At 64.2% G+C, this 48,543-nt stretch carries 55 protein-coding genes (1 of these 55 cut by a window edge); 30 read left to right on the forward strand and 25 right to left on the reverse strand.

Going from position 1 to position 48,543, the window contains the following annotated elements; genetic code table 11:
* Both EWE75_RS07315 and EWE75_RS07320 read right to left on the reverse strand, forming a co-directional pair.
* Window positions 1-213, reverse strand: the 5' portion of a protein-coding gene (locus EWE75_RS07315) for a GntR family transcriptional regulator (protein ID WP_130156002.1). It extends 144 nt beyond the left edge of the window; 213 of the gene's 357 nt are visible here — the first part of the coding sequence; its start codon is at window positions 211-213; the stop codon falls past the left edge of the window.
* Between the two features lie 38 nt (window positions 214-251).
* Window positions 252-830: a nitroreductase family protein gene (locus EWE75_RS07320; protein WP_130156003.1), complete on the reverse strand. Its 579-nt coding sequence runs from the start codon at window positions 828-830 to the stop codon at window positions 252-254.
* Between the two features lie 111 nt (window positions 831-941).
* On the opposite strand from EWE75_RS07320, the gene EWE75_RS07325 reads away from it, so the two are divergent.
* From EWE75_RS07325 to folP, 7 genes are all read left to right on the forward strand, one after another.
* Window positions 942-2,543, forward strand: coding sequence for a peptide MFS transporter (locus EWE75_RS07325; RefSeq protein WP_130156004.1), 1,602 nt, complete (start codon window positions 942-944; stop codon window positions 2,541-2,543).
* A gap of 77 nt (window positions 2,544-2,620) precedes the next feature.
* Window positions 2,621-3,961: a phosphoglucosamine mutase gene (gene glmM / locus EWE75_RS07330; RefSeq protein ID WP_130156005.1), complete on the forward strand. Its 1,341-nt coding sequence runs from the start codon at window positions 2,621-2,623 to the stop codon at window positions 3,959-3,961.
* A 127-nt stretch (window positions 3,962-4,088) separates the two neighbouring features.
* Window positions 4,089-4,319, forward strand: coding sequence for a DUF1272 domain-containing protein (locus tag EWE75_RS07335; RefSeq protein WP_069206751.1), 231 nt, complete (start codon window positions 4,089-4,091; stop codon window positions 4,317-4,319).
* Complete coding sequence (thiD, locus tag EWE75_RS07340) at window positions 4,316-5,539, forward strand: bifunctional hydroxymethylpyrimidine kinase/phosphomethylpyrimidine kinase (RefSeq protein WP_130156006.1); 1,224 nt, start codon at window positions 4,316-4,318, stop codon at window positions 5,537-5,539. Before EWE75_RS07335 ends, thiD begins: the two co-directional genes overlap by 4 nt.
* On the forward strand, window positions 5,539-6,186 hold the full coding sequence (locus EWE75_RS07345; RefSeq protein WP_130156007.1) for a ribonuclease HII: 648 nt from the start codon (window positions 5,539-5,541) through the stop codon (window positions 6,184-6,186). The genes thiD and EWE75_RS07345 overlap by 1 nt, the downstream gene beginning before the upstream one ends.
* Window positions 6,187-6,327: 141 nt before the next feature.
* Window positions 6,328-7,461 carry a site-specific DNA-methyltransferase gene (locus EWE75_RS07350; RefSeq protein ID WP_130156008.1) on the forward strand — a complete coding sequence of 378 codons (1,134 nt, stop codon included), beginning with the start codon at window positions 6,328-6,330 and terminating at the stop codon, window positions 7,459-7,461.
* A gap of 126 nt (window positions 7,462-7,587) precedes the next feature.
* Entirely contained in the window at window positions 7,588-8,643 is a 1,056-nt protein-coding gene (gene folP / locus EWE75_RS07355; RefSeq protein ID WP_130156009.1) for a dihydropteroate synthase, read from the forward strand.
* Between the two features lie 101 nt (window positions 8,644-8,744).
* Here the strand turns inward: folP and EWE75_RS07360 are convergent, their stop codons facing one another.
* The gene (locus EWE75_RS07360) at window positions 8,745-9,467 is read right to left on the reverse strand and encodes a hypothetical protein (RefSeq protein ID WP_130156010.1); all 723 of its coding nucleotides are present in this window, start codon (window positions 9,465-9,467) and stop codon (window positions 8,745-8,747) included.
* Between the two features lie 265 nt (window positions 9,468-9,732).
* Between EWE75_RS07360 and EWE75_RS07365 the strand changes: the two genes are divergently transcribed.
* Window positions 9,733-10,206, forward strand: a complete 474-nt coding sequence (locus tag EWE75_RS07365) for a GNAT family N-acetyltransferase (protein ID WP_130156011.1) — start codon at window positions 9,733-9,735, stop codon at window positions 10,204-10,206.
* A gap of 130 nt (window positions 10,207-10,336) precedes the next feature.
* Here the strand turns inward: EWE75_RS07365 and EWE75_RS07370 are convergent, their stop codons facing one another.
* A complete protein-coding gene (locus EWE75_RS07370; RefSeq protein ID WP_130156012.1) occupies window positions 10,337-11,758 on the reverse strand; it encodes a sigma-54-dependent transcriptional regulator in 1,422 nt (473 codons plus the stop codon).
* 140 nt (window positions 11,759-11,898) lie between these two features.
* Here EWE75_RS07370 and EWE75_RS07375 point away from each other — a divergent pair, with 140 nt between their 5' ends.
* The 5 genes from EWE75_RS07375 (at window position 11,899) to EWE75_RS07395 (ending at window position 16,436) form a co-directional block, all read left to right on the forward strand.
* The gene (locus EWE75_RS07375) at window positions 11,899-12,036 is read left to right on the forward strand and encodes an aa3-type cytochrome c oxidase subunit IV (protein WP_130156013.1); all 138 of its coding nucleotides are present in this window, start codon (window positions 11,899-11,901) and stop codon (window positions 12,034-12,036) included.
* Entirely contained in the window at window positions 12,033-13,154 is a 1,122-nt protein-coding gene (locus EWE75_RS07380; protein ID WP_130156014.1) for an NAD(P) transhydrogenase subunit alpha, read from the forward strand. The genes EWE75_RS07375 and EWE75_RS07380 overlap by 4 nt, the downstream gene beginning before the upstream one ends.
* A gap of 150 nt (window positions 13,155-13,304) precedes the next feature.
* Window positions 13,305-13,619 carry an NAD(P) transhydrogenase subunit alpha part 2 gene (locus EWE75_RS07385; RefSeq protein WP_130156015.1) on the forward strand — a complete coding sequence of 105 codons (315 nt, stop codon included), beginning with the start codon at window positions 13,305-13,307 and terminating at the stop codon, window positions 13,617-13,619.
* Window positions 13,620-13,761: 142 nt separating this feature from the next.
* Window positions 13,762-15,246 (forward strand): NAD(P)(+) transhydrogenase (Re/Si-specific) subunit beta, encoded by a 1,485-nt coding sequence (locus EWE75_RS07390; RefSeq protein WP_130156016.1) that lies wholly within the window; start codon window positions 13,762-13,764, stop codon window positions 15,244-15,246.
* Between the two features lie 242 nt (window positions 15,247-15,488).
* On the forward strand, window positions 15,489-16,436 hold the full coding sequence (locus EWE75_RS07395; RefSeq protein WP_130156017.1) for a hypothetical protein: 948 nt from the start codon (window positions 15,489-15,491) through the stop codon (window positions 16,434-16,436).
* 10 nt (window positions 16,437-16,446) lie between these two features.
* Here EWE75_RS07395 and EWE75_RS07400 read toward each other — a convergent pair whose 3' ends face one another.
* The 6 genes from EWE75_RS07400 to EWE75_RS07425 all read right to left on the reverse strand — a co-directional run bounded on the left by EWE75_RS07400 (window position 16,447) and on the right by EWE75_RS07425 (window position 22,428).
* Complete coding sequence (locus EWE75_RS07400; RefSeq protein ID WP_165388292.1) at window positions 16,447-17,331, reverse strand: metallophosphoesterase; 885 nt, start codon at window positions 17,329-17,331, stop codon at window positions 16,447-16,449.
* 72 nt (window positions 17,332-17,403) lie between these two features.
* Window positions 17,404-19,038 (reverse strand): Na+/H+ antiporter, encoded by a 1,635-nt coding sequence (locus EWE75_RS07405; RefSeq protein ID WP_206364708.1) that lies wholly within the window; start codon window positions 19,036-19,038, stop codon window positions 17,404-17,406.
* 81 nt (window positions 19,039-19,119) lie between these two features.
* Window positions 19,120-20,073 (reverse strand): DUF808 domain-containing protein, encoded by a 954-nt coding sequence (locus EWE75_RS07410; protein WP_130156019.1) that lies wholly within the window; start codon window positions 20,071-20,073, stop codon window positions 19,120-19,122.
* A 311-nt stretch (window positions 20,074-20,384) separates the two neighbouring features.
* Window positions 20,385-21,035 carry an NAD(P)H-dependent oxidoreductase gene (locus EWE75_RS07415; RefSeq protein ID WP_130156020.1) on the reverse strand — a complete coding sequence of 217 codons (651 nt, stop codon included), beginning with the start codon at window positions 21,033-21,035 and terminating at the stop codon, window positions 20,385-20,387.
* 35 nt (window positions 21,036-21,070) lie between these two features.
* Complete coding sequence (locus EWE75_RS07420) at window positions 21,071-21,652, reverse strand: NAD(P)H-dependent oxidoreductase (protein ID WP_130156021.1); 582 nt, start codon at window positions 21,650-21,652, stop codon at window positions 21,071-21,073.
* Window positions 21,649-22,428 (reverse strand): GNAT family N-acetyltransferase, encoded by a 780-nt coding sequence (locus tag EWE75_RS07425; RefSeq protein WP_165388293.1) that lies wholly within the window; start codon window positions 22,426-22,428, stop codon window positions 21,649-21,651. Before EWE75_RS07425 ends, EWE75_RS07420 begins: the two co-directional genes overlap by 4 nt.
* A 248-nt stretch (window positions 22,429-22,676) precedes the next feature.
* Here EWE75_RS07425 and EWE75_RS07430 point away from each other — a divergent pair, with 248 nt between their 5' ends.
* From EWE75_RS07430 to EWE75_RS07465, 8 genes are all read left to right on the forward strand, one after another.
* Window positions 22,677-24,530, forward strand: coding sequence for a PAS domain-containing sensor histidine kinase (locus tag EWE75_RS07430; protein ID WP_130156023.1), 1,854 nt, complete (start codon window positions 22,677-22,679; stop codon window positions 24,528-24,530).
* Window positions 24,520-25,134 carry a response regulator transcription factor gene (locus EWE75_RS07435; protein WP_130156024.1) on the forward strand — a complete coding sequence of 205 codons (615 nt, stop codon included), beginning with the start codon at window positions 24,520-24,522 and terminating at the stop codon, window positions 25,132-25,134. Before EWE75_RS07430 ends, EWE75_RS07435 begins: the two co-directional genes overlap by 11 nt.
* A 73-nt stretch (window positions 25,135-25,207) precedes the next feature.
* Window positions 25,208-25,612, forward strand: a complete 405-nt coding sequence (locus EWE75_RS07440) for a response regulator (protein ID WP_130156025.1) — start codon at window positions 25,208-25,210, stop codon at window positions 25,610-25,612.
* A gap of 171 nt (window positions 25,613-25,783) precedes the next feature.
* Window positions 25,784-26,572: a universal stress protein gene (locus EWE75_RS07445; RefSeq protein ID WP_130156026.1), complete on the forward strand. Its 789-nt coding sequence runs from the start codon at window positions 25,784-25,786 to the stop codon at window positions 26,570-26,572.
* A gap of 13 nt (window positions 26,573-26,585) precedes the next feature.
* Window positions 26,586-27,278 (forward strand): NAD(P)H-dependent oxidoreductase, encoded by a 693-nt coding sequence (locus tag EWE75_RS07450; RefSeq protein WP_130156027.1) that lies wholly within the window; start codon window positions 26,586-26,588, stop codon window positions 27,276-27,278.
* A 706-nt stretch (window positions 27,279-27,984) separates the two neighbouring features.
* Complete coding sequence (locus EWE75_RS07455) at window positions 27,985-28,479, forward strand: MarR family winged helix-turn-helix transcriptional regulator (protein WP_231708263.1); 495 nt, start codon at window positions 27,985-27,987, stop codon at window positions 28,477-28,479.
* A gap of 264 nt (window positions 28,480-28,743) precedes the next feature.
* Window positions 28,744-29,097, forward strand: a complete 354-nt coding sequence (locus tag EWE75_RS07460; protein WP_130156029.1) for a hypothetical protein — start codon at window positions 28,744-28,746, stop codon at window positions 29,095-29,097.
* A 43-nt stretch (window positions 29,098-29,140) separates the two neighbouring features.
* Complete coding sequence (locus EWE75_RS07465) at window positions 29,141-29,371, forward strand: hypothetical protein (RefSeq protein WP_130156030.1); 231 nt, start codon at window positions 29,141-29,143, stop codon at window positions 29,369-29,371.
* A 35-nt stretch (window positions 29,372-29,406) separates the two neighbouring features.
* On the opposite strand, the gene EWE75_RS07470 is transcribed toward EWE75_RS07465, so the two are convergent.
* Window positions 29,407-30,051: a peroxiredoxin-like family protein gene (locus EWE75_RS07470; RefSeq protein WP_130156031.1), complete on the reverse strand. Its 645-nt coding sequence runs from the start codon at window positions 30,049-30,051 to the stop codon at window positions 29,407-29,409.
* Window positions 30,052-30,161: 110 nt separating this feature from the next.
* Here EWE75_RS07470 and EWE75_RS07475 point away from each other — a divergent pair, with 110 nt between their 5' ends.
* Entirely contained in the window at window positions 30,162-31,142 is a 981-nt protein-coding gene (locus tag EWE75_RS07475; protein ID WP_130156032.1) for a YeeE/YedE thiosulfate transporter family protein, read from the forward strand.
* Between the two features lie 105 nt (window positions 31,143-31,247).
* Here the strand turns inward: EWE75_RS07475 and EWE75_RS07480 are convergent, their stop codons facing one another.
* On the reverse strand, window positions 31,248-32,132 hold the full coding sequence (locus EWE75_RS07480; protein WP_130156033.1) for a LysR family transcriptional regulator: 885 nt from the start codon (window positions 32,130-32,132) through the stop codon (window positions 31,248-31,250).
* A gap of 347 nt (window positions 32,133-32,479) precedes the next feature.
* Between EWE75_RS07480 and EWE75_RS07485 the strand changes: the two genes are divergently transcribed.
* From EWE75_RS07485 to EWE75_RS07495, 3 genes are all read left to right on the forward strand, one after another.
* Complete coding sequence (locus tag EWE75_RS07485) at window positions 32,480-33,073, forward strand: sigma-70 family RNA polymerase sigma factor (RefSeq protein ID WP_231708264.1); 594 nt, start codon at window positions 32,480-32,482, stop codon at window positions 33,071-33,073.
* Window positions 33,074-33,163: 90 nt separating this feature from the next.
* Entirely contained in the window at window positions 33,164-33,805 is a 642-nt protein-coding gene (locus tag EWE75_RS07490) for a DUF1109 domain-containing protein (protein WP_130156034.1), read from the forward strand.
* A gap of 195 nt (window positions 33,806-34,000) precedes the next feature.
* Window positions 34,001-34,693, forward strand: coding sequence for a cytochrome P460 family protein (locus EWE75_RS07495; RefSeq protein ID WP_130156035.1), 693 nt, complete (start codon window positions 34,001-34,003; stop codon window positions 34,691-34,693).
* Here EWE75_RS07495 and EWE75_RS07500 read toward each other — a convergent pair.
* The gene (locus tag EWE75_RS07500; protein ID WP_130156036.1) at window positions 34,665-34,874 is read right to left on the reverse strand and encodes a hypothetical protein; all 210 of its coding nucleotides are present in this window, start codon (window positions 34,872-34,874) and stop codon (window positions 34,665-34,667) included. The two genes, EWE75_RS07495 and EWE75_RS07500, sit on opposite strands and share 29 nt — an antisense overlap.
* 11 nt (window positions 34,875-34,885) lie before the next feature.
* On the opposite strand from EWE75_RS07500, the gene EWE75_RS07505 reads away from it, so the two are divergent.
* Both EWE75_RS07505 and EWE75_RS07510 read left to right on the forward strand, forming a co-directional pair.
* A complete protein-coding gene (locus EWE75_RS07505) occupies window positions 34,886-35,323 on the forward strand; it encodes an ester cyclase (RefSeq protein WP_165388294.1) in 438 nt (145 codons plus the stop codon).
* Between the two features lie 53 nt (window positions 35,324-35,376).
* Window positions 35,377-35,778 (forward strand): RidA family protein, encoded by a 402-nt coding sequence (locus tag EWE75_RS07510; RefSeq protein ID WP_130156038.1) that lies wholly within the window; start codon window positions 35,377-35,379, stop codon window positions 35,776-35,778.
* A 101-nt stretch (window positions 35,779-35,879) separates the two neighbouring features.
* On the opposite strand, the gene msrA is transcribed toward EWE75_RS07510, so the two are convergent.
* From msrA to EWE75_RS07535, 5 genes are all read right to left on the reverse strand, one after another.
* Window positions 35,880-36,419, reverse strand: coding sequence for a peptide-methionine (S)-S-oxide reductase MsrA (gene msrA, locus EWE75_RS07515; protein ID WP_130156039.1), 540 nt, complete (start codon window positions 36,417-36,419; stop codon window positions 35,880-35,882).
* A 1-nt stretch (window position 36,420) separates the two neighbouring features.
* Entirely contained in the window at window positions 36,421-36,864 is a 444-nt protein-coding gene (gene msrB, locus EWE75_RS07520; protein WP_130156040.1) for a peptide-methionine (R)-S-oxide reductase MsrB, read from the reverse strand.
* 256 nt (window positions 36,865-37,120) lie between these two features.
* Entirely contained in the window at window positions 37,121-37,996 is an 876-nt protein-coding gene (locus tag EWE75_RS07525) for a LysR family transcriptional regulator (RefSeq protein ID WP_130156041.1), read from the reverse strand.
* Between the two features lie 158 nt (window positions 37,997-38,154).
* Window positions 38,155-38,544: a hypothetical protein gene (locus EWE75_RS07530; protein WP_130156042.1), complete on the reverse strand. Its 390-nt coding sequence runs from the start codon at window positions 38,542-38,544 to the stop codon at window positions 38,155-38,157.
* 101 nt (window positions 38,545-38,645) lie between these two features.
* Window positions 38,646-39,557, reverse strand: a complete 912-nt coding sequence (locus EWE75_RS07535) for an AraC family transcriptional regulator (RefSeq protein WP_130156043.1) — start codon at window positions 39,555-39,557, stop codon at window positions 38,646-38,648.
* Window positions 39,558-39,678: 121 nt separating this feature from the next.
* Between EWE75_RS07535 and EWE75_RS07540 the strand changes: the two genes are divergently transcribed.
* Together EWE75_RS07540 and EWE75_RS07545 are read left to right on the forward strand one after the other, a co-directional pair.
* A complete protein-coding gene (locus EWE75_RS07540) occupies window positions 39,679-40,797 on the forward strand; it encodes a zinc-binding alcohol dehydrogenase family protein (protein ID WP_130156044.1) in 1,119 nt (372 codons plus the stop codon).
* Window positions 40,794-41,219 carry a DUF3291 domain-containing protein gene (locus EWE75_RS07545; RefSeq protein ID WP_130156045.1) on the forward strand — a complete coding sequence of 142 codons (426 nt, stop codon included), beginning with the start codon at window positions 40,794-40,796 and terminating at the stop codon, window positions 41,217-41,219. The genes EWE75_RS07540 and EWE75_RS07545 overlap by 4 nt, the downstream gene beginning before the upstream one ends.
* Before the next feature lie 142 nt (window positions 41,220-41,361).
* Here EWE75_RS07545 and EWE75_RS07550 read toward each other — a convergent pair whose 3' ends face one another.
* The 6 genes from EWE75_RS07550 to EWE75_RS07575 form a co-directional block, all read right to left on the reverse strand.
* Complete coding sequence (locus EWE75_RS07550) at window positions 41,362-41,799, reverse strand: cupin domain-containing protein (RefSeq protein ID WP_165388295.1); 438 nt, start codon at window positions 41,797-41,799, stop codon at window positions 41,362-41,364.
* Window positions 41,800-41,942: 143 nt separating this feature from the next.
* Window positions 41,943-42,350 carry a VOC family protein gene (locus EWE75_RS07555; RefSeq protein WP_130156047.1) on the reverse strand — a complete coding sequence of 136 codons (408 nt, stop codon included), beginning with the start codon at window positions 42,348-42,350 and terminating at the stop codon, window positions 41,943-41,945.
* 90 nt (window positions 42,351-42,440) lie between these two features.
* Window positions 42,441-43,433 (reverse strand): MBL fold metallo-hydrolase, encoded by a 993-nt coding sequence (locus tag EWE75_RS07560; RefSeq protein ID WP_130156048.1) that lies wholly within the window; start codon window positions 43,431-43,433, stop codon window positions 42,441-42,443.
* 121 nt (window positions 43,434-43,554) lie between these two features.
* The gene (locus EWE75_RS07565) at window positions 43,555-44,169 is read right to left on the reverse strand and encodes a peroxiredoxin-like family protein (protein ID WP_165388296.1); all 615 of its coding nucleotides are present in this window, start codon (window positions 44,167-44,169) and stop codon (window positions 43,555-43,557) included.
* Between the two features lie 123 nt (window positions 44,170-44,292).
* The gene (locus EWE75_RS07570) at window positions 44,293-45,567 is read right to left on the reverse strand and encodes a glycoside hydrolase family 130 protein (RefSeq protein ID WP_130156050.1); all 1,275 of its coding nucleotides are present in this window, start codon (window positions 45,565-45,567) and stop codon (window positions 44,293-44,295) included.
* Between the two features lie 67 nt (window positions 45,568-45,634).
* The gene (locus EWE75_RS07575; protein ID WP_130156051.1) at window positions 45,635-46,849 is read right to left on the reverse strand and encodes a bifunctional alpha/beta hydrolase/OsmC family protein; all 1,215 of its coding nucleotides are present in this window, start codon (window positions 46,847-46,849) and stop codon (window positions 45,635-45,637) included.
* A gap of 68 nt (window positions 46,850-46,917) precedes the next feature.
* Here EWE75_RS07575 and EWE75_RS07580 point away from each other — a divergent pair, with 68 nt between their 5' ends.
* A complete protein-coding gene (locus tag EWE75_RS07580; protein WP_130156052.1) occupies window positions 46,918-48,033 on the forward strand; it encodes an epoxide hydrolase family protein in 1,116 nt (371 codons plus the stop codon).
* Between the two features lie 110 nt (window positions 48,034-48,143).
* Here EWE75_RS07580 and EWE75_RS07585 read toward each other — a convergent pair.
* Window positions 48,144-48,543, reverse strand: a 400-nt coding sequence (locus EWE75_RS07585; RefSeq protein ID WP_130156053.1) for an IS3 family transposase, incomplete at its 5' end; no start/stop codon positions are given.

Consider the following 48,543-nt stretch of genomic DNA (forward strand, 5'->3'; position numbering starts at 1 on the left):
GCCGACGCCGCGCCGCACCTCGACATAGCCGTCGTCCTGAAAGGTCTGATACGCCTTCGCCACCGTCAGCGGGTTGGCGCCATGCTGCGCGGCGAGCGCGCGCACCGAGGGAAGCTGGTCGCCCGCGCGATAGTCGCCGCGCAGGATCGCCGCCGCGATCGTGTTGCGCAGACGGATGTACACGGGGCTGTCGTCGTTGCTGAGCGCTGTCATGCCACCTTAATACAGCAGCAGGGCTTCGCGTCCAGTCCTTAGCCCTGCCAGGTGGAGACGACGTCGCTCAGATCGGGCCGGGGCCGCTCGTCGAGCAGGCGCTCGGGCATGCCGAGGAATATGAAGCCGGCGATCCGCTCTGGCGCGGCGCCGAACGCATCGCGCACCGCGTCCGAATATGCCGGCCAGCCGGTCAGCCACCCGCCGACGAAGCCAAGCGCATGCGCGGCGGTGAGCAGGTTCATGCACGCCGCCCCCGCCGAAAGCTCCTGCTCCCACAAAGGAATCTTGCTGGTCGGATGCGGCGCGGACAGCACGACGACCAAAGCTGGCGCCTGATGCGCGAACTGTACGAGCGAATCGAGCTCGACCCGCGTCGCTTGCGGCCGCTCGGCGCGATACGCCTCGGTGATGACCTCGGCGAGCCGGTTGCGTTTGTCCTCGCCCACCACCACGAAGCGCCACGGCGCGAGCTTGCCGTGATCGGGCGTGCGCGCGGCGACGGCGAGGATCGTCTCCATCTGCTCGGGGGAAGGGCCGGGTGCGATCATGTCGCGTGGCTTGCCCGAGCGGCGGGTGGAAAGCAGCGCTAGCGGCGAACTGGTGTCGTTGAACATGCCCACGATGTAGCGTTGCCGCGCGCATATTTACAGTCGCCGGAATGCCGCTAGGTTCGCGCGCTTGTACGCCGGGCGTTCCGGCAGGGTTTTCAGGAAGTTGTTCCGTACATGGCCACCGCCGAATCCGCCCCGGGCGTGCCCGCCGACGCGAAAACGCTGTTCGGCCACCCCCGCGCGCTGTTCATGCTGTTCTTCGCCGAAATGTGGGAGCGATTCTCCTATTACGGCATGCGCGCGATCCTGGTGTTCTATCTCACCAAGCATTTCCTGTTCGCGAAAGACCCGTCCTACGCGGTGTACGGTGCCTATACCTCGCTGGTGTACGTCACCCCGGTGATCGGCGGCTATCTGGCGGACCGGTATCTCGGCGCGCGCAAGGCGGTGCTGGCGGGCGGTATCCTCATCGCCGCCGGCCACCTGATGATCGCGCTGTTCGAGGGGCCGGTCGGCGAACAGGGCCTCTATCTCAACGGCTTCTACCTCGCGCTGGCGACGATCGTGATCGGCACGGGCTTCCTCAAGGCCAATATCTCGGTACTGGTCGGCCAGCTCTACGCGCGCAACGATATCCGCCGCGACCCTGCGTTCTCGATCTTCTACATGGGAATCAATACCGGCGCGTGGATCGGCCCGATCATCATCGGCATCCTCGGCGAGACGGTCGGCTGGTCCTGGGGCTTCGGCGCCGCCGGTATCGGCATGGTGCTCGGCCAGATCGTGTTCGTGGTGTTCCAGCGTGAGCTTCACGGCGTAGGTCAGCCGGTATCGCCGGAGCGGTTGCGCGCGCCGGTGGTGGCGGGGCTGTCGCGCGAATGGATCATCTATATCGCGGCGTTCCTGTCGATCGGCGTCGCCTGGTGGCTGATCCGTTCGGAAGGCGCGGTCGGCCTGCTGCTCGGCGGGTTCTCGGCGCTGACGGTGGGGCTGATCGTCTATCTCGCGGTGTGGACGCTGCCCCGCGTCGAACGCGACCGCATCTTCGCGGCGATGTTCCTCGTCGCGCTCAGCCCGTTGTTCTGGGCGCTGTTCGAACAGGCCGGCTCGTCGCTCAACGTCTTCACCGATGAACGCGTTGATCGCGTGATGCTCGGCTGGACCGTGCCGGCATCGGTGTTCCAGTCGGTCAATTCGGCCTTCATCATCACGCTGGCGCCTTTGTTCGCGGGTTTGTGGACATGGCTCGCCAAGCGGCGGCTGGAGCCGAGCGTACCGCTCAAATTCGGGATCGGGCTGATGCTCGTCGGCGTCGGCTTCATCGTGCTGGTGGCGGGCGCGGCGGCAAGCGGGAGCGGCCTGACCCCGGCGCTGTTCATCATCCTGCTCTATCTGTTCCACTCGATGGCCGAATTGTGCTTCTCGCCGATCGGCCTGTCTTCGATGACGCGGCTGTCGGTGGCGAGCATGACCGGGCTGATGATGGGCACCTGGTTCCTGGCGACCGCCGCCGGCAATTTCATCGCCTCGGTGATCGCGCAGGCGACCGGCGGCGACAATGCCGGGCCGGATCAGGTGCTGCACGTCTACACCAGCATCTCCTGGTTCTCGATCGGCGTGGGCGTGCTGGTGGTGCTGGTCAGTCCGTTGGTGAAGCGGCTGATGCACCTCGATCTGCTCGATGCGCCGGTCGATCACGCGATGCTCGGCGAAGCCGGGCTCGCCGAGCCGGCGGCGGCGGGGCTGGATACGCGCGGCGAGACCCGCACGCACTGAGGTGCTTCGAACGCGCCGCTCGCGCTTCTGGCGCGGCGGCGTTACTGAGCTGACACAACCGATCCGGAACGAGACGCATGGCACGCAAATATTTCGGCACCGACGGCATTCGCGGGCTGACCAACAAGGCGCCGATGACGGCGGCGATGGCGATGCAGGTCGGCATGGCGGCGGGCGCGCATTTCCGGCGTGGCGATCACCGCCACCGCGTCGTGATCGGCAAGGACACGCGCCTTTCCGGCTATATGCTCGAAAACGCGATGGTCGCCGGCTTCACCTCGGTCGGCATGGACGTGGTGCTGGTCGGGCCAATGCCGACGCCTGCCGTGGCGATGCTGACGCACGCGATGCGCGCCGATCTTGGCGTGATGATCTCGGCCAGCCACAATCCCTATCAGGATAACGGCATCAAGCTGTTCGGCCCCGACGGTTACAAGCTCTCCGATGCCGACGAACTCGCGATCGAGGCGCTGATCGACGGCGAAGTCGCCCTCGCTCCCGCCGAAGAAATCGGCCGCGCGCGTCGCGTCGAGGATGCGCGCGGGCGCTATATCCACGCCGCCAAATCGACCTTCCCCGATGGCCTCACGCTCGATGGCCTCAAGATCGTCGTCGATTGCGCCAACGGCGCCGCCTATCAGGTCGCGCCCTCGGCGCTGTGGGAACTCGGTGCCGAAGTGATCGCGATCGGCGTCACCCCCAACGGCAAGAACATCAACGACGGCGTCGGCTCGACCGCGCCGCAGGTGCTGTGCGAGACGGTGGTGGCGAGCGGAGCCCACATCGGCATCGCGCTCGACGGCGACGCCGACCGGCTGATCGTGGTCGATGAGAAGGGCAAGGTCGTCGATGGCGACCAGCTCATGGCGACGATCGCGAGCGGCTGGGCGCGCGCCGGGCGGCTCCAACAGGGCGGCTTGGTCGCGACGGTGATGTCCAACCTCGGTCTGGAACGCCACCTCGCCACACAGGGCATCAAGCTGGTGCGGACGTCTGTCGGTGACCGCTACGTGCTCGAGGCGATGCGTGCGCAGGGGTACAACGTCGGCGGCGAGCAGTCCGGCCACATCATCCTGTCGGACTACGCGACCACCGGCGACGGGCTGGTCGCGGCGTTGCAGATCCTCGCCGAACTGGTCCGCTCAGGTGTGCCGGCGAGCGAATTGCTCCACCGTTTCGATCCGCTGCCGCAATTGCTCAAGAACGTCCGCTTCGCCGGCGGCAAGCCTTTGGAGGCCGAAACGGTGAAAGCCGTCATCGCCGAGGCCGAGGCCGAACTGGCCGGCAAGGGCCGCCTCGTCATCCGCCCCTCCGGCACCGAGCCGGTGATCCGCGTGATGGCCGAAGGCGACGATCCCGATCAGGTCGAGCGCGTGGTCGATCGCATCTGCGACGCGGTGCGCGCGGCGGCGGCGTAAGCGCAACATATTCCCCGCCCGCTCGCGGGAGGGGCTAGGGGAGGGCCTGTCCCCAAACGCGACACCCTTTTTAGACACGCCCTCCCCCGCCCCCTCCCGCAAGCGGGAAGGGAGAAAAGGACACGAAATGCTCGAAATGCGCCCCGATTGCGAACGCTGCGGCACCGATCTCCCCGCCAACGCCCCCGGCGCGTTCATCTGCTCGTTCGAATGCACCTTCTGCGCCGAATGCGCCGAGGATCTCGACGATCGCTGCCCCAATTGCGGCGGCGAGCTGATGGACCGCCCCGCCCGCACCGGCAAGGCACTCGCCGGCAATCCCGCCTCGACGATACGCTATTTCAAGGGACACGCGTGACGACCCCGCGCATCCTCATCATCGCCGGTTCGGATTCGGGCGGCGGCGCCGGCATTCAGGCCGACATCAAGACGGTGACGATGCTCGGCGGCCACGCCATGACCGCGATCACCGCGATCACCGCGCAGAACACGATGGGCGTGCAGGCGGTGATGCCGGTCCCCGCCGACATCGTCGTCGCGCAGATCGCCTCCTGCGTGTCCGACATCGGCGTCGATGCGGTGAAGATCGGCATGATCGGCTCGGCCGAGACCGCGCATGCGGTGGCGGATGCGCTAGAAGGGCTTGGCGTGCCGATCGTGTTCGATCCGGTGATGGTCGCGACCAGCGGCGCGGCGCTCGCCGATGCCGACACGATCGCCGCATTCGACAGGCTGATGCGGCTCGCCACTTTGGTCACGCCCAATGTGCCCGAACTGGCCGCGCTCTCTCCCCCGGTTCGCTTTGAGCTTGTCGAAGGGCATACCAGCGGCGATGCGTCCGGGGCGCGGGCTTCGACGGGCTCAGCACGAACGGGGGGACGTGCAGAAATGCTGGCGGCCATCACCGGCACCGCGATCCTCGCCAAAGGCGGTCACGGCGACAGCGACACGCTGACCGACCGGCTCGTCGGCCCCGCCGGCGAGATAGCCCGCTGGGACAGCCCGCGCATCGCCACCCGCCACACCCACGGCACCGGCTGCACGCTCGCCTCGGCAATCGCGACTGAACTCGCGCGCGGCGCGCCGCTGCCGCATGCGATCGAGCGCGCGCGCGCCTTCGTCCGTCTCGCGATGCTCGGCGCGCCCGGATTCGGTGGCGGCCACGGGCCGATGGGGCACCAGACCGTTCGGCTCGACGGCCCCCGCCCCGCGCCCACCCCCAACCAGATCACGCTGCCGCTCATCGATTTCGCCGCCAGCGCCGCTTTTTGCGAAGCGCTCGGCCTCACCCGCATCGTCGATGCCGCGCCGCGCTACGCCCGCTTCGAAAGCGAGGGCGGCGTCACCCTCTCCATCGAGGCGGCGGACGAGATGCCGCACGGGCCGATGCTGTATTTCGAGTGCGACGATCTCGACGCCACCGTCGCCGCGTTGCGCGCGCTCGGCGCAACGGTCGGCGATCCGGTCGACCAGCGTTGGGGCTGGCGCGAGGCGCGCACGCGCGATCCCGCCGGCAACGCGCTCTGTCTCTACCAGTCTGGCGAGGCGCGGCGCTTTCCGGCATGGCGGATCGCCTGATGCCCAGCCTCAAACACGAAAAACTCTGCCTTGCCCCCGTCGCCGGTGTCGATGAGGCCGGACGCGGCCCGCTCGCCGGGCCGGTGGTCGCCGCTGCCGTCATCCTGCCCGCGCGGGGCGTGCCGCGCGGCATCAACGATTCGAAGAAGCTCCCCGCCGCCGAGCGCGCCCGGCTGCACGACCGGCTGCGTGGATGCGCGCAGATCGGCGTCGGCATCGTCGAGGCCGACGAGATCGACGTGCTCAACATCTATTGGGCGACGATGAAGGCGATGACGCTCGCCGTGGAAGCGCTGGTTCGGGAGGGCGGCTGCGTGCCCGGCCACATCCTCGTCGATGGCAACCGCCTACCCAAATGGCACCATGCCGCCACGCCGATCGTCAAAGGCGATGCGATCAGCCTGTCGATCGCCGCCGCCTCGATCATCGCCAAGCATACCCGCGATACGATCATGCGCGCGCATCACGACGCGCATCCGCACTACGGCTGGATCACCAACCAGGGCTATGGCGCGCCCGAACACCTGCGCGCTTTACGCGAACACGGCCCCTCCCCGCTCCATCGTCGCAGCTTCGCTCCGGTCGCCGCATTTTTTCGGGAGGCCGAGTCCTCGCCGCCACACGCTATCACTGGGGCCTGTGGATAAGTCGGGACTCAACATCTGGAAACCTTCCCGAAATGTTCCGCTTCGTTAACGATTTAGCAAACACTTTCGTTAACCAATGTTCGCTTGACGCGAGTCGTTCGATCCGCAGGAAGGTACGAAATCGAAAGCGGGGATACGTGCATGGGGCTGATGGAAAAGGTTAAGGCGCGCAAGGCGCCGCCCGTGGTGGCGCCGATCGAGCTGCCGCTCGACCAGATCATCCAGCGCGATTGCATCGCCGCGATGCGCGCACTGCCGGCGGATTCGATCGACATGATCTTCGCCGATCCGCCCTACAACCTCCAGCTCGGCGGCGATCTGTCGCGCCCGGACGGCAGTCATGTCGACGCCGTCACCGACGAATGGGACAAGTTCGACAGCCTTTCGGCCTATGACACCTTCACCCGCGCATGGCTCGCCGAGGCGCGCCGCATCCTCAAGCCCAACGGCTCGATCTGGGTAATCGGCAGCTATCACAACATCTTCAAGGTCGGCTCGGCGATCCAGGATCTCGGCTATTGGATCTTGAACGACATCGTCTGGCGCAAGGCCAATCCGATGCCGAACTTCAAGGGCACGCGCTTCACCAACGCGCATGAGACGCTGATCTGGGCGTCGATGGGCGAGAAGGCGCGCTACACCTTCAACTATCGCAGCATGAAGACGCTCAACGACGAGCTGCAGATGCGCAGCGACTGGGAATTCCCGGTCTGCGGCGGTCAGGAGCGGCTCAAGAAGGATGGCGTCAAGGTCCACCCAACCCAGAAGCCGGAAGCGCTGATTTACCGCATCCTGCTAGCCTGCACCAAGCCCGGCGACGTGGTGCTCGATCCGTTCTTCGGCACCGGCACCACCGGCGCGGTGGCGAAGCGGCTCGGCCGCCACTGGATCGGCATCGAACGCGAGGACGATTATGTCGCCGCCGCCCGCGAGCGGATCGACGCCGCGCTGCCACTCGATGAATCCGCGCTGACGACGATGCAATCGCCCAAAGCCGCCCCGAAAGTGGCGTTCGGCGTGCTGGTCGAAAACGGCTATCTCACCCCCGGCGTGGTGCTGAGCGACGCCAAGCGCAAACACCGCGTTTTGGTCCGCGCCGACGGCAGCGTGCAGACCGCGTGCGGCACGCACACCGGCTCGATCCACAAGGTCGGCTCGCTGGTGCAGAACGCACCGGCCTGCAACGGCTGGACGTTCTGGCACATCGAGACCGAGACCGGCCTCAAGCCGATCGACACGCTGCGCCAGACGTATCTGCTGGCGACGCAGCCTTGATCTTCGGTTGAGGAGAGCCACCACCTCCGTTCGTCCCGAGCGAAGTCGAGGGACAAGCCCGACGGTTGCGCACGGTGTCTAGACTTCGCTCGACACGAACGGGTTGTGGAGATTACGAGCCGGGCGATGACCACCCTCCACCTCCGCCCCACCCAGTTCGTCGACACCCCCGCCGCGCACCCCGACGGCGGCGTCGCGCGACTGGCGGGCGGGATGCTGTGGTTCGCAGCCTATGAGGTGATCGAGCAGGGCACCAAACGCACCGTCCCCGTCGCCGAGATCGCGACGCTCGGCGACCGCGCGGTCGCCATCCACGCGCGCGTCACCGCCCCCCGCCCCCCGCTCATACTGGGCGCGCGCGTGCTGCGTTTCGACCAGCCGGTGGTGGCAGGCATCCTCAACGTCACCCCCGACAGCTTTTCGGACGGCGGCACGCTCCAGGACGATCCCGAAGCGGCAGCCGCCGCCGGTGTCGCGATGGCGGCGGCGGGCGCGGCCCTGATCGATCTCGGCGGCGAATCGACCCGCCCCGGCGCGCCTTTGGTGTGGGAAGGCGACGAAGCCAAACGCGTCGCCCCGGTCGCCGAACGGCTGCTGCGCGCGGGCACCTTGGTCTCGATCGACACCCGCAAAAGCGCGGTGATGGAAGCCGCGCTCGCGCTCGGCCCGGTCATCGTCAACGATGTGTCGGCGCTGCTGTGGGACGATCGCGCCGCCGGCATCGCCGCAGCGGCGGGCGCGCCGGTGATCCTGATGCACTCGCCCGACCCCAAACGCGGCCCGCACGGCGGCGACGGCTATGCCGACGTGCTGACCGAGGTGTACGACTGGCTCGAAGCCCGCATCTACGCAGTGGTCGCCGCCGGCGTCGACCGCGCGAAGATCATGATCGATCCCGGCATCGGCTTCGGCAAGACCCTCGCCGACAATCTCGCGCTGCTCAACGGCCTCGCGCTGTTCCACGGCCTCGGCTGCCCGATCATGCTCGGCGCGAGCCGCAAGCGGCTGATCGGCGCACTCTCGAACGAAGCGCCGGTCGGGGAACGCCTCGGCGGCTCGGTCGCACTCGCGCTCAAGGGCGCGGACGCCGGCGTGCAACTGCTGCGCGTGCATGACGTGGCGGAGACGGTACAGGCGCTGCGTGTGTGGCGGGGCTTGCGAGATCGCGCGCTGGTGGGGTGAGGCGCGCGCGAAGGGCGAGGAATGACGGGTGCCGCCCAATTGTAGCCGTTTGCGCCCTCCTTGAGATACCCGTGCTGCGGGTGGCAGGGAGCCGCTGTCGGTTACGGGGTCAGCCGGTTGATCTTGACGGTCTTTCCGTCGGTCAGGATCGAGAGGTAGCCATTTTCCTTGATGTCGTTGGAGGCCAGGCGGCCGTCGACGTCGACGCGAAGCGTGTGGACGTCGCTGAAGCGGGGGGAGAGCAACCTGACGCCCGACCAGGCATAGTGACTGTAGACGCTGCTCAACTTGGCCTTCTGGCTTTCCATGATCGAGGTCAGGCCGGCGGCGTTGACCGTCGACAGCGGGATCAAAATGTCTTCAAGCTTGAACTTCGACGCGTCGCCGCCGGACACGCTGATCTCCACCGGAGCGGGCTTACCGAAGGTGCCGGTGTGGGTGTCCATCGAGATGCTCAGCAGCTTCCGAGGATCCTCCGGGTTCTGATATTTGACCGAACAGGTCGTCAGCTCACCCTCCGGCTCATCGTCACTGGCGTCGATCTTGCTGCCCGGGCTGAAGAAGGAGTTGATCTCCGACACCTTCACATCGGCGCCGAGCTGCTTGGCGATGGCGCGGAAGCAGACGTCTGGGCCCTGGGCCAGGGTGGGCGCCGCAGTCTTGGGCGCGTCCCCGGTCGGCGTGTCGGACGAGGAAGCGAAGACGCCGTTGTCCGATGTCGCGTTGGACGCTGAGTTGCCGCCGCCACAGGCCGACAGGCTGAGCGACAGGCCGATGGCCAGGGCGAACGCGGTGGGCTGCGGCCTGGGGATCATGTCGGGCATTCCTCTGATAGTTAGGATTCCCCCTGTCATAATGGCCGGCGATGCGATGTGTCGACCGCAAAGCCCGGTTCCAGTGTAGATCGGCGCTGGTGGCGGTGCGGCCCAGCAGGGCGCGGATGCGCCACAGCCGGTCGCGCTATTGCAGATCAGCGATTTTTCGAGAGGAAAAGCGGCCTGACGGCTCCCGCCCCAACTTCGGAGTATCAACGTTGATCGGCACCAGGTTCAGTTGAAGCGGCCGTGTTGCGCGAGTACGCTCGTTGTCATGGACCTGATCGAAGCGACCGATGCAGATTTCGCCATTCTGATTGATGGCAGAGCGCCATGTGCATTGCGTCTTCCACCTGAAGGCGTGGAGCGATCGGAGGTGCTCACGATGTTAAGAAACCTCGCCAACTCCATTCGCCCCGACTTCTGCCCGGCGAGCTGGATGATGATCGAGGACGGCGAAGTCGTCGGCCTATGTTCCCTTGTCAGACAGCCCAGCGAGCATGGGCTGGACATCGGGTACGGCGTTTCGCCAAGCAGGCGCCGACGGGGACTCGCGAGCGCAGCCGTTCGGGCGCTGCTCGAGTGGGGCCGTAATGACCCCCGAGTCTCTTTTGTTCGGGCCGAGACGTCGGTTTCTAATATTCCGTCACAGCGCGTACTACAGAACAGCGGGTTCGCACCGGTCGGCGAACGCGTGGATGACGAGGACGGCGAGTTGATTTGCTGGCGTGCCGACACTCTCAGCTAGCGTCTGGTTTCCACCACCCCCAGACCCACGCCGCCGGCAAAGCCGCCGTCGGCCGGGTCGGCTGCGCCGCCCGCCGTCAGGGCCTGACGCTGCGCTTCGCGCACCGGCGCGAACGTCGTCGCGCCTGCGCCTACGCCGCGCTATCGATCCCCAGCTCCCCCAGTTTCCGATACAACGTAGACCGCCCGATCCCCAGTCGCCTTGCCACCTCGGTCATCCGCCCGCGGTAATGGCCGATCGCCAGCCGGATCACGTCCGCCTCGATCTCCTCGAGCGCGCGCAGATTGCCGTCGGGGTGGAACAGCGTCACCCCGCCCGAGGTCGCCATCGGCGCCGGCCCCGTCACGCTATGGCGTTGCGCGCCGAGCGCGGCGATCTGCGGGAAATCGGCCGAGGTCAGCGCGGCGCCGTCGCATAGCACGGCGGCGCGGAACAAGGCGTTCTGGAGCTGGCGGACGTTGCCCGGCCAATCATAATTGCCAAGCAAATCGAGCGCTTCATCGGTGATCCCCAAAGGCCGCAACCCGGGCTGCTGCGCGATCCGTGCGAGCAGATGCCGGGCGAGCGCGGGGATGTCACCCGGCCGCTCGCGAAGCGGCGGGATCGTCACCTGCACCACGTTCAGCCGGTAATAGAGATCCTCGCGGAACCGCCCGCCCTCGACCTCGTCGATCAGCGTCTTGTTGGTCGCCGCGATCACGCGCACATCGACTTCGCGGGCGTGGCGCGCGCCGATCGGCTGGATGTCGCCCGATTGCAGCACGCGCAGCAATTTGACCTGCGCCTCCAGCGGCATCTCGCCGATCTCGTCTAGGAAGAGCGTCCCGCCATCGGCCTCCTGAAAGCGGCCGATCTTGCGCTCGAACGCGCCGGTGAAGGCCCCGCGCTCATGCCCGAACAGCTCGCTTTCGACGAGATTGGCGGGGATCGCCCCGCAATTGACGGTAATCATCGGCTTCTTGCCGCGCGGGGACGCGGCGTGGATCGCCTCTGCCACCACTTCCTTGCCGACTCCGCTCTCGCCTTCCAGCAGCACCGGCACGCGCGCGCGCGCTGCCTTGGCAGCGATGGCGAGTGCCGCCCGGAAATCGGGCGCGGAACCGACGATCTCGTCGAACGCGAGCAATGCCGGGATTTTCTCGGTCAACGGGCGCAGTTCACCCGCCGCCTTGCCCGCCACCGCCGCGTCGAGCGCGCCGAGCAGCCGCTCGGGCGCGAGCGGCTTGACGAGGAAGTCGGTCGCGCCCGCACGCATCGCCGCCACCGCCTGCGCGACCGAGCTGTTGGCGGTGAGCAGCAGCAGCGGCAGCCCCGGGCGCCGCTTGCGCAATTCGGCGATCAGCACGGTCGGATCGGCATCGGGCGCCCAATGATCGAGCAGGATCGCGTCGAGCTGCATCCCGTCCTGCGTGCCGAGCGTCGCGATCGCCATCTCGCCATCGTTGGCGAAGATCGCACGCCACCCGCGCCGCGCCGCGATCGCCGCGACGAGACGGCGTTGTGCCGGCTCGTCGTCGATCAGCATCAGCAGCCGTTGCCCGTTACGCGTCATCCGCCATCCTACAAAAGCCGTTCGAGCAGCTCTCTTAAAGGCGAAGGGTAAAAGCGGCCTTAAACATGCGCCGCGGGCTTGAGGGACCGGCGGACAACGGCTAAGCGCGAATCAACAATAAGCATTGGGAGATGCGGGGCATGGCCGAAGACGGCGACATCAAGGTCCATGAAGCGACCTATCACAAGGTGATCGGCCTGCTGAAATACGGTGCTGCGGCGTGCTTCCTGCTCGCTTTCATCATCATTTATTTCGCGCTCGCGCCTGCCAGCAAGTGAAAATTTCGGTCCTCAAGGAAAGCGCTCCGGGTGAGCGCCGTGTCGCCGCGACTCAAGAAACGATCAAAAAATTCATCGCCTTGGGCGCCGAGGTCGCCGTCGAAGCCGGCGCCGGCCTGACCGCCGCGATCGCCGATGCCGATTATGCCGCCGCCGGCGCGAGCGTCGGCGACCGGGCGAGCACGCTCGCCGGTGCGGGCATCGTGCTCGGCGTGCAGGGGCCTGATCCCGCATCGCTCGGCGGCGTCGCGCCCGGCGCGTGGGTGGTCGCCAGCCTCAATCCGTTCGGGGAGCGCACGCGAGTCGATGCTTACGCGGCGGCGGGGCTGGAAGCGCTGGCGATGGAGTTCATGCCGCGCATCACCCGTGCGCAGTCGATGGATATCCTCTCCTCGCAGTCCAACCTGTCGGGCTACAAAGCGGTGCTCGACGCCGCGAGTGAATATGGCCGCGCGTTCCCGATGATGATGACGGCGGCTGGCACCGTCTCCGCCGCGCGCGTGTTCGTGATGGGCGTCGGCGTGGCGGGCTTGCAGGCGATCGCGACCGCGCGGCGGCTCGGCGCGCAGGTCTCCGCGACCGACGTGCGCTCGGCCACCAAGGAGCAAATCCAGTCGCTCGGCGCCAAGCCGATCTTCGTCGAGAACGTCGCCGGCATCGAAGGCGAAGGGTCTGGCGGCTATGCCGGCGAGATGAGCGACGCGTACAAGGCGGCGCAGGCCGAACTGGTCTCGGCGCATATCGCCAAGCAGGACATCGTCATCACCACCGCGCTGATTCCGGGCCGGCCCGCGCCGCGCCTGATCTCGGCCGCGCAGGTGGCGAGCATGCGGCCCGGCAGCGTGATCGTCGATCTCGCGGTCGAACAGGGCGGCAACGTCGAGGGTGCGGTCGCGGGTGAAGTGGTCGACGTCGGCGGCGTCAAGATCGTCGGCCACCGCAACGTGCCGAGCCGCCTCGCGGCGGACACGAGCGCGCTGTTCAGCCGGAACCTGTTCAACTTCCTGAACGCATTCTGGGACAAGGACAAAGCCGCGCCGGTGCTCGACGAGGAAATCGGCGACGCCGTGCGGCTGACCCGGGGTGGTCAGGTCGTAAATCCACGGCTCCTTTCATGATCCTCCCCGGCACGGGGGGATCAGGCATGGCCTGTCCTACACATGCGTCATCCCCTATCCTCGGCCGATCGAAACTTCACAAACGGCCTGCGCCGTTTTTCCGTTCGATATGCACGAGCTTCCTGAAATTTGAGAGGGTGTGAGCCGGACATGGACTTCATTTCGATCCTGTCGATCTTCGTCATGGCGTGCTTCGTCGGCTATTATGTCGTCTGGTCGGTCACGCCCGCGCTGCACACGCCGTTGATGGCGGTGACCAACGCGATCTCCTCGGTCATCATCGTCGGCGCGTTGATCGCGGCGGCGGCGGCCGGAATCGGTGCTGGCGGCGCCGTGTCGAAATGGCTGGGGCTGATCGCGGTGGTGCTGGCGAGCGTCAACATCTTCGGCGGCTTCGCGGTCACCGCGCGGATGCTGGCGATGTACAAGAAGAAGGACCGGCCGGTGCCGGCTGCGCAAAAATAAGAAACGTCACCCCGGCGCCGGTCCCATCAAAGTCTTACTTTGATGGAAGCCCGATCGCTGGGGTCTCGGGGGGCTTTGGCCCCGCGAGAGCAACGGGGAGACCCCAGCTTTCGCTGGGGTGACGATAAGGGGCGGAAGTGTAGTGGAACACGCAAGCGTAAATCCCTGGGCGGCGCTCGCCTATCTCGTCGCGGGGGTGTGCTTCATCCTCGCGCTACGCGGGCTGTCCTCGCCGGCAACGTCGCAGCGCGGCAACCGCATGGGCATCATCGGCATGACCATCGCGGTGGTGACGACGCTGGTGACGCATGCGCCGATGTTGCAGGTCGCAGCGATCGGAAACGGGGCATGGTTCGAACTCGATACCGTCACCCTGATCGAAATCCTCGCCGCGATCGGCATCGGTGCCGCAATCGGCCTCTTCACCGCGCGCAAAATCGCGATGACCGACATGCCGCAGCTCGTCGCGGCGTTCCACTCGCTGGTCGGCATGGCGGCGGTGCTGGTCGCGGCGGCGGCGTTCCTCAATCCACAGGCGTTCGGCATCGCCGACCGCGTGATCCCGATGATCGGCCAGCCGTTCTTCGCGATCTATCCGCAGAGCCGGATCGAAATGGGCCTCGGCATCGCGATCGGTGCGATCACCTTCTCCGGCTCGGTGATCGCCTTCCTCAAATTGAACGGCAACATGGGCGGCGCGCCGATCCTGCTGCCCGGTCGCCACGTCATCAACCTCACCGTGCTGGCCGCGATCCTCGGCCTCGTCGCCTATTTCACGCAGGACCAGAGCCCTTGGATCTTCTGGACGATCACTGCCCTCTCCTTCGCGATCGGCTTCCTGCTGATCGTGCCGATCGGCGGCGCGGACATGCCCGTCGTCGTGTCGATGCTCAACAGCTATTCGGGCTGGGCGGCTGCGGCGATGGGCTTCACGCTGCACAACACCGCGATGATCATCACCGGCGCGCTGGTCGGCTCGTCGGGCGCGATCCTGTCGTACATCATGTGCAAGGCGATGAACCGCAGCTTCATCAGCGTGATCGCGGGCGGCTTCGGCGCGGCGGCGGCAACGAGCGACGGCGGCGCCAAGGTCGATCGGCCGTGGAAGCGCGGCTCGGCCGAGGATGCCGCCTTCCTGATGAGCCAGGCCGAACAGGTCATCATCGTCCCCGGCTACGGCATGGCGGTGGCGCAGGCACAGCACGCGCTGCGCGAGATGGGCGACAAGCTCAAGGCGCATGGCGTGCGCGTGAAATACGCGATCCACCCGGTCGCGGGGCGCATGCCCGGCCACATGAACGTGCTGCTCGCCGAGGCCAACGTGCCGTATGACGAGGTGTTTGAACTGGAGGACATCAACGGCGAGTTCGCGCAGACCGATGTCGCCTTCGTGATCGGCGCCAACGATGTCACCAACCCCGCCGCCAAGACCGACAAGACCTCACCGATTTACGGCATGCCCGTGCTCGACGTCGAAAAGGCCAAGACGGTGCTGTTCGTCAAACGCTCGATGGGCGGGGTCGGCTATGCCGGTGTCGACAACGACGTGTTCTATATGGACAACACGATGATGCTACTCGCCGATGCCAAGAAGATGGTCGAGGAAATCGTCAAATCGCTCGATTGAGCGAATACACATCGGCTCACATGCGCGAGCGGCGTGACGCATTCATACAATTGAGGTTCAATTTCGATCCATATCTTTCCGGGCGTCGTCTCCATTTTGGCGGTATTCGATCTGGTTTTCCGCCAAATATGGCCGAGTCAACTCTACAAAACTGTAAACTTTGTTCATTTTGGATATGATCCACCTGCTCCATTTTGGCTAAAAGCGTATTTCTTCTTTTGAACACAGTCAGGGGGGCTGGCATGGATGGAAGCGACGCTTGGGAAACCACACGACCGCCGACGGCGACGATCGCCGCGCTGGTGATCGCCGATCATGAGGCGGCCGACGCGACCGCCGCGATCGGCGCGACGTCCGCGCGCCTGCTGGGTCGGGTGGATTGGACAGCGGCACCAGCGCAACTCGAGGCGCGAGGGCCGATCCATCTGATCGCGGCGGATTGCGAAGGCATCGACGATGCCGCGCTGGTGAACGTGTTGCCGCGTATCAATCAATTCGCACGCGACAATGACGCGCGTCTGGTCGCGACGCTTGCGTCCACCCAGGTCGATCTGGTCGCGGCCAATCTGTTCGGCCCGAACGTCGAGCTGTTGTGCGCACCGTCACTCGCCGAGCGCGTTGCCGCATATGCGCCGGCCCTGTCGCAGCCGCGCCTTGACCGGCTGTTCGACAGCGCGCGCGAGGTCGAGACGGTGCGGTTGCGCCGACTCAACGAAGAGATCGCCCGGATCGCCGAGACGCTGGCGCGGCTCAGCCGCATCGAGAACGCCGATCCCGCGCGCAGCCGCGTGGCGGATCGCGGCAACACCTACACACCACAGCCCGCAGCCGAAGACCCGCCGCCGATCGCCCCGCGCGAAGTCCGGGGCGCGATCCGCGCACGGCGACTTCGCGACCAATATTTCGACATGGGGCTGTTCGAAGATCCCGCGTGGGACATCCTGCTCGATCTGTTCGCCGCTGAGCTCGAACGCGTCCAAGTTTCGGTGTCGAGCCTGTGCATCGCCGCCGCCGTCGCGCCCACCACCGCGCTGCGCTGGATCGCCAAGATGACCGAGGCGGGGATGCTGACCCGCGTACCCGATCCGTTCGACCGCCGACGCGCTTTCATGGAGCTCGCGCCCAACGCGAGTGAGGCGATGCGCGGCTATCTCCGCGGACTGAAGCGCGCCGGGTTGGCGATGATATAGAGCAACACTATCACCGCAGCGGCAACGTCAGGTCCTGCTGCCGCCCGGTGCCATGAACGATCACGCGGTCGGCGAAAAAATCGAGCCGCGCATACGCCGTGTCGGGCGTGTCGAGCATCGCCTTGAGGTTGACATAGTGGATGCCGGCACGCTCGCCGTAATTGCCGTCGTGATTATGCCCGTCGAGCCAGATCTTGGCCGACGGGTGCCGCTCCAGCAGCGCCCGCACGTCGCCGGCATTCCAGAGGTTGTGCGGGTTCTCCGGCCAGACCGGGAAGTGACACAGTACCATCGCCTTGAGCCCGGCGTGGTCGGCGCGGGTCAGTTCGGCATCGATCCATTGCATCTGCACGTCACCGATGCCGCCGTCCCAATCGGGCTTGTCGGCGTACCGCGTGGCATGGAGCGCGCGGCTGGCGCGATCCTCGGCGCTGCCCGCCGGCCAGCCGAATGTGCTGCGATCGGTCCCGTCGGTGACAAGGAACAGCCAGCCATCATGCGTGAAGCTGTAGTAGCGCGCGGGCATGCCGAGCTTGGCCGCCACCATCGGCTTGTGCGCCTCGTCGATCGCGAATTCATGGTTGCCGAGCACGAAATGCCAGCGATGCCGAAGCTTCGCCGCGACCGGCAGCAGCGCGTCGTAACTCGCCCAGTCGCGATCGATGAAGTCGCCGAGATGGACGACGAACGCGAGCTTGCGCCGGTTGAAATCGGCGACGGCGGCGGCGAGCTTGCCCGGCGCGGTGTGATATAGGCGCTGGCCGCTATCCGGCGCGGGGCCGTATTGCGCATCCGCGATCGCGCCGATGCTGAACAGCGGGCGCTCGCGCGCCGCAGACGCCGTCAATGCGCCGCCCAGAAGCGCCAATGCCGCCAGCCTGTACCCCAAACGCATCAACGCCCCCATTTGCCGAGCGCGAAGTCCTAGAGACACTTTCTTGCAGCGATAAGTCAGCGGCGCACTCCGCTATTTGTAGCGCACTTCAAGCAGGTCCAGTTCGCGCATCAGCTTGTTGGCCAGTTCGCTGCCGATGCGGCGCTCGCGCGCGATACGAATGATCTGGTCGCGTTCGGCCTGAACCGCCGCCAGCCGAAGGTCGCGCTCGATCCGTTCGTTCGCGCGCGCCTCGTGTCTGACGTCACCCTCGGCGGCGCGACTCTCGATCCGTTCCCGATAACCGTCCATGATCCGCGCACCGACGGCGGCATAGACATCGGCGTCATCGCGTCCCTCCGCCAGCGCGTGCTGCGCGCGCTCGACCGCCTTGATCGCCGCCTCGGCCGCAGCGATCCGCGCCATATCCTCTTCGGCCTGTTGCGACGGCTCGGGCGGCATGGTCAGCCCGCGCAACAGCAGCGGCAGACCCACGCTCGCCATCACCAGCGAGGTCAGGATCACCCCCGTCGCGAGGAAGACCGCAAGCTCGCGCCCGGGAAACGGCGTTCCATTGCCCATCGTCAGCGGCAACGTCAGCACGCCCGCAAGCGTGATGGCACCGCGCACGCCCGCGAACGACATCGCCGCGAACAGACGCCAGGGCGGGCTGGAGCCGATCTCGCCGCCCGGCGCGCGCCGAAGCAATGTGATTCGGAACGACACCCATACCCAGACGAACCGCAGCGCGGCGAGTCCGGCCATGATCGCCGCGACGTACAGCGCCAGCCACCAAGGGCTGGCATGGCCGGTCAGTTCGACAGTCTGGTCGAGACCCGACAGAATCTCGGGCAGTTGCTCGCCGAGCAGAACGAAGATGATGCCGTTCGCGGCGAACTGGATCGTGTCCCACACCGAGTTGCGCCGCATCCGCGTGACGGCAAGCGCCTGCCGGGAAATCTCGGCGAAGCTCATCGTCACGCCTGCCGCCACCGCCGCCAGGATGCCCGAGGCGTGGACATGCTCGGCAATCAGATAGGCGCCGAACGGGATCAGCACGCTGATGAGGATTTGCGATCCGGTCTCCTCGCCGAAGCGCTGCGAAACCCACGCCTTGGCACGGGTCACCACCATCGTCAGCGCAACCCCGACGAAGATCCCCGCCCCCGCCATCCAGACGAAGCTCAGCGCAGCGCCGGTCGCGGAGAAGCTGCCGGTCAGGGCGGCGGCGATCGCGAAGCGCAGGCACACCAGCCCCGATGCGTCGTTGAGCAGCGATTCGCCCTCGAGGATGTGCATCATCCGCTTGGGAATCGGCACGCGCGCGGCAATCGCCGACACCGCGATCGGATCGGTCGGTGACACGACAGCGGCAAGCGCGAACGCCACCGCCAGCGGCATCGCGGGGATCATCCAGTGGATCAGGAATCCCATGCCCACCACGGTCAGCAGGACGAGTCCAAGCGCCAGTTCGACGACGGTGGACAGATCCTTGAACAGCGCATCCTTGGGAATGCGCCAGCCATCGAGAAACAGGAGCGGCGGCAGGAACAGCAGCATGAACAACTCGGGATCGAGCGTGACGCGAAAGTGCCCGGCGAGTCCGACGACGAAGCCAAGCGCGATCTGCACCAGCGGCGTCGGCAACGCCACCGGCAGCATCCGCGAAATGGCGCCGCTGACGACGACCGCCAGCAGCAAGATCAACACGATAGAGATGGATTCCAAGCCTGCACTCCCAGCATGGCGGTCCGCCATGATGCGGCGTCTAGCATGTCTTCCGGTTTGAATCCGACGATGATGCCAGACTCACCGCGAAACGGGATGGCCGCCGCCACGCAGCCGGGCGATGAGGCGAATGGCGGCGACGATCACCCCGCCCACCCCAAGCCCGACGATGCCCGAGAACACCGCATTCGCGATCCACGAGGTAACGCCGCCGATGGCGGGAACACGGGCTCCGGCGGCGCTGAAAGCGTGCGCGATATGGGCCGGGCCGGTGATTCCGAAACCCTCCAGCCCATGCACGATGATACCACCGCCGACCCAGACCATCGCTGCGGTGCCGACGATCGCCAGCGCCCGCATCACGATCGGCATACCCCTCACCAGTGCGCGACCGATCGCCTGTGTCGCTGCGGCGTCGCGCTTGGCGAGATGCAACCCGATATCATCCATCTTCACGATCAGCCCGACCGCGCCGTAAACGCCGGCGGTGATCGCGAGGCTGACCAGAACGAGCACGATCGCCTGCGTCACGATCGACGCGGTGGCCACATCGGCAAGGGCGATCGCCATGATCTCGGCCGACAGGATCAGGTCGGTGCGTACCGCGCCCGAAACCGTGTTGTTCTCGACCGTCTTGGCATCGACCGGCTCGCTAACGACCGCTTTCTCGGCGTGGTGGCCGAAGATCACCTCGAACACCTTCTCGGCGCCTTCAAAGCACAAATAGCAGCCGCCTAGCATCAGCAGCGGCGTGATGAGCCACGGCGCGAACGCGCTCATCAGCAGCGCGGCGGGCAACAGGATCAGCAGCTTGTTGCGGATCGAACCCAAAGCGATCCGGCCGATGATCGGCAATTCACGATCGGGCGTGAAGCCGGTGACGTAGCGCGGCGTGACTGCGGCATCGTCGAGGATCACGCCCAGCGCCTTGCTGCCGGCCTTGCCGGTCGCCGCCGCGACATCGTCCAGCGAGGCGGCGGCGAGCTTGGTGATCGCGGCGACATCGTCGAGCAGCGCTACCAGTCCTGACGGCATCATATTCCCCTTGTGTCGTTGTCGCGGCCCTAAGTGAACGGCGCATTGGAGCGCGCACATACCCTCTTAAAAAGAACGCGATACCACAGGAGTTCCAGATGCAGACCCGGCTGGTGAATGAGGACGTGCCGTGGGGCTGGTGCGACCACCGGCTCGATCGGACGATGTCTGCAGGACAAAGGGACGCTAGCCGATCTCGCTATGCACACGCGCGCGCCCATCCTCGCGATTCCAGAAGCGCTCAAGAGCAATGCGTCTCGACCGTGCGCTCGTCGCCTGGGAGGACGCCCCCGCGTCTTGGTTCCGTCCGCTCAGTCCATCCCGACACCCGCCGGCGCTTCGGCGAGTTCGCGGATGACCTTGTCGGCTTCGAGACGCACATCGTTGAGACACAGGCGCACGAAGCGCGCATCCATGCCTGGGGCGATCTGCTCGAAATGGACGTGACGTGCCGTCCTCAGGCCGAAGGCGTGCTTGATGTAATGGTCGAAACAGCTCCGCAGCCCCTCGACCTGCCCCTGCAGGCTCAGCCAGACTTCACGCATGGCCGAGGACGTGAAGCTGACCATCACCTTGCCGGTCAGCACGCTTTTCGCAGCGCCCGCCTGTACGTCCCGCGCTATCGCTCCCGACCCTAGCACGCGCTCGACATAGCCTTTGAGCATCGCCGGCGGCGTCCCGAACCAGATCGGATAGACCAGAACGAACGCGACGGCGCCCTGGAGGATCGCGAGTTCGTCCGCCACGTCGGGAAACAAGCGGAATGCCGGCCCGGGCCGCTCCTCGCCCTTGAGGACCGGGTGAAACCCCATCGCGTACAGGTCGCGCAGGATCACCCGGTGTCCTTTCGCACGCACCGCATCGCAATAGGCGTGGGCGACCGAGGCGTTGAAGCTGCTGTCATCGGGATGGCAGAGAATGACGACGTGCAGCGGGGCTGCGTCGGGATCGGTATGTGTCATTTCCGCCTCCATGTGAAACACTGTGCGCGGGACGATCAGATTCCCGCTTCGCCGAAATCGAAAAGATCATCGAGCCACCCTGCCCGCGCCGAGGCGTTGCCCTCGACATTGCCGATCAGAACATGCGCGAACGGCCGGATACCCACGAACCTCAGGATGTTGCGCTCGAAGCTCTTCACGCTGTGCGCGCCATAATAAGCGCGGTAGAACACAGCCGGCATTCCCATCGTCACCACCAGGCGCGCCGTGCGCGGCTTCAGCCGCTTCTCTGGCAACTTGCCTTCGCGCGCCACGAACGCGAAGCCGGGCCGCATCACCTGCTCCAGAAACCCTTTCAGCAGCGCTGGCATGTCACCCAGCCACAAAGGATACAAAATGGTCAGATGGTCGGCCCACGCTATCGCCTCCTGCGCGTCTCGAATGTCGGGCGGAAGGTTGCCGCTTTCCCAGTCGGCTCGCGGAACGACCAGCGGAAAGCCAAGTTCCGCAACCTTGATCGTTCTGACCTCGTGCCCGCCCTGCCCGGCCCCGTCGCTGTATCGTTTGGCGAGCGCGTGAACGAACCGCGCCCGATCGGCGTCTGGATGCCCGTCGATGACGAGGAGACGCTTCTTCACACCGCATCCTCCACCGGGAACACCCGACGGACGATACGCATGCTCGGATCATCGGCATCGGCCTCCGCGACGAAGCCCATTTCGCGTTCCATTCGGATCGCGGCTTCATGATCGGCGTATTCGATCGCCTCGACCGTTCCGATCCGTTCGGCGCGGGCATAGCGCAACACATGGTCGAACAGCGACCAGCTTACGCCCCGCCCCTTCATGTCCGCCCGCGTCACCAGCGCGACCTCGGCATGGGTCCGGTCGGGATCGGTCGCGAGCATCGCGGTCGCGATGACAGACGTCCGCGTCTGGTCGAACGCCAGGAAGCTGATCGTCCGGAGATAATCGACCCGCGTCATCATCGCGAGGCGATCATGGCCGACGTGATCGACGCTGCTCAGGAAGCGATACCGCAGATCGTCCGGCGTGACATGCTCGAAAAATTCGGCGAGCAGCGCTTCGTCGTCGGCGCGCACCGGACGCACGAAGATGCGCAACCCACTCCGCGTCTCCAGGTCCGCCGACCAGTGTAGCGGCATCGGCGCCGGCACGAGGCCCGGTTGCGTGACGGCAGAAGCCGCGACCGCGACCGGCGCGTCGAGCGCGACCACCCCATGCTGATCGACGATCAGCGGATTGATGTCGACTTCGAGGACATCCGGAAGCGCGACGCACATCGCCGACACCGCATCGAGCACGTCCGCCCCGATCGACCCGGCGGGCGACGACCCACCGATCGACGCGACGCTGGCGGGCCGCGACAGGGCGGATAGGTTGCGGATCGTCATGCTGTCTCTCGCCCTTTGGGAACTGCCAGACCGCATTTGCCCCGGACGATACACACCCGGCCATGCGTAGTTTCCCGCATGTCGGCGGCAGGGAATTCGTCGCACTGCAACACGGCATGAGGGCGGGACGCCAACAGGCTTTATCAGGCATTTCGATGTGGTTCGGAAAGGCGTACAAGCGACGCGGCAGCCGCGATGCCAAGACTCGGCGAGGTCCGCGAGGCAAGGTCAACGCGAAGGACAGACTGATGCCGCCCGATCGGCGCCCCGCCCTCGCACGCTACGGCCTGGCCGTCCTGACAGTCCTGCTGACCGGTGCCGCGCTCTGGGCGTTGCAGCCCGTCTTGGGCGAGCGCGCAGTTTTTCTTCCCTTCTCCTTCGCGATCCTGATGAGCGTGATCTGGTGTGGCACGGCCGAAGCGACTGCGGCAGCGGCGCTGTCACTCGCTCTCGGATGCTATTTTTCCGGGGTACGCGACATCGGCACCGCCGACATGGTTGAAGCCGCGACGTTCGTCTTGACCGCCACCGGCATCATTCTGGTGGGCGGTGCGGTAAATCGCGCGCGCCGAGTCGCGATCCGCAACGATCGCCGCGCCACGATCGTCGCGGAGGAACTCAATCTCTTGATCGATGGCGCGCACGGCCACGCCATCTACATGCTCGATCCCGGCGGGCACGTCACGATCTGGAACAAGGGCGCCGAACGCCTCAAGGGGTGGTGTGAGGCCGAGGTGATCGGCCAACATACCACGCTGTTCTATCCGCCCGATGCCATCGCCGCCAACACGCCGGAAATAGGGCTGGCGCGGGCAGCGGCCGAAGGGCGTTTCGAAGAAGAGGACTGGCGCGTGCGCAAGGACGGGTCCGAATTTCTGGCGGCAGTGTCGATCACGGCGCTTCATGACGAGGGCGGCGCGTTGCGCGGCTTCGCGAAAATCGTGTCCGACATCACCGAGCGCCGCGCCGCCGAGGATTTGATGCGCTCGCGCGAAAGCCACTTGAGGTCGATCCTCTCGACCGTCCCGAACGCGATGGTGGTGATCGACGCCGCAGGTATCATCCTGTCGTTCAGCACCGCCGCCCAGACGCTGTTCGGCCACAGCGAAGACGACGTGGTCGGGCTGAACGTGAGCGTTTTGATGCCGTCCCCCGATCGGGAACGCCATGACGGCTATATTCGCCGATATCTGGAAACCGGGGAGAAGCGCATCATCGGCATCGGTCGCGTGGTATTCGGCGCGCGCCGTGACGGGACCACCTTCCCGATGGAATTGTCGATCGGTGAGGCGACGGGCGGTGGCCAGCGCATCTTCACCGGGTTCATCCGCGACCTTACCGAGCGCCGGCAGACCGAAGCGCGACTGGAAACGCTCCAGTCCGAACTCATCCACGTCTCCCGGGTCAGCGCGATGGGGACGATGGCGTCGACGCTGGCGCACGAACTCAACCAGCCGATCACCGCGATCGCCAATTATGTCGAGGCGGTTCGCGATCAGCTCGCCGAACCAAATCCCGACGACATGCCGATGATCCGCGAGGCGCTGGACGATACCGCGAAAGAAGCGCTGCGCGCCGGCCGTATCGTCCGGCGCCTGCGCGATTTCGTGTCGCGCGGCGAAGTCGAAAAGACCGTCGAGCCCTTGCCGAGCCTCATCAACGAGGCGTCCGTCCTCGGCCTGATGGGCGCGCGCGAGCAAGGCATCGAACCGCTGTTCGATCTCGATCCCTATGCCTCGCCGGTGCTGGTCGATCGCGTGCAGATCCAGCAAGTGCTGATCAACCTCATCCGCAACGCCTGCGAAGCGATGCGCGAGAGCGACGAGCGGCGCCTCGTCGTCTCGACTCGCGCCGAAAGTGCCGAACTGGTAAGGGTAACGGTATCGGACACCGGCGCGGGCGTTTCGCCAGCGATCGCCGCTCAGCTTTTCACTGCCTTCGTCAGTACCAAGGCCGAGGGCATGGGCCTTGGTCTCTCGATCTGCCGCACGATCGTCGAGGCCAATGGCGGCCGCATCTGGATGGAGCCGCGCGCGGGCGGCGGCAGCGACTTCCATTTCACGTTGGTTCGTGCCTGTCTGGAGGACGACAATGACCGATAAGAAGCGCGTTCACATCGTCGATGACGAAGACGCGATCCGGCGTTCGGCCGGCTATATGCTCAAGACCTCGGGCTATGCGGTGGAGACCTGGCAGTCCGGCACGGCGTTTCTCAAGGAGGTCCGCCATGTCGAATATGGCTGCATTCTGCTCGATGTCAGAATGCCGGACATCGACGGTCTGGGTGTGCAGCGCGCGCTGGCCGAGCGCGGGGTGACGATGCCGGTCGTCATCATGACCGGACACGGAGACATCGGCATCGCGGTCCGCGCGATGAAGGCGGGTGCGGTCGATTTCCTCGAAAAGCCCTTCGAAAAGGCGGTGCTGCTCGCCGCAATCGAAGACGCGTTCGAACGCATCGCCGCGACGGACGGCGCGAGCGCGCGCGCCGCCGAAGCGGAGATCATACTCGGCAGCCTGACCACCCGCGAGCGTGAGGTGCTGGACGGCCTCGCCCAGGGTTTGCCCAACAAGACGATCGCCTATGATCTGGGCATCTCGCCGCGAACCGTCGAAGTTCACCGGGCGAATGTGATGACCAAGCTCGATGTTCGAAGCCTCTCGGACGCGCTCAGAATCGCCTTCGCCGCAGGCCTGGGCGCATGATCCTTAGGGTGTTTACGTAACGACCCGACGGCAGCGACCGCGCACGATGGCGGGGTTGGCCGGGGGTTGTCGGATGAAGGGTGTTACGGGATCGACTGCGGGCCATCGGCCGAGAGTCCTGATCGTCGAAAATGATGCGGGCGTGCGCCGCTCGATGCAGTTGCTCCTCCAGGCAAGGGGCTTCGATGTCAGGGCGTATCCGGGGGGACAACCGCTGCTCGCCGATGTCGCGCTGCGAAAGCCGGACTGCCTGGTTGCCGACTATCTTCTCGATGACGAGACCGGCATCGCCGTCCTGAAGGCCATGCGGGCGCTGGATTGGGATGGCCCGGCGATCCTCGTCTCGGCCTATGCCTCCGCCGAGCTGGAGCGTGACGCACGGGAAGCGGGTTTCGCCGCCGTGTTCGAAAAGCCGTTGCGTGAATATGCGCTGGTCGATGCCATCGCGCGCCTCACCCGACGGCCAGGTATCGGCTGATGCCGCCAGCGCCGGGGATCGCTCCGGCAGGCCCATCACGGCCGGGCGCCGCGCGACCAGCCGATACCGCGTAACATCCCGTATAGCGCCGCGCGTCGTCGAAGAAGCACATCGGTGCCTGAAAACAGCGTCGGTCGGCACGCTTTCAACCGAAGTCGAGGGGCAGGAAAAATGAAAAAGATCCTTTTGCTCGTCCATGATGATGCCGGCCTAGCGTCGCGGCTGGAGGTCGCCCTCGATGTCGCCCGCGCGTTGGATGGCACGTTGCTCTGTCTCGACCTCACCATCCCGATCGCGTCGGTTGGGGCGGACCCGCTGTTCGGGCCGATGGTGCTGGAACCGGAAACCGCCACACAGGCCGTCGTCGCCGCTCGCGCCAAACTCGACCGCAGCGGCCTTCGATACGACTGGATCGAGCGTCGCGGCGAGCTGGCGACCGAACTCGCCCATGTCGCGCCGCTCGCCGACCTCGTGGTGCTGAGTTCGCCACGGGACATGCTTTTCCCCGCCATGCACAAAGCCATCGGCGATACCTTGGTGCGCACGAATAAGCCGGTTCTTGCAGTGCCGGGCACGCCGGCTGGGATGCGCATTCACGGCGATGTCCTTTTGCTCTGGGACGGATCACCAGAGGCGAACGACGCGATGCTCGCGGCGATGCCGTTGCTGAGTCATGCCGCGTCGGTCACCGTGCTGGAGATTGACGACGGTTCGCTCGGCCTACCCGCGCTGAAGGCCACCGAGTATCTGTCGGAACGCGGCATCGCCAACCATCTGCGTCAGGAGATGGCGTTCGGCGAGAAGGCCGGCTTCCTGATCCTGGAATGGATCGACACGCTCAAGCCCGCCTATGTCGTGATGGGTGGCTACAGCCACGCGCGTCTCGTCGAAGGGCTGTTCGGCGGCGTGACCGAGCGCTTGCTGGACGATTGCCCGATCCCGCTCTTCATCAAGCATTGAAGGAGGCACGCATATGACCATCGAACCGATCCGGCATCTCGTGGTGCTGTGCCATCCGCGCAGCGGCAGCTTCAATCACCAGATCGCCGCCACCTATTGCGAGTCCGTGCGGGCGTGCGGCCAGGTCGCGTGTCTGCGCGATCTCTACGCCGTCCGCTTCGATCCGATCCTCGAATATATCGGCGAAGGGCCGGAACTCGCGACGCTTGATGATCTTCGCGAAATCCGGCGGTGCGACGTTCTCACCTTCATCTACCCGATCTGGTTCGGCCTCCCGCCGGCGATGATAAAGGGCTATGTCGATCGCGTGCTCGGCGGCGGGTTCAAACCGGATCGCGACCATCCCCGCGCGGCCAAGCCCTTGCTCGCCGGCGTGGACATGCTCGGCATCACGACATCGGCCTCGACCGACGCGTGGCTCGCCGAGCAGGGGCAATTGATCGCGCTCCGCGAAGGCTTCGATCACTATCTCGGCACGGTCTTCCAGATGGCAAGCACCCGGCACCTGCACATCGACGCGGTCGTCGAGGGCCTCGACAAACTTTATGCCGAAGAACAGCTCGAGCGGGTTCGCGAAGCCGCCAAGGAGATATGTGCCACCGCGCTCCATGCCGCGCATCGCGATGAGATGTCGCGCCTTCTGGGCAAGACCGCAGCGGCCCCGCACGCGCGATCGCCCGGGCCGGAACACCCATGCGACGCGTAGCGGCGCCGCTCGTGACGCCCGAGCCAACCGCTGCTCCGCGATTGCCCCGATAGATACCGTGATATACTCTTTTTATTTCAATGCTTTGATCGAAAAAATGCCGATTGATCGCGATAACCAAAAATGGCCCCGAATCATTCCCACTCGATTGTTCAAGCGTCCGTAACCGCCTGATTTAAAACGCGAAAAATATTTCTGATCATTGTTTGCCGCTAGCAGGGCCGTCAGAAAGCCAACCTTTTGATTCTATTCGAGAATTTTGGCTGGCTTTCACAAACCACCTATCGAAGACATTCGATATGGCTGATCAGCCGATCAAGCCAGAGACTAGCCGCTGCGGACAAAGGCGTCAGCCCCGAAAATACCGTCCGTCCAGCCGACGGCACCTGCGCCTGATCGATAAATACTGCCTCAAGCGACCGCCCTGTCCGGCCGGGGAAGGAGCGATCGCGATCCAAGCCTGCTGCTACCAGCCGGGGAATGCGCGAATGTAGTAAGCCGCGCGCAGCATGCGCTCCGAAAGCGACCTTAGCAGCGCGACATCACTATCATTGAGCACGTTGAAGGGGCGCGTGAAAGCAGCGTTAGCGCCTTTCGAATCGAAAGGACCGGAACAGGGCAATGCTTGCTGTGTATGCCCCGCGCACATATAGATGTAGCGATGGATGGACCTCGAGATCGGAATATTTTCGGGGCGTTCGCACTCATGATCAGCGACGACATCGTTCGCGCTACGTCATCGCGAGCGCCGGAAGCTGGACCTGCCGCCTCGGCGCTGGCGCTACTTGCACACGAGCCTGGACTCTCGATCCGCGTGCTTGCGGTCGGAGTAGGCCTTTCCCACGCAGGGACAGTTCGCTTGGTGGATCGTTTAGCGGCCGAGGGGCTGATCGAGCGCAGGGATCATTCGACAGATGGGCGGGCACGTTCCCTTTACCTCACACCAAAGGGAAAGGTCGCGAGCGACCAGATCCTCGCCTCGCGTGATAAGGTGATTGCGGAAGGGCTCTCAGTCCTCGATCCAGACGAATTGAAGGTCCTGTGCCGCATCGCCGAACGCGTCCTACGCAATCGCCTGGAAAGTCTCGAGCAGGCATACCGCATCTGCCGCCTGTGCTGCTATGAGGGCTGCACGAACTGCCCGATCGATGCCGAGTTGCTCGAGCGCGGTCTTGACCCGGAGGCGAACGACAACGCTTAGGCGGCTCGGAGGCGCGGGAGTTCCAGGCGCCTTCTAACTCAGGCCTTCCAACCGGGAACAAGCGGGCGACTTCGGCCTACGATCGCGACGACCCGGCCGAACGGCGTTCAAGGTAGCGCAACGTCGACCTTGTAACGCGCTCGTCAGCACGGCCAATCAGAGATCCAGTAGATCCGATCGGCAGCTATCGAAACGATGCGCCAAAGGCATTTCAGCTGGCTGAAGGTCTCTCGTAGTTTCGGGGCAGATCAACGGAGCTGCCCCATGCACCAGGCCCATATCGATACCGATCACGCCGAAGCCGTTTTCTTCGCGGCGGCCATGTTCACGCCGCTTGAGCGAACCGTGCTTGAGCTCGCTCGTAGCGAGCGCGGCACCGGACTGCTCCCGACCTCCGGCTTCAGGTTGTTTCTTGAGCGTGTTTCATTCCGACTGTTCGGTCGCGAGCGCATTCGGCCGCTCGCCGATCCGCGCCTGGAGGCGCTGAGGAGCTTCGTGAATGCGCTGCATCGCTGCAGCCGCGCTCGGGTCGAGGCCACCGCGGATGCGCTTCGCTCGGTGGGCTTCGACCCGCTCCAAGAGGCCTGGATCAGATCGACATTCGCCCGCTGCGCCTGAGGCACACGCCGACGGTCAGGCATCCCATTTATCGGAGACAATCATGCGCCCACAACTTTCGGCATCTTCCAATGCCCACTGTGTCGATTGCACGCCCAACGGCTCTCACCAGCGTATCGTGGTGGCGTTGGCTCTTCTCAGCCTTACCACCGCAGCAATCCTGCTATGGCGCGTCCTTCTCGAACATACAGGCGATGCGCTGATCGCCGCCTTGCTGGTTGGGGTTGCCCTTATAACCTTTATCGCTCCCGCGGCGAAGTTACTCAGGTCATAATCTAGCTCGCGTCGATATAAGGACCGAACCTTCCGCTACCGGAGCGCCACCGCGAGTGCCGCCACATCGCGAGGATCGGCGCGGGCGCGGAAATCGGCGTCTGCGTGCGCGTAACGCACAGTGCCGCCCGCATCGATCACGTACGTCGCAGGAACAGGCAGGAACCATCCATCCGAGGCATAGATCGCGCCCAGGTCCAAGCCGAATGCGCGGTAGCGTTCCTTCATTTCCTCTTCGACATGGAATGCCAACCCGGTCGCGAGCGCGGCCCCATGATCGACATCGCAAAGCATGACAGCATTCCCGCCGACGAGCTGCTGAAGGGAGACTGCGCGATCGCCCACTTCCCCGGCCACAATCACCAGCTTGACGCCGGCGTCATCCAGCAACGGAAGCACCTCCGCCCAAGTCGCCAGCTCGTGCGAACAGTACGGGCACCAGAGCCCTCGCTGGAAACTCAAGACGACCGGTCCATCCGAATACAAGGCATGCAACGACAGATAGCAACCGGTCGTATCCGGAAGGGAAAAGTCCGGAAAAACCTCCCCGACCTGAGGTGAGCTGGCGGCCACCCCATGACGCTTCAGCTTTTCAATGACGCGCTCGTAAAGCTCGGTCCAGCCGTCTGCATCGTCGTTGGCGTTTGCGCTCGGATTAGGCAGGATGCGGACATGACTCATGCTGCCCCGAATACCGTCGAAACCGAATTTATCCTAGTGAGCAGCTGCGTCGTGGCGACCTGCTTTTGTGTCGTTCACACAAGCGCATCGCATGCTCATGGTTTTGTGACGTGACGACGCTAATCGTCTGCATGCTCGCTTTCTGGATGGGCTACTCGGTCAATCAAGGCGGGACCTGTGCCGTCGCGACTGCCTACGAGATCCTCCATCACCGTCGGCCCCGTCTTTTTATCGGCCTGTTGGCAGCCTCGGCCACCGCCGGCCTCTTCGCCGTGCCGTTAGCGTGGTTCGCCACTGGGTCGGCTATGCTCGCTGGTACCGTGGATGTGAGCGGACCATTGCTGGTCGGAGCCGTGGTTTTCGGGATCGGCGCCACCATCAACGACGCTTGCCTGCTTGGGTCGCTCGGCCGGCTGGGAGAAGGGGAGCTTCGGCTTGTCGTCCTTCCGGCCGGTCTGGCTGCCGGCTTCTTCGTGGCCGACAGTTCCGGCATCGGCGGGACCCCTCAAATCAACGAGAGTATCTTATCCGCGCCGAGCACAGCCGGATACGTGGCTCTCGCCGCCTTCGCGGCAATCCTCGTCTCGGCGCTTGCATTGGTCTCTCGCGGCGGGCTTGTTCGTCAGCCGGGACGATGGCCACTCGGCGTGTCCATGTGGGTGCTTGGTGCTACTGGCGGCACTCTCTATGCGACCGCGCCCTCGTGGACGTACGCGGATCTGGTCCACCGCAGCCTGCCGCTTGCTATGAGCCTGAACAACGATGTGGCCGCGTTGACGGTGACGGCCACGATCGCGGGCGCGGTCGCCGCCGCCCACCACCGTAGGAGGTGGCGTCCGCGGAGAATGGCGCCCTCCGACGTCGCGAAGACGCTCAGTGGCGGCTTCCTCATGGGGCTTGGGGCGGCGGTGATCCCCGGCGGAAACGACGGGCTCATCCTCGCCGCTCTGCCGGCGCTCTCGATCGGCGGCGCGGTCGCCTATGTCCTTATGCTCGCTACCATCATGAGCGCCCTCGCTGTCACGCGAGTGTGGCGGGGTAGGCTCAAGCACGCGGACCAACCTGACGTCGACGAGGCCAAAATGGGTTGACCTGGACGTTACCCACCCGTGCGAGGCTTACGCGTTCCTTTTCAGGGCCCTCTTGGAAACCGCGTCAGGCCGCCGAATGCGTGGCACCGTCCCCCCGGTGGCCAGTTACTCCGCGGAACCAGCGGCCCAACTCCGTGCTCGCGACGCGCGCACGAAGGCATCGGCCGCGATGCTTCGCTTCCGCCCCGCCACTGCTCCGAGAACGACTTCTCCGGTGACGTCCGCGTCTGGAAAGCGGATCGAGCGCAGCCGGTCGTCGTCGCGCGGCCTGGGCATGAACGCACTGCCGAGGCCGGCTACGACCAGTCGCTTCACATGCGCCAGATCGCTAGCGCGATGACGGACAACCGGCTCGAAGCCGAGACTGGCGGCGGCCGCCCGCAGGCGGGCGCAATTACCGCCGTCATAATCGATCCAGGCTTCATCGCGCGCCGCAGCAAGAGATGTTGGCGGCCTCATCGCGAGCGGGTGATCCGCCCGGACCACCATGTGGTAGACGTGGTTGTATAACAACCATCGCTCGAGACGATCGGGAGCCGCATCCGGCAACTCGACGATCAGCAGATCAAGGTCCCCGTTCATGGCCGCTTCGAGAAGCGCTGCGGACGTTCCCGACGTCAACGTAAGCTCGAACCCGGGCAATCCCTTGCCGAGCTCTCCCAAGATTACGTCAAAAGTGTCGGTTTCGAGGCTCGCATCGATCCCAAGTACCAGACGGGCAACAACCGCCTTGCCCACGTTCTTGGCCAGCTGTTTCGCCGCTTCCGCCGCCTCGAACGTCCGCTCGAGATGCGGCAGCATCAGGCGACCGAGATCGGTCAGGTGGGTACGGCTGCGCTCGCGGCGGAATAGCGCACCACCCAGCTCATCCTCCAGCTTCTGGACGGCACGCGTGAGCGAAGGCTGGGTGACGTTGCACTCGTCCGCCGCCCGCGTGAAATTCAGTAGCCTGGCCATCGACAGAAAATATCGAACTTGATGCATCTCCATCGATGCAGATTAGCAAGACATTGACACCATGGCGACTTCGCTTTCCGGCAAAATCCTCAGGCGCCAGCGAGCAAGCCTACTCGGACGGACATGACGCAGGCGGCTCCGTCGCAGCTGCATTCGTGTAGAATCGTCGAACTCGCTCAGAATAGCGACCTGCGCTGTCTCAACCAGGGCGTGCCGTCGAACTTCACTGGTCATCTCTAGGCAGTAATCCAGGTCGGTTTCCCCGAAACTATAGCCGTTGAGCATCAACTTTATACGTACCCGGTACGTTCCTCTGTCGGTCATTTGGCGGGACAAGAGAGCTGCGGATCGAGAGTCCGCGGACGCTCGAGGAGACCGTCATGGCGCAGGCTTTTGCACTGCCGATCAGCTTTATGGAGGCACACGGGAAGGGCCGCAGTGTCTCTAATGATCGTTGGGATGAACTGATGATGGCTGCCCTGTCAGGCAACGGTGGCGCATATAACCGCCTGCTGACCGAAGTCGGAGCCTGGCTTCAACGCTACTATGCACGTCGCTTACCGGCCTCGCACGTGGACGATGTCGTGCAGGAAGCGCTCGTCGCCATCCATCTGAAGCGGCATACCTACGAGCCCGAACGGCCCTTTCGAGCGTGGATGACGGGGATCGCCCGGTACAAGTGGATCGACCGGCTGCGCAGCAACAACCGCGACCGCTCTGACCCCATCGAAGGCCTCGAAGTGCCCATCGAAGACCACGCCTCGGAGGTGTCGGGTAGGATGGACGTTCAGAAGCTCCTCACCCAACTGAAGCCTGCGCAGGCGGATGTGATCCGGCTGGTCAAGGTGGAAGGCTACACCATTCAGGAAGCGTCCGCTGCCACCGGCCAGTCGATCGCGCTCGTCAAGGTCAACATCCATCGTGGCATTGCGCGCCTCGCGTCGGCGATCGACGGCGATCAGGACATCGCCTGACCGATCCCCCTGCGGACTTGTAACCGCGCGACCATCAACGGCGAACCAGATGCTGTCGTCAGTTCAATCCTGCGGCACGGGAGTTTGCATATGTCCCTCAAAGATCTGATCGATCGTCTTGCATCAGACACCAAACCTGTTCCGCGACGCTCGCTTTTTCGAAAGATACTATGGCCGTCTCTGGCGATAGGAGCGTTGTGCGGGCTTGTCGTCATGCTGGTGACGATCGGACTGAACCCAGGCCTTCGCGATTCCGGCATGCTGGCGCAGATCCAAGTGAGGGCGGGTCTTGGGCTGGCTTCCGCGTTCGCCGGCCTCGCCGCTCTGGCGCCGTCGCTACGACCGGACGTAAGCTCTGTCTTGCCAAAGCGGATCCTTGCGACCGCAATTACACTCCTCTTTGCAGTCGCCGCGGCTCAACTCTCATCCAACGGACCGAGTTGGTCGGTGCTTTATCTCGGTACAAGCATCGGTCATTCGCCCTGGATGATCATCGTGCTCGCGAGCCCTTCGTTCGTCTCACTTGTCTTTGGCGTCAGGTTCGAGGCGCCGACGCACCTAAACGTCACCGGTGCGGCGCTTGGGTTGACGTCCGGAGGCGTCGGGGCGGCGATCTATGCCTTTGGCTGCAGTGATGCCTCAACGCCTCTCGGTCTGGCATGGTTTTCGGTCGGCATCCTTGTGGCGACTCTTTTCGGAATGCTCATCGCATCGAGACAGCTCCGCTGGTGACGAAGGACCTTTCAGCGAACCGCTTATGCGAATGGATGCGGATGCTGCGCCGGCCCTCGGCAAGAGGGCGTCCCAAAGCTTTCCAGCGTGCGTGTGGACGGTCCGATTATTCGCATGAGCCCCGCTGTAACCTTTCGCAACTGGCGGTCGAACAAAAGACCGTACGCACAATTGTCGGCAAACTTGGGAGGATTTATGGCTCGCTTAACGTCCTACGCGCTCCTGATAGCGGCAACCGCACTGGTGGCGGGTTGCACATCCACGAACGGCGAAGAGAAAAAGTCCGTCAGCTCTGAGTTGCCGGCGCCGGCGGTGAAGCTCACTTTCAACGCCGAGGGCCAGGCCGCCCTTCCGAAGGGTTACCGTCACTGGGTACACACCTACACTGCGTGGGAGACCAACTCGGTTAGCTTCCTCGACGAAAAGTTGACGAAAACGCCTGAGTTGCACAGCGTCTATGTCGAGCCAAACACCTATCGCATTTTCATGAAAACCGGAAAGTGGCCGGAGGGGTCGCTAATCGTCAAGGAGTTCAGCACCACCAACACCGATCCAAAGGTCTGCAGTGGCCCTCCTGCTTTCACCTGCAAGCTCGGTACCAGCACGATCATCTTCCCTCAAAATCACACGGGGGTTACTATGATGCTGAAAGACAGCAAGCGCTTTCCGAAGGAGCCGGGGGGCTGGACATATTACGGCTTTGGCCATCAGGCGCCCCCCTATCAGGCCTTTTCCCCGGCGCGCAGCCACGCTCAGTGTGCCCAGTGCCACATCGACAATGTCGGCCCCAAGGACGACTATGTCTGGTCCGTGAAGCTCAACCAACCGGGTTTCCGCCGGGACGGCGACAACGTGAAACTCAGTCTCGAAGCCGCCTTGGGGGAATAACCAAGGCGACGGTCACGCGACCGCGAAAGCGCTGCGCGATGCCTCCATCGATCGTGCGGGCGTCGGGCAGCAATTTGTCTTCGGTGAGCCAGTGTGGCCTCGGCCGCTCGGCGATGAAACCAAGGACAATCTGAAAGCCTCGTTTTCGGGCGGCGCGATCGAAGCCGCCATCGATAGCCAAGGACAATGCCCATGCCAGATATCGCCGCCATCGTCCGCCAGTTCCACACCAACTATTCCAATCAGGAAGTGGAAAAGAGCGCGCTCCTCGTCATCGATGATGTCGTCGCCGACATCAACGGCGGGGCCGGCAACGGGGTCAACGGCCTAACCTTCCGCGGTCGCGACGAATTCATCGCATGGCTGCAGCACGACAAGATCATGTTTCCGGACGGCAAGCTCGTCCACGAGGATCTCCTGGTGTCGGGCAACATGGCCGCAATCCGCTTCTACATGGAAGGAACGCACCTTGGTCCGGTGCCCGGTCCGGACGGCATAATCGAGCCCACCGGGCGCAGGGTTCATCTCGAAGTGACCGAATTCTCGACCTTCGATGATGGAGGCAAGTTGGTGCACGTCCACACGCTCTACAACACCATCGGCTTGTTGCAGCAGCTCACGGGCAAATAGCCGGTGCCGCGTGGCCCAAAAAACCTGAAATATAACAACGGAAGGATTTGCTGATGGCAAAAAGAGACGTAATCACTCCTGCGGGCAGTCTGACGCTGTACGAGACGTACAAATATTCAGCCGCCATTCGCTCGGGCGACCTGCTGTTCGTGTCCGGGCAGGTAGGCGCGCGCGAGGACGGCAGCCCCGAACCAGATTATGAGCGTCAGGTCGAACTCGCCTTCGCCAACCTGACTGCCGTGCTAGCGGCTGCGGGGTGCACTTTCGACGATATCGTCGACCTCACGACTTTCCACACCGATCCAGAAGCGCAGTTCGACACCTTCCTGAAGGTGCGCGACAAGTATCTGGGCGATCCGCCCTATCCAAACTTCACTACCGTCGGCGTGAACTGGCTCGCCGGCTTCGATTTCGAGATCAAGGTCATCGCCCGTATCCCGAAAGCGACTTCGTAACCACTGACTCGCGCTGCATCGCGACGACGACTGAGGCAGTCCGTCGAGCGATGCATCGGAGTGACGGGAGCGTAAGGGCGCATCCGTGGCGGCAGTGGCGCTTATTCCGCTGCAGCCCCGGCCGAGGGCTGGATGTCACCGGCCTCAGGCCGCTTCGGAAGCACCCAGCCGGGACGGACGAAGTGACAGGTGTAGCCGCCCGGCCGCTTCTCCAGATAATCCTGGTGGTCCGGTTCGGCCTCCCAGAACTCGCCGACCGGCTCGACTTCGGTGACCACCTTGCCATCCCAAAGCCCCGAAGCATCGACATCGGCGATCGTGTCCTCGGCGACGCGCTTCTGCTCCTCGTCGACATAATAAATGCCCGACCGATAAGAGAGGCCACGATCACCGCCTTGGCGGTTCAGCGTCGTCGGATCGTGGATCTGGAAAAAGAACTCCAGGATGTTCCGGTAGCTCGTCACCGCCGGGTCGAAGACAATCTCGATCCCCTCGGCATGCGTGCCGTGATTGCGGTAGGTGGCGTTCGGAACGTCGCCGCCGGTGTAACCGACACGGGTTGAAACGATGCCGGGCCGCTTGCGGATCAAATCCTGCATGCCCCAGAAGCATCCACCTGCGAGAATGGCGCGCTGATACATGTTAAGCCTCCTCTATCTGATCGAGATATTCGCCATATCCCTCGCTCTCCATCTCTTCGCGCGGGATGAAGCGAAGGGATGCAGAGTTGATGCAGTAGCGCAGACCGCCGCGGTCGGATGGACCGTCCGGGAACACGTGGCCGAGATGGCTGTCTGCGTGCACCGACCTCACCTCCGTGCGAACCATGCCGTGCGCGGTGTCCCGCAACTCGTTCACGTTCGCCGGAACGATCGGCTTGGTGAAGCTCGGCCAGCCGGAGCCTGAGTCGAACTTGTCCGTCGAGGCAAACAGCGGCTCTCCGGAGACGATGTCCACGTAGATGCCCGGCTCCTTGTTCTCGTTATATTCTCCCGTGAAGGGCCTTTCTGTGCCCGACTCCTGGGTAATCCGGCGTTGCTCAGCGGTCAGACGCTCAACGGCCGCTTGTGACTTTTCGAATTTCATAATGGTCTCCAACAGTGAAATAGAGGAGGATAGAAGGTTTTCATGGGCAGTCGTCGTCGCACAAACATTAGTGTCGACCTCTTCGGCGTCGACAAAGCGCGTACGATATGACGCCATGACTTGTGCTGACATTCGGCGGCAACAATCACTGCCTCTTTTTGTCGATCGTTGCGCAGACTAATATCGCGGTGAGGCTGGGATCTAGCCAATAGACGCTGCGAATAGTTTCCATAGCGCTAGAGCACCTAGGGCGCAGTCAGCACCACTCATATCCAGCCGCCAGCTGCGCGATCTTCCGCATCTCAACTGGTGCCATAGACCCGGAGATGGTCGCGATCACGACTTCCCGCTCCAAGATGAAACCGTCGATCGGTCGCGTGACGAGGCCGTATGCCGTGGCTGATCGCTCCGGAAGAATGCACGTCGCGTGACTGTCCGCGACGGCCCTTTGGACCCAGTCTTCTCGGTCCGATCGCAAGCGAGGCTGCATGAGCACCCCTCGCTGCGCGAAGTGGTCGAAGATCTCGTCGCGGAATTTACAGTTCATACGATCGATGAAAGGAAACTCGGCCATATCTTCGCCCCGCACGCTTGCACTGGCTGCCAAGGGATGGCTGGCCGAGCAGCCGAGCACAAAGCGCTCCCGGAATAGAGAATGAACCTCCAGCTTGCGTTCCGGTCTGACTTCGCGCGGCAGAATGCACGCGTGGAACCGTCCCGAGAGCACCTCCGACGTGTCCTCGGTCGCCAAAAGCGAGTGCAGCCTGATCTCGATGGATGGCGCGTCCGCTAACGCACTTTCGAAGAACGCCGTAAACTCCTTGGGTCCGACGGAGGGCGCCACGGCCACATCCAGCACCCGACGCTTTCCCTTCGCCCAGTGCTCGGAGTGATTGCGGACGCTCCTTATCGCAACCATCATCCGCCGAAACTCTGCTTCAACGTCGTGACCAAGACCGGTCAGGCGGCTGTTCTTGCCATCCCGATAGATCAATGGTCCGCCAAGCTCCTGTTCCAGACGGCGAATTGCGCGGGTCAGACTTGGTTGTGACACACCGCTCCGACGAGCGGCTTCCGTGAAACTCAGCGTCTCGGTCCAGTTAATGAAATAGATGACTTGATTGAGTTCCATTTCCCTCGGCCCATCACCCTAACTTTTGCTTCTTCCGCAAGACCGCCGTGGGAGAGCGGACGCGAATGTATGCGCCGCGCATATAATATGCGCACAGGGATTTGTCTATATGCACCGCGCATATAATATGCGCTGGGTAGCTATCGGTTATAGGCCGCTTAGCTCAGCACCGCCGGTAGCTTCGTCAGAGCGTCGTTAAACCGCGTGCCGACGGTCGACGGGTAACCGTGTGGGGCGTCTTGCCGCGGCCAGCGCGCGAACGTCGTCCAGCAGACGCGCTGAGAACCCGCGATAAAGACTTCGCCGCTGGCCTGGGCTTCACGGCGCCCATGTTGATGCAAGCCGCGGGTCGGCAAGCGGCTTTGCCGGCTCAATGCCGAAAAGCGCGCGCTAAAGGGCGTTTGGCCGTCGCCAGGCTCGATAAAGGGTCCCGGTCGGCCAAGCGCTGCCACCTCGCGTTCCAGAGGGGAGAGGGTGTTGACGCGCCGGCTCGCGGTCGGTGCCAAGGCGCCAACAATCTGGAAGCAGTCGTGTTGCATGTAGGCCATCGGACATCTCCTGGCTGGTGATGGTCCTTAGATAGGCTCACTAGCTGGGACGCCCCATGCTGAGAAGTCCAGCAGATCATCGCCAACGTCCAGAAGTTCGGCTACGCGGCCACTGCCTTGGCGAACTCTCTCGGCGAGTGGCCGAACGATCGCTTGAACGCCGCACTGAACGCGCTTTCAGATTCATATCCGACGGACGGTGCCACGGTTGCGATAGAGACACGACCGCTCGCGAGCCGATCAGCCGCCACCATCATCCGCCAGCGCGTCAGGTAATCCATCGCCGGCTCGCCCACCGTTTCCTTGAACCGAACGGCAAAGCTCGAGCGCGACATACCGCCAATGCGGGCAAGGTCGGCGAGCGTCCAGCGCCGCGCAGGGTCGGCGTGCATCGCCGACATCACGGCGCGCATCTGCTTGTCGGCCAGCGCGAACAGCCAGCCTGCGCTATGGGGCGAGCGCTCAGCAAGGTGTAGCCGCAGCGCCTCAATGAGCAGCGTTTGCGCCAGGTGCCCCGCCATCAGTGTGCCGCCCGGTTGCGGGTCACGCAGCTCGCGCATCAGTCGCTCGATTAGCCATCCGAGCGCCGCCTTGGTCGCCTCTGCCCGGATGTGGACGATCGGAGGCAGTATGCCGAGCAGCAGTTCGGTGTGCAGCCCGGTGAAGTCGAAGAAGCCGCCCACGCCGGAACAGCCGCCCCCACCACCCAGGACGCCAGTCTCGCCGGCGGGGAACGAAGGGAAGAAGGCGAAGGCGTCGGTCACCGGCGCGCCGATCGCGCTGTAGAGGCTGAACGCTACCCGGCCGGGCAGCAGGATGAAGTCGCCCGCATGAAGCGCCATGGCCGCATTTCCGTCCTCGAGCGCGATCCAACACGTTCCGGCGTGAATGGCGAAGCATTTGACGCCCTCTGCCGGGGGGTAGGCAAGCGCCCAGTCCCCGCCGGCATCCAGGCCGCGAAATCCGTAGCTGCTGGGCTTCAGCAGGCCGAGCACGTCCGACAAGGGGTCCATTTCGACAATTCCTGGACGCTAGCGATGATATCGCGGACCTTGCCGCATGGGCAGTCCAGTGTCACCAGCCTATTTCCAATCCCAGCGCTGCATCTTCACATGGCACCGCGGGAGATCGATCATGACCGACAACACCGCCCTCTGGCTCTCCTCCAAGCGCGCAGACTTCACCGTGGCGGCAGCGCCGTTTCCGAGCGCGCAGTCGGGCGAAATTGTCATCCGCACCCGCGCGATCGCCATGAACCCGATGGACCGTCTGGTGCAGACCTCGGGCGACCTGATGACCCCGTACCTGCACTACCCGGCCGTCGTCGGTTCCGATGTCGCCGGTGAAGTCGTTGCCGTCGGAGCCAACGTAACTCGGTTCAAGGTGGGCGACCGCGTGGTCGGCTTTGCTGCCAGCACCGATAAGACGCGCAACCGCGCCGCGGAGGGTGCCTTCCAAACCTATGTCGTCCTGCTCGAGCATATGACGTCGGCAATGCCCGATGCGCTCGCGTTCGAAGATGCGGCCGCACTGCCGCTCGGTATTTCGACAGCGGCCTGCGCGCTCTTCCAGCGCGATTTCCTCGCCCTGAACGCGCCCGCCAAGGGAGCGCCAGTGACCGGTCAGACCGTTCTGGTCTGGGGAGGGTCCACCAGCGTCGGCGTCAACGCGGTTCAACTGGCCGTTGCCTCCGGCTACGAGGTGATCGCCACGGCCTCGCCGCGCAACTTCGACCTGCTTAGGCGGCTCGGCGCAACAGCGGTGTTCGACTATCGCAGCCCGACGGTCGTCGCTGACGTATCCGCAGCACTGCGCGGCAAGACGGTCGCTGGCGCCGTCGCCATCGGCGCGGGATCGGTGCGACCGTGCATCGATATCCTAGGAACGTGCAAAGGCAAGCGCTTCATCGCGACGGCGACGCCGCCAGCGTCCTTCGACGCGGTCCCGGCCGGGCGTGGTCACTGGCGCAAGCTGATTGCCGCGATGGCCGGCACCGTCGCAGGCAACATCTCGCTCGCGTTGCGCGCCCGCAGCAAGAAAGTGACCCTGAAGATGATCTGGGGCAGCACGCTGATCAGCAACGAAGTCGGGCCGATGATCTTTGAGACATTCCTGCCGGACGCTCTTGCTGACGGCCGCTACGTAGCAGCCCCTGCGGTCGAAATTGTAGGGCACGGGCTGGCGTCGATCCCGGCGGCGCTCGAGCGCCAGCGCCGCGGTGTTTCCGCCACGAAGCTGGTGGTGACGTTGTGAGCGGGTTCGTCGTCAGCGTCACGCGCTTCCGCGTTCGCAGCCTGCGGTTCCTGCCCTTCTTCCTGATCCATGCGCAGCGCTGCCTGACGCAGATCAGGAGAAGTGACGGCTATCTGGCTGGAGCGCTACGCCACGATCGCGATCATGCCTATTGGACGACGAGCGTGTGGCGTGATGAGGCTGCCCTGCTTGCCTATGTCACCGGCGGCGCCCACCGCACCGCGATGCCCAAGATGAGCGAGTGGGGCGACGAGGCCAGTACCGTTCGGTGGGTTCAGGACAGTGCGGAACTTCCGTCCTGGCCGGAGGCGATCGAGCGGATGCGGCGCGAGGGACATGCCCTGCCGCTCCTTCATCCGGGACCGGGGCATGCCGGTCTTGGCTTCGCGGCAAGCGAGCCTGCGCAGATGGCGCGGATCTGAAGAGTCAGGCGATGCAGTCCCCGCCTCGCCGCAAGCCGCCGAAGGCCGGCCATTATTGAATTTGGGACGACCATTCGCTGCCACGACACGAGCTGCCAATCGCTCGGTGCTCGGTCGTAGCGGCGGCTTGTGCTGCGAGATGTCAGTTGGCGGGCTGTGCCAGCGGCTGCCCCTTCGCGACGATGTACGTCACCACAACCTTGAACGGGACGGTGCCGGTTGGCTTGGCGCGGTGGATCCGACCTGCTGGTATCGCGAAGCTGTCACCTGCGCGGATCGTGCGCGCTGGCTGTCCCTCAATCTCAAGGAGGGACGAACCTGCGAGAACGTAGCCGATCTCGTTTTCAGCGTGGCTGTGCCGCTCGGCTGGCGCGCTCGGCTGAATAACCGCGATGCCGATGCTTTCTTCCTTCGCCGGGTCAGAAGCCAGCGGGAGCTTCTGGAGCTCTGTCCAGACTATGCCCTTGATGTCGGTGCTGGCATTCTGCGCAACTGCGGGCGTCCCGACTCCGATGGCGAGCACCGCAGCGGCTATCATCGCCCCATATCCGGTCGCTCTGCTAATCGTGGGCTTGTTCATACTGTCTCTCCTGAAGCATCGTGGTGCGGTTCGCGCCAACCTGATGTTCGTCTTCAGCGCCCGACAGGTTACAGCACTGCGCATCTGAGGCTCGGTGAATCATCCCTCGCCGCTCGTCCTTATCGTCGCGGCATCCAGCGACCTCACAGCTCGGATGATAACTTGCCTTCGCGCTGCGGCGCTCGGATGAACTGCTCGATCAAGTCATCGGTCCACTCGACATACTCAACGTGCAGACCGTCCGCGTGTCGAGCGTACAGCATGCGCCCGGTAGGTACGTCGATGACCGGTTGTGTGATGATTGCGCCTTCGGCAAGAAGCTCGTCGTGCAGTGCCATGATGTCGCGCACAATGAGAGGCCCATGACTACCGCGGATCGGCGCTAAGGCTTCCTCCGTTCCCGCAACGACAAATACGTCGCCGATCCCCGCCAAATCCCAGTCACCATATTTCAGACGCAAGTGCGCCTTTTGGCCGTGCAGCCGTTCGAACGTGGCGAGGGTTCCCTCGTAATCGTTGGTGAACACGCGAGCATATGTCTTGAGGATCATCCCAGTGCCTTCTTTGCCGATCATTTGAGCCTTTGACGAGATCACCCGGGAGCCGAGGAAATGGCGCGATCTCGATCCGAGCGCGCCAGCTCACAGCTTGAGCCTGTTCCCCTTCTCCTCCCGGTCGGTCTGTTCGATCGGGTACCAGCGGTAGCCGGAACCATCGGCGGCGATGTGGCCCACGCCCGGAAACGGCAGGTGGGGCGCCGCGATCAATGCGCGGTCTCGTGCAAAGCGCTTGAACGCGGCTTGCCGGACGGCACGCGCCTCGTCCTGGCGAACATCGAAGGTGATCGTCACATCGGGCCGCGGGAACTGGACCGCGGCGGAATGAATGAGATCGCCGACGAAGACGAGGCTCTGACCCTTGCTCGTCAGGGTATAGAACGCAGTGCCGGGCGTATGCCCGGGGTGGAGTTCGGCGCGAATGCCCGGGAGGATTTCGCCATTCGCATCGATCGATTTGACGCGACCGGCAGTGACATAGGGCGTCAGCGTCTTCTCGGTTTCCGTCCAGAAATGCTTTTCGAGGCCGCTCTTGGCAGCGTTGGTTACATCCGAGAAGAATCGCACATCAGCACCACCGGCATAAACCGTGGCCCGCGGGAAGACGATCTTGCCAGCCTTGGTCAGCCCGCCGCTATGGTCGGTGTGAACGTGTGTGATGAGGATGTCGGTGATCGTCTCCGGCGCGGCGCCGACGGCCGCGAGCGCGTCGAGCAGCCGCCCTCCGTTCCCAGGGCCGAAAAGTTCACCGGCACCGACATCGACAAGGATGCGCCGCCCGTTGAAGTCGATCAGGTAGGCGTTGATCGAAGCTTCCGTATGGTATGACAGAAAACTGCGGGCGAGGAGCCCATCGATCGTTTGCGTTGGGGCACCGCGCAATATCTGGTGCAGGTCCAACGGAACCGTTCCATCCGACAATGCCGTCACTTTGGCATCGCCAACGGTAAAACTGTATGTTGCAGGCTTGGTCTGTCGGACGTTCCCGGGAACGGTGTCTGGCGCGGCGGCGGCGGCAATCGCCAGGGGCGAGACGGTGGCTAAAGCAAGAAGAGCCACTGCTTTCAGTCTGATCATGTCGTTACTCCTGTTTGATGAAAAGGTGACATCGGCAGATTTGCCGGTGGAAGGGGTGGCCGGAGATGAGACCCACCGGGGCGGCCGTTCGCACACGGCTTCTTCCGGTGCCGCATCGGCGCTAGGAGAAGGCTGCGATCACCTCCCCTGGATCTGCCCGCAGCCGAAAATCCGGCTCGACGAAAGCGAAGCGGACGATGCCGCTTCGATCGATGGCGAAGGTCGCGGGGACCGTTAGGAACCAGCTATCGGAACCGTAGATTTCCCGGAGGTCCAGGCCGCATTCTAGGTAGCGGCGACGGAGTTCCGGATCGCTGCGGAACGCGAGCCCGGAGCGAAGCGCGACGCCGTGATCGACGTCGCATAAAACCTCTGCACCGCCTCCCAGCAGATCGCGGAGTATGGCAAGTCGGCCATCGACTTCGGGAACCACAGCGACGAAGCGCGCGTGAAGACTGGCCAATTTCGAGCTGTGCAATGCCCAGTCTGCGAGTTCCCGGCGGCAATACGGGCACCAGCCCCCGCGGTTGAAGCTGAGCACAACCGGACCATCGCCGAGCATCTCGTAAAGCGTCCGGTAGCGGCCTTCTTCATTTGGAAGGGCGAAGTCCGGGAAACGTTCTCCGACACGTGGTGCCTTGGCGCCCGCGCCATGGTGCCGGAGGCGGTCCACGACGTCCTGGAACAGATTGGCCCATTTGGGGGACGTCTGTTCGCAGTCCGCGAGGACGTCCAATGTAGCTGCATGTATCATGACCCGGATATGCGCCTGCTGGCGCCATCCCAGTAGAGATTGGCAGCTATGGGTTTCATGCCCGCCGAACATCGAAAGGCTGACCTAAACGGACAGGACGAGCCGTCATTCCATTGCGGCCAACAAGGCGTCGACGGTGGTCGCGGCGAACGCAGTGAAGCTGTCGGCTACTGCATAGGGGATCAGGATGTCGCGCCCAACCGCCAGCGCGCCGCAGCTGTAGACGACGTTGGGGACATAACCGTCACGCTGATCCTCGGTTGGCGCGAGGATTGGCTTGGGCGTTCGTGCGAGCAGCCGGGTTGGGTCGTTCTTGTCGAGAAGGCAGGCGCCAATGGCATAGTTCCTGACCTTGCCCAGACCGTGGGTGAGCACCAGCCAGCCTTCCGCGGTCTCGATCGGCGAGCCGCAGTTCCCCATCTGCACGAACTCCCACGGATAGCGGGGCTCCACCACCTTCACACCGCCCGACCATTCGAAGACATCGTCGGAGGTCAGCAACCAGATGTTCTCGTTGTCCTGTCTGCCAAGCATCGCGTAGCGGCCGCCCACGCGCCGAGGGAAGAGCGCCATGCCTTTGTTCTTCACCGCATCGCCTCGCAGCAGCCGCATGTCGAAGCCGTGAAAATCGTTGCCCACCAACATCTCTGAGCGAGCTTCCCGCCCGTCGAAGGCGGTATAGGTGCCATAGTAGGTGGCCGCGCCGTCATCATCGACGAAGCGGACCATCCGCACGTCCTCTATTCCCTGACGCTGGCTAGGCGTGACCGGAAACAAAACCGTCTCCGAAATCACCCGGCTGCCACCGCAGTGAAGCTCGACGAAGGTCGTATCGCCATCCCTGCCCTGCTCAACGACCGGCGGCTGGGTCGTTGGGCCGACGGGATCGATGTCGAGCGCACCGCCCGGCGTCCAGACAGCGGTCCGGAAGCTAAGGGAGGACACGTGACCCTCCCCGATCGCTCGAAGCGACATGACGAACCGCACCGCGCCATCGGGCACGTCCGATTGATCCGGATGCAGGACGGCGCTGGGATTGAACAGCGCGGCCGCCTCGAAAGAATATTCCTGCGTGAAGTAGGAGCCGATCAGCAGCCGCTGGCGGTCGTTTATCTCAGCCCCAATGCCAAGCTCGGCTGCCAGCGCTTCGTAGCGCCGCATCAGCATCCCCTCGACCTCATTGTGACGCTCGTCGAGCGAATGGGAGATGTCCGCCAGCTCGGCGTCGAGTTCGCGCTCACCCAGTGCCAGGATCCGAGCGACGATGACGTCGGCACGAGATTGGTCTGCCGGACCGTGACCCTCTGGGTATCCAGGGACGAACGGCCGAGCGATCGTTCGCGAGGGGTCCGGCATGATCGTCGCGGGATAGTGAATCATGGGTGGGCTTTTGGTCACGTCGTTCCTCTCGGCACTCGTATGCTTTTCCAGCGAGGCGCGGCAGCTATCAGGCCGCAGCGGCGGGTGCCGCAGCGACGGTCTCGATCCGCAAGTCGCTTTCCAAAGTCCGGTGCACGGGACAGCGGTCCGCGACCTTGAGGAGCAGCGCGCGGTGCTCGTCCGACAAGGGGCCGGTCAGGTCCACATGCCTGGTTATGCGCTCGATCTTCCCCTGCCCGGCCTGGCAATCCTGGCCGTGAACGCGGTCGTGACGTAGCCCGATGCTGACATTCTCCAGCGGAATTTTCTCGCGCGCGGCGAACAGCTTGATCGTCATGGCGGTACACGTCCCGAGAGCCGCCAGCAGCAGGTCGTAGGGCGTGGGTCCCGCATCCCATCCACCCAGTCGCAACGGCTCGTCCGCCACAAAGCGATGCTCGCCCGCGACCACGTCCTGCAGGAACTTGCCATCGGTCGAGCGCACCTGGACGGTGCCCTCGAGATCGATCGCAGTCTCCGACAACGGCTCCAGGTAGCGCTCGACCCAGGATGCGATCATCGCGGCGACCTGCTCGCCATCTCGCTTGTTCGTGAGCAGGTGGTCGGCATCATCGAGCGACATGAACGATTTGGGATGCTTGGCAGCGTCGAAGATCTCCCGCGCGTTCTCGACGCCGACGATCCCGTCGATCGGGGAGTGCATGACCAATAACGCTCGCTTCAGTTCGGCCAGCCGCCGCCCCTGATCCTGGCCCCGCGCCGCGTCGAGAAAGTCCTTCCGGACAGTGAACGTGCGGCCAGCGATCGTTATCTCAGCCTCGCCGGCACGCTCGATCTCGTCGATCTGCGAACCGAAATGGTGAAGGACATGCGCAGGGTCGAACGGAGCGCCGATTGTCACGACCGCCTTCACGCTCGGAACATCAGCGGCGGCGGCAATCACGGCAGCGCCGCCGAGTGAATGGCCGACGAATATGGTGGGCGCTTGATATTTTTCGGCAAGGTACGTCGCCGCGTGCTTCAGATCCTCGACGTTGGCGGCGAAATGGCTGTCCGCAAATGCGCCGCCACTCGCGCCAAGCCCTGTGAAGTCGAAACGCAGCGTCGCGATGCCATGAAGCGTCAGGGCCTGCGCGATCCGCTTTGCCGCGTGGCTCTGAGACGAGCAGCTGAAGCAATGCGCGAAAAGCGCAAACGCACGGGGCTTACCCGGCGGGAGGTCGAGCGCACCGGCAAGGTCGACCCCTTCTGCATTCTTGAACGAGATCTTTTCCGACCGCATTGTTACAGTCCTCCCATATAAGCCCTATTCGCCGCGTTCAGCCAAAGCGTTACAGGTCGGGAGAGCCGATGATGGTCGTGCCATTCGAAATACCGTTCGACCGGAAGATGGTGACAGATCTACACCGACGTCTCGCCGAAGTGCGGTGGAACGACGCCGTGACGACAGACTGGAGCCAGGGCACAGAGAGCGGCTTTCTTGCCGCGCTCGTCGCTCACTGGCGCGATCGCTACGACTGGCGTGAACGCCTCGCTGCCCTCAACCGGCTGCCACACTTCCGCGCGACGATCGACGGCTATGGCGTGCACTTCCTTCATTTCCGAGGCGGGGGTCGAACGCCCCAGCCTTTGCTCCTGATGAACGGCTGGCCATCGAGCTTCCTCGAATACCGGCATCTCGTACCGCTTCTCGTGACCGGCGATCCATCCTTTGACGTCGTGATTCCATCCCTTCCCGGCTTTGGTTTTTCGGACAAGCCCAGCCGCCCGTATCAAGTCGAGCCGGCTGATCTTTATCCCAAGCTGATGGCCGCGCTCGGCTACGAGCGCTTCATGGTGGCTGGCACCGATATCGGGTCCGGGGTGGCCACACGGATCGCGCTTCAGCATCCGGACCGTGTTCATGCCCTGCATGTCTCAGCGGTTGCGCCAAAGCCCGATCGCCCGGGCGACCCACCTCCGAGCGAGGCAGAAGCCGCCTACGCGCGACGCGCCGCAATTTGGAGCAGGGATGAGGGCGGGTATCAAGCGCTCCAGAATTCCAAGCCGCAGACGCTCGCCTTCGGCCTCGCGGACTCTCCCGTTGGTCTGGCGAGCTGGATAATAGAGAAATTCCATGGGTGGACGGATTGTGATGGCGATCTGATCTCTGTTTGGCCCTTCGAGACACTGATCGATAATTTGATGGTCTATTGGACGACCAATACTATTGGCTCGTCGGTAAGGTACTATCACGAGGGCACCCGGATCCGTCCTCCGCTCGCGGCCGATGCCTATGTTCACGCGCCGACCGCCGTGGCGATGTGGCCGCACGACTTGGCGCTTGCCCCACGCGAGCTCGCCGAGCGTCTCTATAACGTCCGCCGCTACACCCTGATGCCCAAGGGAGGGCACTTTCCGGCCTGGGAAGCTCCGGATCTATACGCCGAGGATCTCCGCCGTCACGCTGATGACAGCATCGCGTGACCGATGGACACGATCGCCTGTCACATCCGGTGAGAGCCGGCTCCCTCCGCTCGGGTAACCTAAACAGCGCTGGCAGTCGTTGAGCTGCTGCCGGTCCCATGGACACCAAGTTAGGCTACATGCGCTTGCCGCTCGAAGTCCATGGGGCTGAGATAGCCCAGCGTCGAGTGCCGGCGCGTCGGGTTGTAGAAGCGCTCGATATAATCGAACACGTCCGCCTTCGCGTGATTGCGCGTTCGATATGTCTTCCGGCCGATCCGTTCGGTCTTCATCGACGAGAAGAAGCTCTCCATTGCCGCGTTGTCCCAGACGTTGCCCGACCGGCTCATCGAGCAGGTGACGCCATTGTCGGCCATCAACCGCTGGAACTGCTCGCTCGTGTATTGGCTGCCCTGGTCCGAGTGATGCAGCAGAGCGTCGGGCTTTCCGCGTCGCCAGATCGCCATCATTAGCGCATCGGTCACGAGCTGAGCGGTCATGGTGTCGCTCATCGACCATCCGACCACGCGG

Origin of the sequence: Sphingomonas populi (assembly GCF_004208535.1) — a bacterium.
Classification (GTDB): domain Bacteria; phylum Pseudomonadota; class Alphaproteobacteria; order Sphingomonadales; family Sphingomonadaceae; genus Sphingomonas; species Sphingomonas populi.

What these genes read in the sequence shown, in the direction of transcription:
- EWE75_RS07320 (WP_130156003.1), bottom strand. Translation starts at nt 830, where the DNA reads ATGTTCAACGACACCAGTTCGCCGCTAGCGCTGCTTTCCACCCGCCGC.
- EWE75_RS07325 (WP_130156004.1), top strand. Translation starts at nt 942, where the DNA reads ATGGCCACCGCCGAATCCGCCCCGGGCGTGCCCGCCGACGCGAAAACG.
- glmM (WP_130156005.1), top strand. Translation starts at nt 2,621, where the DNA reads ATGGCACGCAAATATTTCGGCACCGACGGCATTCGCGGGCTGACCAAC.
- EWE75_RS07335 (WP_069206751.1), top strand. Translation starts at nt 4,089, where the DNA reads ATGCTCGAAATGCGCCCCGATTGCGAACGCTGCGGCACCGATCTCCCC.
- EWE75_RS07345 (WP_130156007.1), top strand. Translation starts at nt 5,539, where the DNA reads ATGCCCAGCCTCAAACACGAAAAACTCTGCCTTGCCCCCGTCGCCGGT.
- EWE75_RS07350 (WP_130156008.1), top strand. Translation starts at nt 6,328, where the DNA reads ATGGGGCTGATGGAAAAGGTTAAGGCGCGCAAGGCGCCGCCCGTGGTG.
- folP (WP_130156009.1), top strand. Translation starts at nt 7,588, where the DNA reads ATGACCACCCTCCACCTCCGCCCCACCCAGTTCGTCGACACCCCCGCC.
- EWE75_RS07360 (WP_130156010.1), bottom strand. Translation starts at nt 9,467, where the DNA reads ATGCCCGACATGATCCCCAGGCCGCAGCCCACCGCGTTCGCCCTGGCC.
- EWE75_RS07365 (WP_130156011.1), top strand. Translation starts at nt 9,733, where the DNA reads ATGGACCTGATCGAAGCGACCGATGCAGATTTCGCCATTCTGATTGAT.
- EWE75_RS07370 (WP_130156012.1), bottom strand. Translation starts at nt 11,758, where the DNA reads ATGACGCGTAACGGGCAACGGCTGCTGATGCTGATCGACGACGAGCCG.
- EWE75_RS07375 (WP_130156013.1), top strand. Translation starts at nt 11,899, where the DNA reads ATGGCCGAAGACGGCGACATCAAGGTCCATGAAGCGACCTATCACAAG.
- EWE75_RS07385 (WP_130156015.1), top strand. Translation starts at nt 13,305, where the DNA reads ATGGACTTCATTTCGATCCTGTCGATCTTCGTCATGGCGTGCTTCGTC.
- EWE75_RS07395 (WP_130156017.1), top strand. Translation starts at nt 15,489, where the DNA reads ATGGATGGAAGCGACGCTTGGGAAACCACACGACCGCCGACGGCGACG.
- EWE75_RS07400 (WP_165388292.1), bottom strand. Translation starts at nt 17,331, where the DNA reads ATGCGTTTGGGGTACAGGCTGGCGGCATTGGCGCTTCTGGGCGGCGCA.
- EWE75_RS07410 (WP_130156019.1), bottom strand. Translation starts at nt 20,073, where the DNA reads ATGCCGTCAGGACTGGTAGCGCTGCTCGACGATGTCGCCGCGATCACC.
- EWE75_RS07415 (WP_130156020.1), bottom strand. Translation starts at nt 21,035, where the DNA reads ATGACACATACCGATCCCGACGCAGCCCCGCTGCACGTCGTCATTCTC.
- EWE75_RS07425 (WP_165388293.1), bottom strand. Translation starts at nt 22,428, where the DNA reads ATGACGATCCGCAACCTATCCGCCCTGTCGCGGCCCGCCAGCGTCGCG.
- EWE75_RS07430 (WP_130156023.1), top strand. Translation starts at nt 22,677, where the DNA reads ATGCCGCCCGATCGGCGCCCCGCCCTCGCACGCTACGGCCTGGCCGTC.
- EWE75_RS07435 (WP_130156024.1), top strand. Translation starts at nt 24,520, where the DNA reads ATGACCGATAAGAAGCGCGTTCACATCGTCGATGACGAAGACGCGATC.
- EWE75_RS07440 (WP_130156025.1), top strand. Translation starts at nt 25,208, where the DNA reads ATGAAGGGTGTTACGGGATCGACTGCGGGCCATCGGCCGAGAGTCCTG.
- EWE75_RS07445 (WP_130156026.1), top strand. Translation starts at nt 25,784, where the DNA reads ATGAAAAAGATCCTTTTGCTCGTCCATGATGATGCCGGCCTAGCGTCG.
- EWE75_RS07450 (WP_130156027.1), top strand. Translation starts at nt 26,586, where the DNA reads ATGACCATCGAACCGATCCGGCATCTCGTGGTGCTGTGCCATCCGCGC.
- EWE75_RS07455 (WP_231708263.1), top strand. Translation starts at nt 27,985, where the DNA reads ATGATCAGCGACGACATCGTTCGCGCTACGTCATCGCGAGCGCCGGAA.
- EWE75_RS07460 (WP_130156029.1), top strand. Translation starts at nt 28,744, where the DNA reads ATGCACCAGGCCCATATCGATACCGATCACGCCGAAGCCGTTTTCTTC.
- EWE75_RS07465 (WP_130156030.1), top strand. Translation starts at nt 29,141, where the DNA reads ATGCGCCCACAACTTTCGGCATCTTCCAATGCCCACTGTGTCGATTGC.
- EWE75_RS07470 (WP_130156031.1), bottom strand. Translation starts at nt 30,051, where the DNA reads ATGAGTCATGTCCGCATCCTGCCTAATCCGAGCGCAAACGCCAACGAC.
- EWE75_RS07480 (WP_130156033.1), bottom strand. Translation starts at nt 32,132, where the DNA reads ATGGAGATGCATCAAGTTCGATATTTTCTGTCGATGGCCAGGCTACTG.
- EWE75_RS07485 (WP_231708264.1), top strand. Translation starts at nt 32,480, where the DNA reads ATGGCGCAGGCTTTTGCACTGCCGATCAGCTTTATGGAGGCACACGGG.
- EWE75_RS07490 (WP_130156034.1), top strand. Translation starts at nt 33,164, where the DNA reads ATGTCCCTCAAAGATCTGATCGATCGTCTTGCATCAGACACCAAACCT.
- EWE75_RS07495 (WP_130156035.1), top strand. Translation starts at nt 34,001, where the DNA reads ATGGCTCGCTTAACGTCCTACGCGCTCCTGATAGCGGCAACCGCACTG.
- EWE75_RS07505 (WP_165388294.1), top strand. Translation starts at nt 34,886, where the DNA reads ATGCCAGATATCGCCGCCATCGTCCGCCAGTTCCACACCAACTATTCC.
- EWE75_RS07510 (WP_130156038.1), top strand. Translation starts at nt 35,377, where the DNA reads ATGGCAAAAAGAGACGTAATCACTCCTGCGGGCAGTCTGACGCTGTAC.
- msrA (WP_130156039.1), bottom strand. Translation starts at nt 36,419, where the DNA reads ATGTATCAGCGCGCCATTCTCGCAGGTGGATGCTTCTGGGGCATGCAG.
- msrB (WP_130156040.1), bottom strand. Translation starts at nt 36,864, where the DNA reads ATGAAATTCGAAAAGTCACAAGCGGCCGTTGAGCGTCTGACCGCTGAG.
- EWE75_RS07525 (WP_130156041.1), bottom strand. Translation starts at nt 37,996, where the DNA reads ATGGAACTCAATCAAGTCATCTATTTCATTAACTGGACCGAGACGCTG.
- EWE75_RS07530 (WP_130156042.1), bottom strand. Translation starts at nt 38,544, where the DNA reads ATGGCCTACATGCAACACGACTGCTTCCAGATTGTTGGCGCCTTGGCA.
- EWE75_RS07535 (WP_130156043.1), bottom strand. Translation starts at nt 39,557, where the DNA reads ATGGACCCCTTGTCGGACGTGCTCGGCCTGCTGAAGCCCAGCAGCTAC.
- EWE75_RS07540 (WP_130156044.1), top strand. Translation starts at nt 39,679, where the DNA reads ATGACCGACAACACCGCCCTCTGGCTCTCCTCCAAGCGCGCAGACTTC.
- EWE75_RS07550 (WP_165388295.1), bottom strand. Translation starts at nt 41,799, where the DNA reads ATGAACAAGCCCACGATTAGCAGAGCGACCGGATATGGGGCGATGATA.
- EWE75_RS07555 (WP_130156047.1), bottom strand. Translation starts at nt 42,350, where the DNA reads ATGATCCTCAAGACATATGCTCGCGTGTTCACCAACGATTACGAGGGA.
- EWE75_RS07560 (WP_130156048.1), bottom strand. Translation starts at nt 43,433, where the DNA reads ATGATCAGACTGAAAGCAGTGGCTCTTCTTGCTTTAGCCACCGTCTCG.
- EWE75_RS07570 (WP_130156050.1), bottom strand. Translation starts at nt 45,567, where the DNA reads ATGATTCACTATCCCGCGACGATCATGCCGGACCCCTCGCGAACGATC.
- EWE75_RS07575 (WP_130156051.1), bottom strand. Translation starts at nt 46,849, where the DNA reads ATGCGGTCGGAAAAGATCTCGTTCAAGAATGCAGAAGGGGTCGACCTT.
- EWE75_RS07580 (WP_130156052.1), top strand. Translation starts at nt 46,918, where the DNA reads ATGATGGTCGTGCCATTCGAAATACCGTTCGACCGGAAGATGGTGACA.